This window comes from Roseovarius sp. MMSF_3359 (assembly GCF_030733385.1).
Taxonomy (GTDB): Bacteria; Pseudomonadota; Alphaproteobacteria; order Rhodobacterales; family Rhodobacteraceae; genus Roseovarius.
On the sequence record NZ_JASHJC010000009.1, the window covers coordinates 55,059 to 111,973 of the forward strand.

The window sequence follows — 56,915 nt, forward strand, 5'->3', positions numbered from 1 at the left end:
ACGCCTGCAGGATCTGATGTGGGAGGATGTCGGCGTGATGCGGACCGAGGCGGGAATGAAACGCGGTCTTGAGGGGATTGCCGAAGTGTCTGCGGCGCTCATGGACGTGGGCGTCGCGGGCGATACCCTGGCCTTCAACCTGACCTGGCATGACTGGCTGAACGTGCGCTCGCTTTGTGATATATCCGAGGTGATAACAAAGGCCGGGATCGCCCGCGAAAATTCCCGCGGAGCGCATTTCCGCGAGGATTTTCCGGATCCCGGCGCGATGGAAGACAGTGACTTCACCGTCGCCCGCCTCAAGGACAGCGCGGTGAATGTGACACGAGAGCCGGTCCAATTTACCATCGTGCGCCCGGGCGAGACGGTCTTGCCCGAAGGCGCACCCGAAACATTGGTGGCAGTGCCATGAAACTATATACATTCATTGTCGAAAGGGCGGGCGGTACGTATTGCTCGCAACATGCCGGTGAAGACTACGCCGATGCCGCGCACCGTTTTGTCGACTACGCCATGAGTTGTGAATATCTCAACATAGGTTCGCCGATCAGGGAGCGCCTGCTAGAAGATATGCTCAGTGCCGTTGCAATGGATGGGTTGGTTAACGCCTACAGTAGAAGTCACTTGGACGAGGCAGACGAGTCGTGGTTCATTACCATCGTTGAGACTGTTCCTTCGACAACAGACGGGAGCGCCGCATGATCCCCACCGACCTTATCCAGAAAACCGCCGAGACCTTGATGGACAAGGCGGCCATTGAAATCCCACAGGATTATCTTGACGGGCTGCAGGAGGCCGCGCGGACCGAGGATGGCGACTTGTCCTCGTTCGTGCTTAAGGCGATGCTCGAGAATTACGAGGCCGCCAAGGAGGATCGTCGCGCCATGTGTGGCGACACGGGCGTGCCGCGTTGGTTCGTCAAAATGGGTAACGAGGCGCAGGTCGAAGGTGGCATGGTCGCGCTTGAGGCCGCCCTGCGCCGGGCCACGGCAAATGCCACCAATGGCGTGCCGCTTCGGCCCAACCGGGTACATCCGCTGTGGCGCACGGACCATGACAACAATGTCGGCATCGGCGCGCCGGAGATTGAATACGGTTTTGAGCCGGAAGGTGCATGGATTGACCTCATCACCGTGCATAAGGGCGGGCTTTTTGGCACCGATTACCGGATGCTTTTCCCCTCGGACGGCATTCAGGGGATCAAACGGTTCTATCTCGACAGCCTGATGGCGTTTGGCAAGCGCGGCCTCGCCTGCCAGCCCGCGATCATCGGCATTGGGCTGGGCGGTTCCAAGGATATCTGCATGACTTTGGGCAAGCGCGCCTCGACCCTGCGGGTGGTCGGTAGCCGCAATTCCGATCCGCGCATTGCCGAGATGGAGGACGAGTTCAAAGAGCTGGGCAATTCCATCGGCATGGGGGCGATGGGGTTTGTCGGCAAGAACATGGTGATCGATTGCAATATCGAGGTGGGGTATTGCCACACCGGCGGCATGCCGATGTCGGTTCATGCTTTCTGCCTGTCCTCGCGCCGCGCGGTGGCCCGCATCCATGCGGACGGGCGGGTTTTCTACCGTACAGACCCGGACTGGTTTACCGATTATCAACGCCGCGAAACGGTCGAGTGGGAACCCAAGAAGGAGGCGGCGGAATGACGCCCGGATTGGATTGGCACTCCGCTGCGTTGGACGACGACACCGTGATTGATCGAGACTATCGAAACACGCAGAACGTGCGGCGCTATTTCAGAAGCCGAATTGGGGAAGACTTTTCCATGAACAGGCCTTTCATGGCCTGGTTGAAGGAAAGCCAGGGCAAAACGCTTGGCACGGCTTGTCAGGTCTGGCGCGATATGAGGAATAAGCAGACATGACTGGTCCGCGCGAAGTCCGCCTGTCCACGACCCCCACGGACGACGCCATTGCCGATCTGCGGTTAGGCGACGTCGTCTACCTTGATGGGCTGATGTACACGGCCCGCGAAGGCGTCTACATGCGGGCGCTCGAAGACAAGGCCAATATCCCAATGGAATTGCCCTCGCAATCGGCGGCAAATTTCCATTGCTCGCCCGCCGCGCGGATCAACCCGGATGGCTCCTTCGACATGGGCGCGGTGACGGCCACGGCCTCGTTCCGCTTCGCCAAGTGGTTGCCGGAGTGGATGGCCAAGACCGGGGCGAAGCTGATCGTCGGCAAGGGCGGCATGACCTCGAAGGACTACAAGGAATATTTCGTCCCCAACGGCGCGGTCTACCTGTCCACGGTTGGCTATGGCACCGGTGCGCTTCTGGGGCGTGGCGTCGAAAGCGTCGAAGCGGTGCATTGGAACGAGGAACTGGGGCTTGCCCAGGCGATGTGGGTCATCAAATGCAACCGGATGGGGCCGTTTATCGTCGCCTCGGACATGAACGGTGACTGCCTCTTTGAACGCGAAAACGCCAAGATCGCCGAGAATGTCACGCGGGTCTACGAAGGCACCAAACCTGCCGTTCTCAAACGCTATGGCGAAAGCGATGACCGCACCGACGAGGTGATCTGAGCGGTGGGGTTGTACCCTAGGTGATCTCGCTCAGCATGATGCCGATCCCCATGAGCAGGGTCAGGAGGATCAAGAGCCGCCGGTAGGCGGTATCACTCAGCGACCGGAAAACAGCGATCCCGACCTGGGCGGCGATGAGGCCCACCGGGATCGTCACCAGCAATGCGCTCAGCGCCGTGCGGTCATAAGCCCCTTTGAAGAACAAAAGACAGATCGTCGTGCAGAGAATGGTGACGTTATAGGGCTGCAGGACGGCGCGGGTTTCGGCCTTGGTCCAGGGGCGGATCGAAAGCCACATCGAAGGGATCGCACCGGACACCGCCGCCGCCCCGCCAAAGACACCGCCCACGAAGCCGAACATCCCGTCGGCCCATGGCGTTCGGCGGGAAAAGGCGGGCAGGGCCGTGCGAAATCCGAAATAGGCGCCATAGATGACAAGCAATGTGGCGATGGCGATCCGCAAGGTCCCGGCGTCGATAACGTCCAGAAGCCTGAGCCCGATGGGCACGCCGATGAGGCCGGGCAGGAGAAACCGCAGCAATCGCGCCGGCTGCGCCAGAATCTCAGACCGGACGATCCAGAGGCCTTGCAGCCCTGCCAAAACGGACATCAGCGCGACGATGGCCACGGCGCGGATAGGGTCGAGAACCACGAGGTAGAACCCGAGCGCAAAGAGCGCCGTGCCGGTCCCGGTCAACCCGTTGATGAACCCACCAGCCGCCGCGCCCAGCATGAGGAACAGGATGGTTTCCGTGGTCATGCGCTGGTGCTTCGCGTCTTGGGTTGTGCCTCTTCGATGACGCCTGAAAGCGCATCAAAGAGCGCGTCGATCGCCTGGGTTTTCACGGTGTTGCCCGGATAGGCGAGGCCGAGTGTCCGCATCGGCGCGTCCTCCCCGAGGCTGAGGCGTTTGACCTGCGGGCCGCTAAGGGGCTTTACCGCAAGGTCGGGCACGATGGAGACGCCGAGATTTTCATGCACCATACTGGCTATGGCTTCGGGGCTGTCGAGTTCCATCGTCTCGGCAACCGCGATGCGATTTGACAGGATCCAGTTGTCGATCAGCGTCCCGACCACCGCGCTTCGGTTGAAGCGGATAAAGGGCCGCTTGCGCAGAAGCTCGATCGGATCATCACCGGGCTCTTCGATGGCGGCGATCAGTTGCATCGGTTCCGTGACCAGCTCGCGAAATACAAGGCCGGGTGGCATCAGATGCGGTTTCGTCACGGTGGCCGCGTCAAGGGTGCCGCGCTCCAGATCCGCCAGCAGGGTGCTGGTCAGGCCGGGACGGATATGCAATCCCATCTGCGGGAAGCGCGATTTGAGGACGGCCATGGCCTGCGGCATCAACCCGGTCAGGGTCGTGCGCAAGGCGCCCAGCGTGACGATCCCGCCCAGCCCGCCATCGGCCAGCACCGACGGCACGAGGTTATCGTAATCCGCGATCAGCTTGCGGGCCTTGGCGACGATTTCATGGGCAATCGGCGTCAGTTCCGGCGTGCGCGTGCTGCGGTCGAAAAGGGCGATGCCGAGATCAGCCTCAAGCGTCTGCATCTGCTGGCTGACGGCCGCGTGGGTGACATGCACGACCTCGGCAGCGGCGCTGAACGTCCTGGCATCCGCGATCGCGACCAATGTGCGCAGCAGTCGAATTGTCACGAAACAGCCCCGGTATCTAAAGGTAGTCTTTCAGATGATTAGGGGATTCGTGTCAGAATGTCAGCCTGGCTTTCCGTTCATGAGGTGAATGTCCATCTAGACGTCACCTCGATGCGCGGGGGTTCAGCCGGGGAGCTGGCCTTGGCCACGGCCTCTAAGCCTTGATCGAGCGTTGGTATGCCGTTGTCGCGCCCCGGGTTAGTGCGCTCCGGCCACCGAAGCAGGAGCGCACCGTGACTCAGAAGGATTGCGTGGTGTAATCCACCTCGTCCGGGTAGAGCGTGTCTTCGATTGACGTGGTGTGCACCTTGACGAGCTTTCCGCCTTCGACCCGGCTGATGTATTGGTGGCCGAAGACCTGGTGGGTCTTGCCATTGAACACCTTGGCGCCCTGCGGATGCGCCTGGCTCTCGGGCATGTCGCTCATCGCCTCGACCGCTTCGATCAGCTTGGCACGATCGCCTGGCCCCTCATAACCGGCGGCCTCCATCCCGGCCTTGATGACGTGCAGGGTTTCCCAGCATCCGAACATATGGGCATAGGTGGAGACATCCGTCGGATCGCTGATCGACGCGCCGTTGTCATCGACGCCCACGGCGGCACGGTAGAACTTGTCATGCTCGCTCTGGTCCGCCTGCGCATTGCGCGGGTTCCCTTCCCAGAAATACGTACCTTCGAGGAATTCCAGGCCAGGGCTTGAGATGTCGACAGCTTCGAGGCTGTCGATGAAGCCGAACATTTCGGGCCGCGAGGGGCCGAAGAATTCACCCAACTCCTTCACGAAGGTCAGAACCGCAGGGCCAACCATGACGTGGTAAAGCACCTCGGTCTCACGCGGGATCTTGGGGAAATACTTAGTAAAGGAGGTCTCGGTCGGCGGGATGGCGATATGTTCGAGCACCTCGCCGCCTTGCGCCTCGATCGCTGCGGTAAAGAAATCGCGGTGGTCATGGCCAAAGGCGAAATCCGGGAATACCATCGTGACCTTCTTGCCCAGGTTTTCCGCCACGTAGGGCGCCATCGCCTGCACCTGGCTTTTCACGTCGGTGATGCCGGGTTGCAGCGTGTAACGGTTGAGCATCCCCGACGCCACGTGATGGCCTTCGGAGACCACGAAATAGGGCAGTTTCAACTCCCCCGCGCGGGGGGATGAGCCGATGACCACATGGGAAAAGAGGGTGCCAAAGCCCACGTCGCAGCCGTGCTGGTTGGCGAATTTCTCGACCACTTCCGCGCCGCGCTTGGGGTCTGTGCCATCATCCTCGGCCACGATCTCGACCATGCGGCCATTGATGCCGCCGCCCTCGTTGATGAGCTTGACCGCCGCCTCGGTGGTGCGCCCGTACCAGCGGCCATAGGCCGCGCCGATGCCGGTGCGGTGAACCTGGAACCCGATCTTGATCGGCTCGGACGTCGCCGCGTTGGTATAGCGCGCCCACATCGGCAGGCTGGCCGCGCCAACACCGGCGGCAATGGTCTTGAGCGCCGCGCGGCGGCTGGTGGATTTGGTCATGTCCTCAGTCTCCCATGTCTGAGCGGTGGGGCGCTGGACGCCCCGAAATAGGGTTAACATTGCGAATTGGGGCGGTGATTGTCCAGCAAAAACAGGTGTCAAAGGCCGCGGGGTGACGCCAGGAGCCAGAGGCCGAAGAACGTGTAGGCCACCATGAAGAGGGCCAGCGGCGCCTGTGATAGCGTGGCGCGGCGGGTGCTGCCGAAGGCGTGCAAAGCCAGGGCATGGGCCAGCAGAATGGCGATCACATGGCCGATGACAACCGCTCCCGCCTGCGTCAGCCAGATGGCCCGCACCGTCGCTTGCGTGTTGAAAAAACCGGTCGTGACATAGAATTGCCCCAGGCCCAGTAAATCATCGCCCCGCGCGAGCGGGTCGGTCGCGGCCTTGAGCGCATATTGGCTGTCGACCATGAGGCTGGTCAGGTAATGGGCCAGGTGATAGCCCAGTGCGATCGGCAGGATCGACGGGGCAAAGAGGCGGAAGGCGGGGCCGAGGTCAAGATCGGCCCGGGCGATGCGCAACCCAAGCCAGATCGAGACGCCATAGGCCGTGATCAGCGCGGCATTGGCGGCTAGCAGGCCAAGGATTGTCTGCGTTATGACGGCGCTGCGGCCGGGAAATTCGAGCGGGTTGATGCCCAGGACGCTGAACCACCAGAAGGTCTCGTTCAGGCCATCAAAACTGCCGGTGCCAAGCAGGATAAGGATGAACACCGCCAAACCCATGGGTACATGGGGCCGGGCCATGATCTTCCACCCGGGCAGTCCGATGGCGAATTGACGGCCGCGTCGGCCCAGCAGGCTCACCCGCGCGTAGCTGCGCATCAGGATGGTCAGCGCCTCGCCGCGCAGAAGCCAGCGCGGGCCGAAAAGGAGGATGCCGAACATCGTCGCGTACCAATATCCGCCCGCGAACAGGGCCAGCCGCGCGGGATCGGCGGGGGCCGGATCGGCCAGCAGGAGAACGGCGAAGGCCAGGAAGATGACGATGCCGGGAAGGAAACCCAGGCGGCGGGGATACCGAAAGAGGGCGCGCAGACCGGTCAGGCGCGTCAGGAGCGCCGCCGGCCCCGTCCATGGGTTGGTCCATCGCCAGTGGTTGCCGATCACTCCCTGCAACACGACCAGCGCGATCCACCAGACGGTCCAGACGACGAGCGGCAGCAGGTTGGCCAGCGGATCGCGCGGGCCGCTGAGGCCAAGCCAGATCAGACCGGCCAGCAGGACGGCCGCGAGCGTGCTTGTGACATGGTGCAACGGCATGGGCGCGCGCCGCCAAAGCGAAACCGGGTGAAACACGCCCTGTGCCAGCCGGGCGGGCATCATCGCCAGCAGGATGACCGTCAGCGCCACGCTGGCCACGCCCGCGGTGATATAGACATCCGTCGGCAGAAGCAGCACGAACCCCTGCTCCGATGCGTGGGCCAGTGCCATGCCCGGCAGCAGAAGTATGACGATCAGAAGAATTCGGCGCATCGGTCCCCCGTTTCGCGGCCGAGAGTAGCGGTATCCCGGGCGGGTTAAAGGGGCAATTGCGGATTGTGCGCATCCTGCGATCCGGGCGGCGCATGCGGAGGGGGCAAAACATGAAAAAGGGCCGGTGCGACAAACACCGGCCCTCTCTTTGCACGTAAACTAAGATCAGGTGTATTTCTTGATCTCGCCTGATTTGAGGCGGCTCATGTAGCTTTCCAGCTCAGCCTTGACGACCGGCATCAGCACGTAGAGGCCGACGATGTTGACAACCGCCATGGCGAAGATCGCCGCATCCGAGAAGTCGATGACCGGGCCAAGGCTTGCGGCCGCGCCGATGACGACGAAGATGCAGAAGATGACCTTGAAAACCAGCTCGGTTGTCTTGCCTTCGCCAAAGAGGAAGGTCCAGGCCTTGAGGCCGTAATAGGACCAGCTGATCATGGTCGAGAAGGCGAAGAGGATCACCGCGATGGCCAGGATGTATTTGAACCATCCGAAGGCCGACGAGAAGGCCGCTGAGGTCAGTGCGACACCGGAGTTGCCGTCAACCGTGGCGATGGCCGATCCTGCTTCGTTCAGGACATAGAGGCCGGTTTCGGGATCCGAGATCAACTGACCGGTGATGATGATCACCAGTGCGGTCATGGTGCAGATCACGACGGTGTCGATGAACGGCTCCAGGAGCGATACGAACCCTTCGGTGATCGGCTCTTTGGTTTTCACCGCCGAGTGGGCGATCGCCGCGGAACCAACGCCCGCCTCGTTCGAGAAGGCCGCCCGTTTGAAGCCCTGGATCAGGGCGCCAACCATGCCGCCCGCAACGCCGAGACCGGTAAAGGCCCCTTCGAAGATCTGGCCGAAGGCCCAGCCGATCTTGTCGAAGTTCATCAGGATGATGATGAGCGCGGTGATGACATACATCACACCCATGAAGGGTACGACCTTTTCGGTCACCTTGGCGATGGACTTGAGGCCACCGACGATCACGGCAAAGACAACGCCAGCAAAGATGATGCCGGTGATCCAGCCAGGATAGTCACCGACCACGTTGGTGATCTGCGCATGGGCCTGGTTCGCCTGGAACATGTTGCCGCCACCAAGCGCGCCGAGGATACAGAAGATCGAGAACATGACCGCGAGGATCTTGCCGCCCGGCTTGCCGCGCTCGGCAAAGCCCTTGGTCAGGTAATACATCGGACCACCTGACACGGTACCGTCCTCGTATTCATTCCGGTATTTCACGCCAAGCGTACATTCGGTGAATTTCGAGGCCATGCCCATGAGGCCCGCCAGGATCATCCAGAAGGTTGCGCCCGGTCCGCCGATGCCGACGGCCACCGCCACGCCGGCGATGTTACCAAGGCCCACCGTGCCCGAAAGCGCCGTGGCAAGCGCCTGGAAGTGACTGACCTCACCGGCGTCGTTCGGGTCGGAGTAGTCGCCTTTCACCAGCGAGATCGAATGGGGAAACGCCCGGAACTGAATGAAAGCGAAGTAAAGAGTGAAAATGGTTGCCGCAACAACCAGCCAGGCCACGATCCATGGAAAGGACGTGCCGGGGAAGGGGCTAAAGATGAAGCTGACGAACCAGCCGGTCGAGCTCGCGAAGATCTCGTTGACTTTCTGGTCGATGCTGCCGTCCTGAGCCCAGGCCGGGGCGCTGGTCATCGCCAGCCCGGCCGCGGCGCTCGCCGCATATGTTAGGTTTCGAAACATGTGACTATCCCTGATCTGTTTTTTGTTTATGGCACGATGGTGCAGGGCACCGGCGCCATTTGGGCCAATGTGCTGGCCACGGAGCCAAAGACGCGCGAACCGATGCTGGTTTCGCCGTCGCGTCCGATCACCATCTGTGTCGCTCCGGTGTCCGAGCAGACCGTGGCCAGGGTCTTGGCGATATGGCCATATTTGATCTCGGTCGAGATTTCGACGCCACTGTCGGACAGTTTTTCGACAACCGGGTCCATCAGCGCGGATTTGGCACGGGCCAGTTCTTCGTTGCGGCGCTTGTGCCGTTCTTCCAGTTCGGTCGGTGTCAGGAACGAATAGGGTGACCATTCAAGCACGTGGGCGACGACGATGCTGCCGCCCTGAGATTTGGCACGCGCAACAGCGAATTCCAACGCCCGATTGGACGCATCACTGCCGTCGTAACCTACGACGAATTTTTCGGACATTACATCCTCCCATTTTTATTCGGCGCCGTGTCTGGCGCCCTTTGACAATACCACAGGTTGCGCCAAGAAAAACATTGAACGATGTTGTCATTTGGGAAAATTTTGGAAATACTGATTACATATAGTAAAAAATTAGGAAAATTTCCGATGGATCGGCTCGACTACCGCATTCTTTCTATACTGCAGGAAGATGGGCAAATCTCGATGAATCGCCTGTCGGAAAAGGTCGGGTTGTCACTTTCCGCCTGCCACCGCCGGGTCAAGCTCATGGAGGCCAGCGGCGCCATTTCCAACTATGCGGCGGTAGTTGACCGAAAGGCTGTCGGGCTGGAGTTGCAGGTCTTCATCGAGGTCAAGCTGACGTCGCATTACAAGGAGGATCAGACCGCCTTCGAGGACAAGATCAAGGCGATGCCAGATGTGCTCGAATGTCACCTGATTTCCGGTGAATTCGACTATCTGATGCGCGTGGCGGTGCGCAGCACGTCAGATTACGAGGATTTCTACCGCAATCGACTGTCGCAGATCCCGTCCGTGGCACAGGTCAAAACCTTGCTCAGCCTGTCGGCGCTCAAGGAATTCAGGGGGTATAATCTCGAGGCGCTGCAGGAGTGAGCCGGACCTGCGTTCTGGGGTCGCAGGAGCCTGACATTACGGTAAGATGACTTAGGTTAGCAGCAAGTGGTGACGCGCGAGTCACCGGCGACGACCGGAGAAAACCTATGGATACATTGCTGTTGTCCCGCATTCAGTTCGGGGCAAATATCTCGTTTCACATCCTGTTCCCGACGATCACCATCGCTTTGGGCTGGGTGCTTTTGTATTTCAAGATCAGGTTTGTCCGGTCGGGCGATGAAAAATGGATCAATGCCTATCGGTTCTGGATCAAGGTCTTCGCGCTCAGCTTTGCGCTGGGTGTCGTCAGCGGCATCACCATGTCCTTCCAGTTCGGCACCAACTGGCCGGGCTTCATGGAAACGGTCGGCAATATCGCAGGGCCGCTCCTGGCTTATGAGGTTATGACAGCGTTCTTCCTCGAGGCGGTTTTCCTCGGGATCATGCTTTTCGGGTTCAGTCGCGTGCCAAGCTGGCTTCACACGCTCAGTACATTTCTTGTGGCGTTCGGCACCACCATGTCCGCCTTCTGGATCCTGGTCCTGTCAAGCTGGATGCACACGCCCGTCGGGTTCGAGATGCGCGAGGGTGTGGCCCATGCCACCGATTGGTGGGCGATCATCTTCAACCCGTCGATGCCCTATCGCCTGATCCATATGCTGCTGGCCAGTGGGCTGACCGTAGCCTTCCTTCTGGCCGGGATCAGTGCGTTTCGCTGGCTCCGGGATCAACGTGGCGCGGATGTGCGCGCATCGCTGGTCACCGGGCTGGGCCTCGGCGCGATCCTCATCCCGATCCAGATCCTCGTGGGCGACTTCCACGGCCTCAACACGCTGGAACACCAGCCTGCCAAGGTTGCGGCGATGGAAGGTAACTGGGAGACGCAGGGCAACGTCCCGCTGCTGCTCTTTGCCCTGCCCGACGAGGCTGCGCGGACCAACCATTTCGAAATCGGCATCCCGAACGGCGCGTCGCTCATACTGACCCACCATGCCGACGGGGTTGTGCCCGGCCTGAATGATTTCGTGGCCGAGGATGGCACGATCCTGCATCCGCCCGTGGCCCCGGTCTTCTTTTCCTTCCGTGTGATGGTCGGAACCGGCGTTGCCATGCTGCTCCTGAGCTGGGCGGCGGTGGCGATGATGTCCTGGCGAAAGCGCGGGGTCGAGGCCCTGCCGCGCCCGATGCTCTGGGCGATGGTGCCGATGGCATTTTCGGGCTGGGTCGCCACCCTCGCCGGTTGGTACACGACCGAGATCGGCCGCCAGCCGTGGCTCGTCACCGGCGTGATGACCACCAAGGAAGCCGTGGCGGACGTGCCCGCGCCGATGGTCGCCGGAACGCTGGCCATCTACCTGTCGGTCTATGCGCTGCTGCTTGCGGCCTATATCGGGGTGCTCTTCTATCTGGCGCGCACGGCGGGCAAGGGCGGCGATGACCGCATCCGCCCCGGCATGCCACGACCGGTTCCGGCGGAGTAAAGCCCATGGAAATGTTCGGAGATCCCGCACTTTGGCTGCCAGTGACCTTCGCTGGGCTGATGGGCCTGTCGATCCTGATCTATGTCTGCCTCGACGGGTTTGACCTTGGCGTTGGCCTGCTCTTCCCCTTCTCGGAAGAGGCGGAGAAAGACCGCATGGTCGCCTCGATCGGCCCCTTCTGGGACGCGAACGAGACCTGGCTGGTGTTGGCCATCGGTATCCTGTTGGTGGCCTTCCCCGCGGCACATGGCATGATCCTGACGGCGCTTTACCTGCCGGTGGCGATCATGCTGGTGGGGCTGATCTTGCGGGGGGTGGCCTTCGAATTTCGGGTCAAGGCGCCGGCGCCGCGCAAACCGATGTGGAACAACCTGTTCTTTACCGGCAGCCTGATGACGTCCCTGTCGCAGGGTTACATGCTGGGCATGTATATCATGGGGCTTGAAGTGACGCTCTTCACCCTTGCCTTCTCGGTCGTCACGGCGGTGTTCCTGACGGTCGCCTATTCCTTTATCGGGGCCACATGGCTGATCCTCAAGACCGAGGGCGCGCTGCAGCAGAAGGCCGTCACATGGGCGCGGCAAGGTATCTGGGGCGTCGTGCTGGGTCTGGGTGCGATCTCGATCGCCTCACCTTTCGTCAGTCCGCGGATTTTCGACAAATGGTTCTCGGTGCCGGAAATTTTCCTGCTTCTGCCGATGCCGCTGATGGCACTTCTGCTGATCGGGGCGCTCTGGCTGACACTGCGGCACCTGCCGCGGGCCGATGACGGGCTGGCCTGGGTGCCGTTTGTGGCCACGACCACGCTCTTCACCTTAGGCTTCTTCGGGATGGCCTATTCGTTCTACCCCTATGTCGTGCCCGAGGCGCTGACCATCTATGACGCGGCAAGTGCGCCCGAAAGCCTCTTCATCATCCTTGTGGGGACGGTTTTCGTGCTGCCGATGATCGTGGGATACACGGTGCTCGCTTACATCGTCTTTCGCGGCAAGGCCACGGAACTGCGCTATGACTAGACGGCGCTAGGCGCGATCCTGAGCCTCAAGCAAACCCCGCGCCGCTGCACATCAGGCAGCGCCGCGTCTTGGTTCCGAAACATCCTTCGCAGCGGCCGAATTTGGGACCGCCGCGCTCGTCACGCCCTTGCGGCACCTGCCCGGAACCGCCGCAGATCTGACACGGCGCCCGCCCGGTGCCATGGCACCGATGGCACTTCTGTTTGACATGCGGCATCTGCTTTTTTCGGGGCGTATGATTTTCCATTACGGTGCCTGAATACTGTTCCAAACGGCGAATTCGCCTTGTTGGGAACGCATCTGAGCACAAGTTCGTTAACAAGTCACGGATGCCGCCGCATCAAAAACCGCTGGTGTGACATCGAAAATGCGGCCCGCCGCCGCCACGACGTCTGAATGGCGGATCAAAGAAGAGCGGATGGCCGTTTGGCGGCTCAGGTCGCGCCCCACCCGCCGCCGCCCGGGGTTTCCATGCCGAATACTGCGCCTTCGGGCAGGTCGATTTCACTGTTGCCCGCCATCTCCCGAACCTCGCCATCGGGCAGTTCGGCCCAGTTGCGCCCTACCTGACCGGGTACACCGCCATCACCGCCAAAGGGCGGGATAATTCGGTGATTGCTGAGTGTCGTGACGGTGACCGGCTTCAGGAACCGCAACCTGCGGATCAGGCCGTGGCCGCCACGCCATTGACCTGCGCCACCCGATCCGGGGCGCACAGTGAACTCCTCAAGCCGCACAGGAAAGCGTTTTTCCAGCACTTCGGGGTCGGTCATGCGGGTGTTGGTCATATGGCTTTGGATTGCATCGCAGCCCTGGAATCCCGGCCCTGCCCCGGTGCCGCCGGCGATGGTCTCGTAATTCTGGAAGTCGTCATTGCCCCAGACGAAATTGTTCATCGTGGCCTGGCTTCCGGCAATGACGCCAAGCGCGCCGTAGAGCGCGTTGCACGCCGCCTGGCTGACCTCGGTATTGCCCGAAATCACCGCTGCGGGGTATTTCGGATTTAGCATCGAGCCGTCCGGCACGATGATCTTGAGCGGGGTCAGGCAGCCCTGGTTGAGCGGGATATCGGCGCCGACCATGGTGCGGAAAACATAGAGTACCGCCGCGTCGGAGATTGACCGCGGCGCGTTGTAATTGCCCGAATGCTGCGGCGAGGTGCCGGAGAAATCAATCACCGCCTCGCGGGCGGCGTGGTCCACGGTGACCTTCACCTCGATCACTGCTCCGTGATCCATCGGATAGGTGAACTGCCCGTCGCGGAGCCGGTCGATCACCCTGCGCACACTTTCCTCGGCATTCATCTGCACATGGCCCATATAGGCCTGCACCACGTCGATCCCGTAATTGTCGACGACCTTGAGCAGCTCTTGCCGACCGGTCTCATTCGCCGCTACCTGCGCCTTGAGGTCGGCCATGTTCTGACTGACCGTGCGGCAAGGGTATTTGCCTGAGGCCAGCAGGTTTTCCGCCATCTCTTCCAAAAGCGTGCCGCGATCCACGAGCTTGACGTTGTCGATCAGCACACCCTCTTCGATGATATGCGTACTGTCGGGGGGCGCGCTGCCGGGCGTACGCCCGCCGATATCTGCGTGATGCCCGCGGGACCCCAACCAGAAAACCGCTTTGCCCTCGACAAATACCGGCGTGATGACCGTCACATCGGGCAGGTGCGTGCCGCCATTATAGGGCGAATTCAGCATATAGGCGTCGCCCGGCGCCGCGTCGGGGTTGAGCCGCATGATCGTCTTGACCGCATCGGACATGGAGCCGAGATGCACCGGCACATGCGGCGCGTTGGCGACCAGATCGCCCCGGTCGTCGAAGATCGCGCAGGAAAAGTCGTAGCGTTCCTTGATGTTCACAGACCATGACGTATTGGCCAGCGTTGCGCCCATCTGATCGGCCACGGACATGAAGAGGTTGTTGAACACCTCCAGCAGCACCGGATCGGCTTGCGTTCCCGCCGCGCGGTCCCGCGCCTTGGCGGTGATGCGTTCGAGGATCAGGTTGCCCATCTGGTCCACATGCGCGGCCCAACCCGGTTCGATCACATTGGTCCCGGTGGTTTCGGTAATCACTGCCGGACCACTCACGCGCGCGGCCGGATCCAACGTGTCGCGATCATAAAGCGGCACGTCACGCCAATCGCCCTCGGCATACATCGGGATCTGCGCCAACGGCTGGCCGTCACCGGCGGGCAGGGCGGGGCTCGGGGCCTGCCCGGTCTGCCCGATCGCCTCCACGCTCAGCATATCGAACAACACGGCGCGTTCGGGCGAGTGAAAGCCAAACCGCTGCTGATGCGCGGCTTCGAAATCGGCGCGCATCTGGTCCGGCTCGGCGAAGGGGACGTCCAATGGCTGATGCGAGCCGTCATAGCGCAGATGCGCGCGGCGCTGGATGGTGATGTCGTCAATACCTTGCCCTGCGACTTCGGCGCGCGCCTCACCGGCGATCCGGTCCAGCGCAGACGCTGCCTTTTCCACCGCAGACAGGGGCGCGTCCATCTGCACCTCGCGCAGCGCCCGGATCTCGGCCAGACCCATGCCATAGGCGCTGAGAACCCCGGCATGGGGATGGATCAGAACCCGCGTCATGCCCAAGGCATCGGCCACAAGGCAGGCATGTTGCCCCCCCGCGCCACCGAAGCATTGCAGCGTATAGCCGGTCACGTCATGCCCACGCTGCACGCTGATCTTCTTGATCGCATTGGCCATGTTGTCGACGGCGATGCGCAGGAACCCCTCGGCCATGTCCTCGGGACTGCGTGGGTCTTCGCCCGTCGCCTCGGCCACATCGCGTGCGAGGCTCGCGAATTTCTCGCGCACGATTTCGGCATCCAGCGGCTCTTTGCCCTCAGGGCCGAAGACCGGTGGGAAATGATCGGGGTTGAGCTTGCCCAGCATCACGTTGCAATCGGTCACCGCAAGTGGCCCGCCGCGCCGGTAACAGGCGGGGCCGGGATCGGCACCGGCGCTTTCGGGGCCGACCTGAAACCGCCCGTCCTCGAATTTGCAGATGCTGCCACCGCCGGCGGCCACGGTATGAATATCCATCATCGGCGCCCGCATTCGCACGCCCGCCACTTCGGTCTCGAAACTGCGTTCATACTCGCCCGCATAATGGCTCACGTCGGTGGAGGTGCCGCCCATGTCAAAACCGATCAGGCGCTCATGTCCTGCCGCCTCGCCGGTCTTGACCATGCCGACAATGCCACCTGCCGGGCCGCTGAGAATCGCATCCTTGCCCTGAAAAAGCGTCGCATCAGTCAACCCGCCGGAGGATTGCATGAAGAGCAGCGCGTCGCAGGCCCGGCCCATGTCGAGCGCGCCCGCCACTTGATCCACATAGCGCCGCAGAATGGGCGACAGGTAGGCATCGACCACGGTCGTATCGCCGCGCCCGACCAGCTTGGCGAGGCGGCTGACCTGATGGCTGGCGGTGATCTGGGTGAAGCCGATCTCGGCCGCCATTTCGGCCACGCGTTGCTCATGCGCGGGGTTGAGATAGGCGTGCAGACCGGCAATCGCCACTGCGCGGATGCCCTTGTCATAGGCGGCCTGCAACGTCGCCCGCGCTGCGTCCTCGTCAAGCGGCGTGACAACGGCACCGTCCGCATCCAGCCGCTCGTCCAGCTCCGCTACGTCTTCGTAAAGGAGATCAGGGCGCTTGATTTCGAGATCGAAGAGGCGCGGGCGGGTCTGATAGCCGATCAGCAGGAGATCGCGAAATCCTTTGGTGATGAGCAACAGTACCCGCTCACCCTTGCGCTCAAGCAGGGCATTCGTGGCCACTGTGGTGCCCATCTTGACCGCGCGGATCGAGCTGTCCGGAAACGGGCCGTCCACGCCCATGACGTCACGGATCCCCTGCACAGCGGCGTCGCGGTAACGTTCAGGATTTTCCGACAAGAGCTTGTGCGTATGGACGACACCGTCGGGATCAAGGGCCACGATATCGGTGAATGTCCCGCCCCGGTCGATCCAGAATTCCCATTCACCGCTCATCGCCGCCCCCAATGTTAAATCGTGCTCACGTTTGGCACCGATCCGCGAAATGTCAACGCCAGTGGCATTGATCTTGGCCAAGGTTTTTGCGCATATGGCGCGCAGCCAAAGGAGCACGCCCATGGACCTGCGCAAGATCACCGATGATTTCACCGTCTCGCCCCAGATCGAGGCGACAGACATTCCCGCCATCGTGGCTGCCGGGTTCAAATCCGTCCTGTGCAACCGGCCCGATGGGGAAGAACCCAGCCAATGCTGTTTCGATGAGGTGTCGCAGGCGGCTGAGGAAGCCGGTCTTGAAGTGCGATCGGTGCCAATCTCGTCGGGCTATGTGCGGCCCGAGGACCTCGATGCGTTCAAGGCCGCGCTGGATCAAATGCCCCGCCCGGTGCTGGCCTATTGCCGCAGCGGCACGCGCTGCACCATGCTCTGGACCTTGGCGCAATACGGTCAGATCGCGCCCGAGGACATCCTCGCCCTGACCGGCAAGGCGGGCTACGACATGTCGGGCATCATCGACCAGCTTTCGCAACGCTGACCCACCATGGCCGACACGAGCTGGATCGCGATTGGCCGGGACGCGGAGGGGTTTCGCGCCTTCGCGGTCGAAGGGTCGGAGGTGAAAACCGAGGCCCGGGCCGAAACCGAAGATCAGGCATATGCGCGGCTTGGCTTTACCGCCCAATCCATTCGCTGGATCGGCGAGGGGACCCCGGATGTGACCCCCTGCGCAGTCCTGCCCCCGGCCGGGCGGACCCTGCCTGTGGTCACGCAGGAGCAGCCCGCCGATGTGCTGGGCGCCTGGCCTCGCCTCTGGGTCGCGGGGTTCCTGGCGGGCCATGAGAACTGGGATGGGGTGCTTTGTATCGAAACCGGTGATGCAAGCCATTGGGTGCATGTGGGTGCCAATGAAATCATCAGCTTCGCCAGCTTCCTCAGCCTCCGCCTCGCCACGTTTCTGGGCGGCGGCTATACGGCGGACCCGGCTGCCATGGCCGACAGTCAAAGCCGCCCCGAGCGTCTGGCCTCCCATCTGCGCCAGGCCGAGATTGCCGGTAATCCCGCGGCCATCACCGGGCACCTCATCGGGGCGGAGCTTGCGGCGGCGCGGGTCTATTGGCTGGGTCAGCAGGTTGGCGTTATCGCGCCTCAGGGCGAGGCGTCGATCTATGCCCGGGTGCTTGCGGCGCAGGGCGTGCCGGTTGTCTCTGCCACGCCTGATGACATGGTGCAGGTGGGGCTGGCGGCAATGGCGCGCGCCTTGCGCCTTGTGGCGGTTGATCCCGACTGAGGCGACTCTCCCGCTTATCCGTTTTCGAAACTGATGCGGAACATCGCCCCGTCCTGACAGGGCACGAGGTGGATCGTCCCACCAGCGGCTTGCAGCATCGTTTGCACGATCGCGAGACCCATGCCCGTCCCGCCCGATCCGCGCCGCGTCGTGAAGAACGGATCAAAGATCCGGTCGCGGTTTCCGGCGGCAATTCCCGACCCGTTGTCATGCACGGAAAACCCGTCCGGCAGCGGGTCGATCTGCATCCGATCGGCGCCATGCGCCTTGGCGTTGCGCGCCAGATGCCCGAGGATGACCAGAACCGCCTGCCGGTCCATCGGTACCGCAGCGTCACCTGTCAGAGTGATGTCGAGGCCGGTGTCACGCCCGACCTCGCCGGTCAAATCGGACAGGGTCGAAGGCCCCGGCCCGACCGGATCTCGCGCCGCCGCCAGATGACGCAAGGCTTCAAGCTGCTCCTGCATCTGACCGGTGGCGGTGAGGATTGTTTGCGTCAGACGTTTTCGGTCGTCGGGGTCCAACTCACCGTCCAGCAATTCCGCCGCGCCCTTGATGCTGGTCAATGGCGATTTCAGCTCATGGGTGACATGGTTGCTGAAGGCGCGCAGGCCCGCCTCACGGTTGTTGAGCGTTGCCCCCATATCGGCCACCGCCCGGCCCAGTGCGGAAATCTCCGGTGTGCCGAAATGCGGCGGCAGTGGTGCATCCTCGCGCCCCTCGCGCACGGCGTTGGCATGGGCGGTCAGCGCATAGACCGGTCGCAGCACCAGCCGCCAGAGCAGATACCCCAGGATCGCCGTCGAAATCACCGCCATCCAGAAGATCAGCCAGGCCGTCTCGCCCCAGCCCAGGATATTGCCCGCCAGCTTGAAATACCCGATCCCGATCAGGGGCAGGCAGAGCACGGCGGCCAGCGTACCGCCGATCACCAGCGCCAGCGGCGGGCGCCATTTCTGCCTTATCCGCCCTGACATGGACCCATCCGAACGCCGACGCCATGCACCGTTTCAACCGCGCCATCGCAGCCCGCATCCGACAGCTTGGCGCGCAGGTTGCGCAGGTGGCTGTCCAGGGTCCGGTCCGAGACATGGATCGACGGGCCGTAGACCGCATCGATCAGTTGCGCCTTGGTCGCTACGTGATCGGGGCGTGCCATCAGGTGGCTCAGAAGAGCCATTTCACGGCTGGTCAGGGTGACATGTTGGCCCGCAACCCGGCAGAGATGCCGCCCCGGATCGAGCGTCAGTATGCCCCGGTGCAACGGCTCGATGCCGGTGGGTGCCGTCGCCTCGGTGCGTTTCAGGATGGCGCGGACTCGGGCGATCAGCTCGCGTGGTGAAAAGGGTTTGGTGACGTAATCATCCCCGCCCAGTTCGAGGCCCAGAACCCGGTCGATCTCGTCATCGCGCGCGGTCAGAAAGAGGATCGGCGTGTCCTGCTCGGGCCGAAGCTGACGGCACAGTTCCAAGCCGTCCATCTCGGGAAGGCCGATATCCAGCACGATCAGATCGGCGCTGCCCCGTTTTGCCTTGGCCAGCCCCTCGGCCCCGTCACCGGCCTCGGCCACCTCGAAACCCGCTTGTTTCAACGCGATCCGCAGCACGTCGCGGATCTGCGGATCATCGTCGATAATGAGGATCTTGGACATGGGTTAAAGCGGCGTGCCTTGCTCTGCGGATGGCGCAAGGCTACGCAAGTCATGCGCCGCGCGAAAGCCCAAATCGCCGAGGTTGCCGCAGGCCAGCGGTACGTCAGCCGTGTCCGGCGCGGCGGCCCACGGCCCCTGGGACAGGGCGATCAGCCCGCCCAGCAGCAGCGCATGGAGCGCATACCGCCGGGGATTCTGCGCGGCGTGTGGCGGGTGCGGGGGGACCCGTGCGGGAGTGATCGGGCCAAGCCACCAGCCATCTTGTCGGAGGGATGAAGGAACGCCGCGCAGAATGCAGGTTTTCATGGGAGTGGTCCTTTATTGCCTTGCCTGTTTGACACCAGCAATAAACCGCGCCCGTGCAGCCGCCCCCGAGCAGTTGTGCAGTTTTTGCGCAATTTGCGCAGTCCATCGGCGGGTGGTTACCTCGATATCCTAAGCGGAAAACTCCGGCAGATCCGGATAAAGCCGCGTCATCACGGCTCGGCGCATCGCGCAGCCCAACCGGTCGTGAAAAACCTCCAACGCCCGCCGCTGCTCTGTCGGGCTCAGCCAGAGATCGTCAAGCCGCCATTTCTGGAAGAACACCCAGTCCAGATCATTTCTCCGCGTGGATATCAGGCCCCGCCGCGCGCGTTCGGCGGTGTAAGGCGCGCCGATCCGCGCCTTGGGGCCGTATTTGGCGCGCGCCTCTTCGTACATAGCGGTGCTTTTGGCGATCAACGATGCGACATCTGCTTCGGTGATGTCCAAAAGGCTGCTGATTTCGTCCCGGATATCTTGCGGTATGCTATCGACAGTTGCATCAACGGCTGCACTGAACAACGGATGAGGGGTGACATCCATTCCCCAATTTCGTGGCTGGGTCCGCCAGAGGATTGGCTGCGCCGCAGGCGTCCACATCCCTGACCCAACCAGCCCGAGTTGCTCCAGCAAGGTCAGGTATTCAGGCGTTGCCCGCGCTGGTCCTAGCCCCTGAGCCGGGGCAATGTTAGGTGGGGGCGGCGGCGGCGCACCAACGACCGTGACGGCCATGCGCCCGATAGTGAGCGGTGGTTGCTGCCCGTCGGGCAGGCGGAAAGAGATCGCCTTTTTCTGATCGCCCAGCCACAGCACAGCGATGCAGAGGTCGTCCCATCGCGGCAGGATGGCAGGCAGGGAAGGTGCCGCATGAGGGGATGCGCCCCACGAAGTTCTCTCCGCTTGTCCGAGCTTGACCAGTGCCTCACACCCGACCTGACAGGCGGTCATGGCCATGTCGTTCCAGCCGCCCCGCTCCCTGTCGGGCGGCAGGGCATCGGTGAGAAAGTTGACAACGGCCTCGCAGCTTTCCGGTGTCGCTTCGGGACTTGTCATCTTTTCCGTCATCCTCCGGTCAAGGGCATGTGGCCGGAGTATCGGCGCGTTGTTCCGCGTCAATCAGTCGATCTAGCATGCGCCGGTCGATCCCTCCCATCACCGCAGTGCGGCCGATGACCATCGCGGGGGTGCCGATGAAGCCGAAACGCTTCGCGAGTGCGAAGGACAGCATGATCTGGCTCAGGACCGGTCTGCTGTTCATGTCGCGCAGTAGGCGCGCGCCGTCGATGCTGGCCTCTTGGGCCAGTTGCCGCAGATAAGGCGGGTTTGGCACGGCCTGCGCACCCATCAGGCGTTTGTGAAAGATGTCGTAGGCGCCCTGTTCGCGCGCCGCCAGGGCCGCGCGGGCAGCAATGTCGGAGATCTGGCCGAGCAGGGGCAACTCATGCCAGGTGATCTGTACCCCGCCTTCTTTTTCCAGCGCGGCCAGCATCGGGCTGACCGTCCGGCAGTAGAAGCAGCGATAATCGGTGAAATAGGCGATCTGTACGCGGGCCGGATCAGGCGCGGGGCCGAAGAGGGCGGTGCAGATCGCGGCGTTTGACAGGCGGACCGAAACCTCGTCACCCCCATCATGGGGGCGGAGGACAGCCAGTGCCGTCGCCCCGCCGGAGATCGGTCCGCCCTCGATCCAACGAAAACCGGGCAGGTCGGGGATCGGCTCGAAAGCCAGATCGGGTTCGGTCAGTCGCCTGAGCAGGGCAGTGCCGCCATAGGCCGCACCGATCACGCCGCCCAGCACGGCAAGTTGCAGCAGTTTTCGACGGTTGGGGTGCGTTTCAGGGGCGGACGGATGATCTTCCATGGCGACGCGCCCGCGATATCAGACTTTGCCTTCGAAATCCTTGTGGATCATCTTGCAATCGCAATAGGGGCATTCTACCCAGCCGGTGTCGGTCGGGATCTGCAGCCAGACACGCGGATGGCCCAGGGCGCCCTCGCCACCGTCACAGGCAACACGGTAGGTGTCCACGATCTTGATCTCAGGGGCCTCGGTCGTCATCGGGGCGTTTCCTTTTGGCTGCGATTGAACTAGGTGCAGTTATGAGCGATCCAAAGGGCAGGGGCAAGAGCGGCGATGGGGACAAGCGCGATCAATATCAGCGGCCTAGTGAAAACCTATGGTGGCCGTCGCGGCAGTCCGGAAAAGCATGCGCTCAAGGGGATCGACCTTGATATTCCGCGCGGATCTGTCTTTGGCCTTCTGGGGCCGAACGGGGCGGGGAAATCGACGCTTATCAACATTCTGGCCGGTCTGGTTGTCAAGACGGCGGGGCAGGTGACGATCTGGGGGTTTGACCAGGATGTGAACCCGCGCCAGTCGCGCGCGGCCATCGGGGTCATGCCGCAGGAGCTGAACCTGGATCCGTTCTTTACCCCGCGTGGGGCGCTCGAGGTGCAGGCGGGGCTTTATGGGGTGCCGAAATCGCAGCGGCGCAGCGATGAAATCCTGGCCCTGGTGGGGTTGGAAGACAAGGCACGGGCCTATGCGCGGACGCTCAGCGGCGGGATGCGGCGGCGGCTTCTTTTGGGGAAGGCACTGGTCCATATGCCGCATATCCTGGTGCTGGATGAACCCACCGCCGGGGTTGATATCGAGCTGCGTCAGATGCTGTGGGAGAATATCCGGAAGCTGAATGCGGAAGGCATGACCATCATCCTAACGACCCACTACCTGGAAGAGGCGGAAGAGATGTGCGACGAGATCGCCATCATCAACCACGGTGAACTCGTCGCCCGAGACAGCACCGCGAACCTGCTGGGCCGTCTTGACAGCCGGACATTGGTCATCAGCCCGGAAGAACCGGTTGCGCAGAGGCCGGAATGTGCCGGGCTCGATGTTACTGTCCGGGCCGATGGGACGGTGGCGATTACGTATCAATCAGCCCGGACCTCGGCCGAGGCGGTGCTTGAGGCCGTGCGCGAGGCCGGCATCCGCATCCGCGATGTGCGCACGGAACAAGCGGATCTGCAGGACGTCTTCCTGGACCTGACGCGAAGCCGTTGACCCGCAGCAGCCAAGCAGCAGCCAACCGGTGTGCCTGCGGCACAAGACTTCAGTTCGCGTTCAGGCCACGCAGGCCTTGAGGGGCCAGCCCCTCAAACTCCCCGGCGTCGCACCCGTGGCAGGGCGTCGGTCAGCCACGATCAATGCGGGCCTGGTAGCAATTGTTGCGCGATGAGCGGACGTGGAGGTAGGCGACATTCGGGTCCTGAAATACCTCGGTCGCACGGGCGATCAGCGCCTCGGCGGGAACGACCTTGCCGGTGCCATAGATGATCCGGTCATCCGCTCCATAGGCTTTGACAAGGTAATCCGGACTGGCCTTCAGCGTTTCCGGAACGGTGGATTTCGATCCGAACCCGGCACAGGCATCGGCGCAGACGAAGATCGGCCCGGTTTCCGCATAGGCATCGAGCGCGTCGAACGGGCGGTGTGCCACCAGCAGCATCGGCGCACCTGGTGGGATGATCGTCAGGCAATGGCGGCACTGGTAGCCGCCGTCATCGGCAATCTGACGTTCCGGCGGATTGCCATAGGCATCTGGCGCCCCGTTCTGATACGCGCGGGCGATTTCGGTGGGTAGCGCGGTGAAAGTGATCTGCATGGGTTTTTTCCGATCTTTGACAGGGATGTCATATCGTCGGTGCTGGACGTCCGATTGACGATCCGAAACATGCGCAAAAATCAGGGCGCCGGTGACGACGCCCTGTTCTCAATGCAAGTCCGGCGCCTTACTGCCGTTTGCGGCGTCCGACAAATCCCAGCCCGGCAATTCCGGCCAGCAGCAGGACGGCACTGGCGGGCAGCGGGATTACCGTTGGTACGGCGATCCCGCGGACCGTGATGGAGGTCAGCGGATCATCCGGATCGGCCCCGGCGCTACGGCCCAGGATCGTCATCGACCCGGTCAGGCTGAAATGCGTGGCGGTGGTCTTGATCGCCGGGAAGAACGAGGTGTCACGTACACCGGGCGGATCAAACGCGTCATTGATGAGCGGATCAGAATAGCGAAATGTCAGCACGTTACCGTCGGCTGACCGCGAAACGGAACTTGGCCCCTTGTCGCCCAACCCGTCGGTGCGGAAATCCACATCGGTCAGCATCGCGTCGGCAAAGCCTGTCAGCCGGAAGGCGACAATTTCAAACCGGCTGGCGAACCCGTTGTTGAAGGGGTCGCGGATGCGCGGCGAGAAGATCAGAGAGCCGAGGTTGGTCGAGCGCACGACGCGGTTCTGAACATTATAGCGGGCGATCAGGAGGGGACCGCCGAAGGTGACCGGGATCAGATTGTCGTTGATCACGGTGCCGCCCTGGTCGTTGTCTGCCGCGAAGGTCGTTCCGGTGGGGAAAATGACGGCGCCGGGCGGAAGCGGGGCCGCCAGGATCGGCGTGGCAAGCAATGTCAGGGCTGCGGACAGAATCGTCTTGCGGAAAGAAAACATGGCAAAATCCTTTTTTATAAAAAACTTGGGTCGTCGAATAATATTCAACTTATAGCAGAAAATCTGCTTGCAGATAAGGGTCTTGCTGCATAAATGCCCGCTTTGCGTGTAAATTCGCGCAAGGCTGCGGTGGCGCCTCAGTCCCCGGACCGCTTGTCTTGCGCCTTTATCAAAGCCTCAAGCTCGACCAGGCGGGTCAGAACCTCGTCGCGGTAGGTGTCGGTTTTTTCGCTGTCTTCTTCGTGGTGGGCGTCCTGCATCGAGTTCACGATGAGACCGACCAGAAGGTTCACCACCGCGAAGGTCGTGATCATGATGAACGGCACGAAGAACATCCAGGCGTAGGGATAGACCTCCATGACCGGGCGCACGATGCCCATCGACCACGACTCCAACGTCATGATCTGGAACAGCGAATAACCTGAGCGGCCCAAGGTACCGAACCAGTCGGGAAAGGACGCGCCGAAAAGCTTCGTGGCCATGACCGCGCCGATATAGAAGATCACCCCCATCAGCAGAAAGACCGAGCCCATGCCGGGCAGGGCATTGACCAACCCCTCGACCACGCGGCGCAGCGATGGCGCGACCGAGACGACGCGCAAGAGCCGCAGGATCCGCAGGGCGCGCAGGACGCTCAGCCCCTGTGCCGATGGCACCAGCGAAATGCCGACGATCACGAAATCGAAGATGTTCCAGCCGCGGCGGAAAAATCCGAAACCCCGGGCAAAGAGCTTGAGCGCGATCTCCACCACGAAGATCGCCAGGCAGATCTTGTCGAGGAGCAGGATCAGCGGCCCCGCCTGCGTCATCACCGCCTCCGAGGTTTCCAACCCGAGGATGATCGCATTGAACAGGATCACGAACAGGATGAAATTCTGCACCGCCGGGCAGTCGACAAACCCGCCGACACGGGCGCGCAGGGAAGGAGAAAGGGCGTTATTGTCAGTCATGTCAGCGCATATGGGGGGACACGGTCCGGGCGGCAAGATGGCATTTTCAGAGCCGCGCCATTTGTTGCCAAGCTGCCATTGCGCCGACGGCTATATCCACCGTTCCAGAAGGGCCGACACCGGCACCCGGGCGCGGAGCCGTGCCGCCAGCAGGAACATGCCGCCGAACTTGCGTTGCATATAGAGCGCGTCCATGACCGGCGTTGGTGGCACCATTCCCGCCTCAGCCAGCGCGGCGCCTTCGGCGTTCAGATGCCGGGTCAGGTCCGTTCCGGCAAAATCGAAACTCGGTTGGGTGCAGATCGCCTGAAACACCGCCTCGATCATGTTCAGCACGCGGGTCCGGTGATCCGTGCGCATGCGATCATCGACAAAGCCGATCTGACGCGCGGCCGCTTCAAGCCCCGCCCGGTCGCCCGCCAGACCGGCACGCATCAACAGGCGGTACTGCGGGGCGGTTTCAGGAGCCAGCCGCCGCGCCGCCCCGAAATCAAGGAGGACAATCCGACCCGTCGCCGCGTCATGGCGATAGTTGGCGAAATTGGGGTCCGTCTGCATCAGGCCGAAATCGAAAAGCTCGCGCAGCATCAGATCGAAGAGGTGTTCACAAACGCGGTCGCGCTCCGCCTGGGGCGCGTCAGCGAGGGACTCGATCGGCTGCCCATCGACAAAACGCATCGCCAAGATCGCCCTGGTGCTCCAATCGGCATGAAACTCGGGCACGATAAACGCGCGATCCTCTCCCAGATGCGCGCTGTAGTCAGTCAGGTACCGCGCCTCACGGGCATAATCGGTTTCTTCATGCAATTGCCGGCGCGCCTCGGCGAGATAAGGCGCAATGTCGACACCCTGCGGCAGCAGCCCGGACAGGCGCAGAAGCAGGCCGACATTCGACACATCGCTGTCGATGCTGCGCGCGACGCCGGGGTATTGCACCTTGACCGCGAGGTCGCGCCCGTCGCGGAGCCTGACGCGGTGCACCTGCCCGATTGACGCCGCCGCAATCGGTCGGACATTGAAATGCGCAACCTTGCGCAACCAGCCGTCCCCCCAATTGTCGTTCAGCACCTGCTTGAGCTGTGCCGGCGGCATGAAATGCGCATCTGCCCGGAGCCGCGCGAGGATATCGGCCAACTCGGGCGGCAGGACATCGCCACCATCCATCGACATAAGCTGTCCCATTTTCATCGCCGCGCCGCGCATATGGGCAAGCTCATCCGCGATGCGCCGGAGATTGCCCGGGACCAGCAGCAGATCACGCAGGGCCGGGCGCTGCCCCCGGCCCAATTGCCGCATCCCGTTAAGCGCCATGTCCCCTGCCACACCAGACGCCATGACACCCAACCGGGTCATGCGTGCCAGCCGCCCTGAGGGAACGGTCAACGGGCGGCTTTCGCCGGTGTCTTCTTTCGGATCGGTCATGTTGGGGGGAGAGGTAACGCGAACCACACCTGGATCAAGCAACCGGTGACGCCTCAGCGCATCCAGTCCAGCCCATCGGCGGTCTGGTGGCGGGGATGGTACTCGCCGCTGACATGGCCCGCATACCCTTCGGCATCGAGTTGCGCAAAGAAGGCGGGATAGTCGATGATCCGGTCCGAGGGTTCATGCCGGCCTTCGGGGTCCGACACCTGTATATGCACGGTCCGGTCGCGGCATGCGTCCCAGACCGCCCGCATGTCGCCAGTGATCTTGTGCGCGTGATACGCATCGAATTGCAGGCCCAGATTGGGGGCGCCCACCTCGTCCAGTATCCGCAGGCCCAGGTCGAAATCATCAAGGAAATACCCGGGCATGTCGTCAGTATTGATCGGCTCGATGGTCAATTGCTGCTTGGGGGCATGATCGGCGGCCCATTTCAGGTTCTCCACGAAACAGGCATGGGCCTCCGGCCCGTTGGCAGGGCCAGCCATCACGTGGATGAAGGTCGATTTGAGCGCCTGCGCATATCGGCAGGCCCGCTTGAAATCGTGCCGGAAACGGTCCTCGCGCCCGGGGATGGCGGCAAACCCGCGGTCACCGCCTGTCCAGTTCGGCGGCGGCGTGTTGATGAGGACCAGCGATTGCCGATTGACCTGCAGCTCCCGCGCGATCTCGTGGCCGGGCTCGTCATAGGGAAAGAGAACCTCGACCGCGTCAAACCCCGTCTCCTTTGCGGCGGCGAAACGTTCGATAAAGGGATATTCCTTGAAAAGCATCGACAGGTTCGCGGCAAATTTCGGCATCTTTCAGTAAGTCTCCACCCAGGGACGCAGGGTCAACTCGTCACTCCAGGCCGACCGGTCCTGTTCGATCAGGCCCAGATAGGCACGTGCAATGGCATCCGGGCAAAGCATGCTGTCGGGACTGTCCGCCGGGTCGATCCGTTCGGGGCGGCCCGGGTTGCGGATGCCGCCGTCGATATTGATCCAGGCCACGTGAATGCCCTTGGGGTGCAATTCCCGCGCCATCGCCTGCGCCAATCCACGTTGGGCGAACTTACCCATGGCAAAGGGTGCGGAATTGGCAAAACCCTTCACCCCGGCAGAGGCCCCGGTGAAAAGGATCGTCCCGCGGACATGGGCCTCGTTCTGCAGCATCCGGCGCGCCGCGGCCTGCCCGGTCAGAAATGCACCGAAGGCGGTCACTTCCACCGCCTTACGCACCGCGTCGGGGTCAAGATCGGCTATCGCGCCACGGACCCGCGCCGACGGGTTGTAGATCACCACATCGGGCGACACATTGTCGAAAAGGGCCGCAACCGCTGCCGGGTCAGTTGCATCCGTGGCAGTGGTCGTGGCGCCGGTTTCTTCGGCCAATGCCGCGATCTTGTTGGTGTTCCGCGCGGCCAGCACAAGGTCGTAGCCCGCGCCCGCCAGGACCCGTGCCAGCGATGCGGACAACCCGTCGCCCACGCCCACGATGACGGCAAGTGGTTTGCTCATCGCCTCATGCCTCCTGCATGTCCGAGGACGGGATCATCGGAAAGAACGCGCCGCCTGACCAAAGGCCGAACCAACCATCATGGTGGCTGCCGATCTCGACCAGGCGATAGAAGCTCTTGCGGTCAATGAGCGCCTCAAGCCCCGCGCGGACCATCACATAGGGCGAGGGTTCATCGGTGTCCCCGTCCCGCACGACGCGAATGGGGGTCTCGGGTCCCGCCGTGACGCTGTCGCCGACATTGGTCTCGAACACCAGCTCTTGCGTTTCACCGGCCCCCCGGCGTTCGAAATCCACCGCCACAAAGGGCGCGTCATCCACGCTGACCCCAACCTTTTCGACCGGCGTGACAAGAAAGTACTTGTCGCCCTCGCGTTTGAGGATGGTTGAGAAGAGCCGGACCAGGCCGGGCCGCGTGATCACCGTGCCTTCGTAATACCACGTCCCGTCGCGGGCGATCCGCATGTCCAGGTCGCCGCAAAAGGGCGGGTTCCACAGATGCACTGGCGGCAGACCGCCGGATTGCGCCGCCGCGGCCTTGGCCGATGCCTCGATTTCCTTAGCTGACGGGTTTGTGAGGAATTCTTCGCTCATTGCTTTTGCCATTTCTGCCCATAGCTATACACTCTAGAAAAACAGGATAAGTGCAACAGGAGTTTTGCCATGAGTGACGACGCCGATTTGCTGGCCGGGATCGAGGCTCTCGAAGACAAGCTGGCGCAGGCGCGCGGCTCGATCACCCGCCGTTTCATCGGTCAGGAGCGGGTGGTTGACTTGTCGCTCTCGGCGCTTCTGTGTGGCGGGCACGGGTTGCTGATCGGGTTGCCAGGGCTGGGCAAGACGCGGCTGGTCGAGACCCTGAGCACCGTCATGGGCCTCAACGGTAACCGCATTCAGTTCACGCCGGACCTGATGCCGGCGGATATCCTGGGCTCCGAAGTGCTTGAAACCGGCACTGATGGCTCCCGCGCGTTCAAGTTCATCCCCGGGCCGATCTTCTGTCAGCTCCTGATGGCCGACGAAATCAACCGCGCCAGCCCGCGGACGCAATCGGCGCTCCTGCAGGCGATGCAGGAACGGCAGGTAACCGTCGCCGGGCAAGACCGCCCGCTTGATCCCCCCTTCCACGTGTTGGCCACGCAGAACCCGATCGAACAGGAAGGCACCTATCCGCTGCCCGAAGCGCAGCTTGACCGTTTCCTTGTGCAGATCGACGTGCCCCACCCCGACCGCGACACCGAGCGCGAAATCCTGCTGGCCACAACCGGGGCCACCGAAGAAGACGCCCACCAGGTCTTTACCGCCGCTGAGCTCATCGAGGCGCAGGATCTGCTGCGCCGTATGCCCGTGGGCGAGCAGGTGATGGAGACAATCCTCGATCTGGTGCGTGCTTTCCGTCCCGAAGACGCCACCGCCTCCGAGACCGTGCGTAACTCTGTTGCCTGGGGGCCTGGGCCGCGCGCGGCGCAGGCGCTGATGCTGACCGTGCGGGCGCGCGCCATGCTGCAGGGGCGCCTTGTCCCCGATATCGACGATGTGGCGGCCATGGCGCAGCCGGTCCTTAGCCACCGCATGGCGCTGAACTTCAGCGCGCGGGCGCGGGGGGACACGCTTGCCGACCTGATCGACACAACCGTAACCTCCATCACCCGGAGTGAGGCCGCCGCGTGAACCAGCCCGCCCCCCTCCGCAGCCGGGCCGAGGCCGAGGCGGCACGCCTGCCGCCGCTTCTGGCGCGGGCGGAGCATCTGGCCGGAACGGTGCTGCTGGGGGAACACGGGCGCAGGCGTTCGGGCCTTGGCGATGATTTCTGGCAATACCGCCCGGTGCAGCCGGGCGATTCCCGCCGCACCATTGATTGGCGCCGCTCCGCGCGCAGTGACATGCAATTCGTGCGCCAGCGGGAGTGGCAGATAGCGCAGAGCGTGATGCTCTGGGTCGATAATGCGGCGTCGATGCGCTTTGCCTCCGACGACAAGCTGCCGCAGAAATCCGACCGGGCGCGGGTGTTGGCGCTGGCCACCGCGATCCTGCTTATTCGCGCGGGGGAACGGGTTGGCATGACCGGGCAATCCCTGCCGCCCAGCCGGGGTGAGCCCCAACTGCGCCGTCTAACCGAGGCGCTCGGCCGCGATGGCGAAGATGATTACGCAGCACCTGATACAAGCGGGCTGATGGCACATGGCCGCGCGCTTTTCATCTCGGATTACATGGCCGATATCGCCCCCATCCGGGCGGCTCTGACCGAGGCGGCGGATCGTGGCATCCAGGGCATTGTCCTGCAAATTCTGGACCCGGCGGAAGAGGCGTTTCCCTATCGCGGGCGCACGATTTTCGAAAGCGTTGGCGGCACCTTGGCCCATGAAACGCTCAAGGCCAACGAGTTGCGCGACCGCTATCTGGAACGTCTTGCCGCGCGCAAGGACGAGTTGGCGGCGCTGACGCTTGCCACCGGCTGGCAATATCAATGCCACCACACGTCGGACAGCGCACAATCGGCACTTCTCTGGCTCTACGGGGCGTTTGAGCGGGGGCAGCTCAGATGATGCTTGGCCCCATCGGTTTCACCGCGCCATGGCTTCTGGTTGCGCTCGCGGCCCTGCCGATCCTGTGGTTGATCCTGCGTGCGGTGCCGCCCGCGCCGGTGCGGCGGTTGTTTCCAGGCGTTGTGCTGCTGCTTGGTCTGCGCGACGACGATAGCGTGACCGATCGCACCCCATGGTGGCTGCTGCTCCTGCGGATGCTGGCGGTTGCCGCGATTATCATCGGGCTGGCCGGTCCGGTCCTCAACCCTGACGATCCTGCCGGGCGGGAGGACAACGGACCGCTGCTGATTGCGCTCGACGCCAGTTGGGCCAGCGCGCGGGATTGGCCCGCCAAGCGGGAGTTGCTCGATGGCATGCTCGCGGAAGCAGGGCGGCAATCGCGCCCGGTGGCTATCCTGCGCCTGAGCGATCCGGAAGAGCCGCTTTTCCAGGCCGCGGAAGCGTGGCGTGTACGCCTGTCAGGGCTCGAGCCGTTGCCCTGGGCGGCGACGCCCGACCTGACTGAGGCCGCGATTGACCGGCTTGGCGACGAGGCGTTCGAGACGCGCTGGTTCTCCGACGGGTTGGCGCATGACGGGCGCGCGGACCTGCTGCAAGCCTTCGAGGCGCGCGGACCCGTCAGCATTTACGAAAGCCCCCGGCCTGTCCTGGCCCTCGCCCCGGCACGGATTGCGGACGGGTTGGTGCAACTGACGGCGACCCGCGCCCGGTTCGAGAGTGCCCGCGATGTCATTGTCGAGGCGCATGGCCGTGATCCGTCCGGGGTGCCGCGCGTGCTGGCCACCCTGCCGCTGCAATTCACCGAAGGCGCGCTGGAGGCCCAGGGTGAGCTATCATTGCCTGCGGAACTGCGCGCCCGCCTGACCCATTTCGAAATCGCCGGTCAGGGCCATGCTGGCGCGATCAGCCTGACCGACGACAGCCTGAAACGGCGCGAAGTGGCGCTCATTGCGGGCCGTGAAGATCGTGAAGGGCTTGAATTGCTGTCGCCGCTGCACTTTCTGACGCAGGCGCTGCAGCCGACCGCGGATATCCTGGACGGGGCCTTGACGGATGTTCTGCCTGCCAATCCGGATGTCATCATCCTCGCCGATGTGGCCACGCTTTCGGGGGCCGAACAGGCGGCGCTTCTGGACTGGACCAACAAGGGCGGATTGCTCCTGCGCTTTGCCGGTCCGCGTCTGGCGGCGAGCGATGTGTCGCGCGACACCGAAGCGCCCCTGATGCCGGTGCGCCTGCGTGTCGGGGGCCGGATGGTTGGCGGCGCGATGAGCTGGGGTGAACCCAAGGCCTTGGCCCCCTTCTCCGAGAGCAGCCCGTTTCATGGCTTGCCCATTCCATCCGACGTGACCGTCAGTGCGCAGGTCATGGCGCAACCCGATCCCACGCTGGCCGACCGGGTGATCGCGCAACTGACCGATGGCACACCGCTGGTGACCCGCAAGCGGATTGGCGATGGGCAGGTTGTTCTGTTCCATGTCACCGCCAATGCCGAATGGTCCTCGCTGCCGTTGTCGGGCCTTTTCGTACAGATGCTCGAACGTCTCGCGGTTTCGTCCTCTCTGACGGCACCCGACGCTGCCGATCTGGAGGGAACGATCTGGACACCCGTGCAGGTTCTCGACGGATTTGGACGGCTGTCCGATGCCGGCACGTTGCCGGGTGTTCCTGGTGACCGGCTTGTGGCCGAGGCGCTTGGCCCCGAACTGCGCCCGGGCCTTTACGACGGCCCTGACCGTCGCCTGGCCCGCAACGTCATCACGGCCGAGACCGAGTTGACCCCGACAACCTGGCCCGCGCGCGTGTCGGTTACCGGTCTGATCCGGCCAGTGGAAGCGCCGCTTGGCGGCTGGCTGCTGGCACTGGCCCTTCTGCTGCTGACGGCGGACATTCTGGCATCGCTGGCCCTGTCCGGCAGGCTGGTCCCGGCGCGTGCGGCACTATTGGTGATGGCCGGGCTGCTGATCCCCGATCCGGGGCAGGCGCAGGGTGACGACAGGACGTTGCAGGCAACATCAGAGGTGGTGCTGGCCCATGTGCTGACCGGCAATGGCGCGCTGGACGAGGCGGCCCGCGCCGGTCTCTTCGGGCTGGGCCAGACGCTCTTTTTCCGCACATCGGTCGAGCCGGCGGAGCCCATTGGCATCGACCTTGAAACCGATGAACTTGCCTTCTACCCGCTGCTCTACTGGCCGATCACCCCGGATCAGCCGACCCCCTCGGCCGAGGCCTATGCGCGACTCAACACCTACCTGCGCACCGGTGGCATGATCCTTTTCGACACGCGCGACGCCAATGTCGCGGGCTTCGGCGCGTCGTCGCCCAACGGAACCAAGCTCAAGCAGCTTGCCGCGCCGCTTGATATCCCGCCGCTGGAACGGCTGCCCGAGGATCACGTGCTGACGCGCACCTTTTATCTGCTGCAAGATTTCCCGGGCCGCCACACGGGCCGTCCGGTCTGGGTCGAGGCGGCCCCTCCAGACGCGGAAAAGATCGAAGGCATGCCGTTTCGCAACCTCAATGATGGCGTGACGCCTGTGGTGATCGGCGGCAATGACTGGGCGTCGGCCTGGGCGATGGATGACCGGCTCAATCCGATGTACCCCGTGGGGCGTGGATTTGCCGGGGAACGGCAACGCGAACTGGCGTATCGCTTTGGTGTCAACCTGGTGATGCATGTGCTGACCGGGAATTACAAATCCGACCAGGTACATGTCCCGGCGCTGCTCCAGAGGTTGGGCCAATGACCGCGTCGATCATCTTCGATCCGCTGCTGCCGATCTGGCTGATTGCGGGGCTGGCGGGTATGGTGCTGAGTGGCATCGCCCTGGCGCTCTGGCGCGGTCTCTCGGGCTGGGCGCTGAGGGCGTTGGCGGCGGCGGTGGTCCTCGCGGCGCTCACGGGGCCGGTTTATCAGCAGGAAGACCGCGAACCGCTCAGCGATATCGTGCTGCTCGTCGAAGATGAAAGCGCCAGTCAGCAACTTTCCGACCGTGGCGACCAGACCCACAGCGCCGCCGACGAAATCGCGACCCGCCTGGACGCCCGCGACAACACCGAAGTGCGGCGTATCACCGTCCCCGATGGCGAGGACAATGCCGGGACGGAACTTATGTCCGCTCTGGCCGAGGCGATGGCAGAAGAGCCGCGTGGCCGTATCGCCGGTGCGATCCTGCTCTCGGATGGTCGGGTGCATGACCTTGACCGCGCGCCCGAGATGCCCGCGCCCATGCATCTGCTCCATACCGGTCGTGATACCGATTGGGACAGGCGCCTGACCATCCGCAACGCGCCAGCTTTCGCCATTCTGGACGAAGAGATTACCATGACCCTCACGATCGAGGATCTGGGTGCAGCGCCCGAAGGGATCGAGACCGTGCCGATCGACATTTCCATCGACGGCGACGCACCGCAGCGGTTCAACGTGGCCCTGGGTGAGGAAATCACCCTCCCGGTCGTGCTACCCCACGGTGGGCGCAACGTGTTGCAATTCACCACGCCTGCCGTCCCCGGAGAATTGACCGACCGCAACAATACCGCGCTCATCCAGATCAACGGTGTGCGCGACCGGCTGCGGGTTCTTCTGGTCTCGGGGGAGCCGCATCCCGGTGGCCGCACCTGGCGCAACCTGCTGAAATCCGACAGTTCCGTCGATCTGGTGCATTTTACCATCCTGCGCCCGCCGGAAAAACAGGATGGCGCACCGGTGCGGGAACTGTCCCTGATCGCGTTTCCCACGCGCGAGCTTTTCCTGGAAAAGATCGACGATTTCGACCTCATCATCTTTGACCGCTACAAACGGCGGGGCATCCTGCCCGCGCTCTACTTGGACAATGTCCGCAACTATGTCGAACAGGGGGGCGCCGTGCTGATCGCTGCTGGTCCGGATTTTGCCAGCGCCGACAGCATCTATCGCTCCCCGCTCGAAAAAATTGTGCCCGCACGGCCAACGGCGCGGGTTCTGGAGGAGGGGTTTCATCCCAAGGTCACCGAACTTGGCTTGCGCCACCCGGTGACCGCCGGTCTGCAACCCGAAGAAGGCGCGCAATGGGGTCGCTGGATGCGGCAGATCGAACTGGCCGAGGCCGGGGGGCAAGTGGTCATGTCCGGCGCCGACACACGGCCACTGCTGGTCCTTGACCGGGTGGGGCAGGGACGGGTGGCGCTCCTGGCGTCCGATCACGCCTGGCTCTGGCATCGGGGTTTCGAGGGCGGCGGGCCGCAATTGGAATTGCTGCGGCGCCTGGCCCACTGGATGATGAAAGAACCGGAACTGGAGGAAGAGGCGCTTTGGGCGGAAGCCACGGGCCAAACCATGCGGATCATCCGTCGTTCGCTGACCGACGGTGTGGGTGACGTGACCATCGAAGCCCCTTCGGGCGAGACGGTTGAACTCCCGTTGGAAGAGGTCTCTCCGGGTCGGTACGAGGCGCTATTCGACGGGCCCGAAATCGGCCTTTACCGCCTGACGAATGGCGACCAATCCGCGGTCATCGGGCTTGGCCCGGCCGCACCCGTCGAGTTCGAAGAGACCATCGCCAGCGCCGAGGTCCTGATGCCGCTCATTGATCCGACCAATGGCGGGGCCATGGCGCTCGCCGATGGTGTTCCGCGGATACGGGCCGTGCGTGCAGGCAGGCCTGCCGCAGGCCGCAACTGGATCGGTATCACGCCACGGGGCGCTTATGAGACCCGCTCTGTCACGCAATTGCCATTGATGCCCGCCTGGCTGGTTCTGCTTCTGGCATCCGGTTTGATCCTTGGCGGCTGGCTCCGGGAAGGGCGCCGGTAGGGTGGTCGCCGTAGCTGGCAGATAGCTCAAAGAAGACCGTAACGGGCACTGCGGCACCACTGCCCAAGTCGCGGCCGTCAGTTCGCGTAATACATCGTGATGGTGACGTCGCTCTTGTCGATGGCGGCACTTCTGAATGTCGGGGTATCATAGGCATCTAGCGCACCGCTTGTGGCATATCCCTCCGCGGGCCATGCACCGTCCATCGTCAGATCCCGGTTTTCGTCCTCGTCGTGAAAGGCCGCTATCGCATAGGGTCCTTTCGTGAGGTCGGGAAAGGTGACTTTGACGTCGCCTGTCCTGGCCGGCACCTCCTTGTAGCCGACAGCTTTTGTTACGTCGTAGATCTTGAACGCCTCCCGATCCGCAAACACCATGACAACGACATTGCCTTGGGCATTGCGGATATCTCGGAAGGTCGCGGAGATGCCATTAGGGAAGGCAATTTGTGCCACCGTAGTCGATTTCGAATGCGCCATGCTCGCCAGCCAGGCCCCGCCGACGGTGATTGCGATCGAGGCTACAGCCCCCAAGAAACGTTGCGTGTTTGTGGGCACGTTGGCCTCCTATTCCGCGGGTTCTGTCGGAGTTTCGTCTTTCTTCGGCGCCCATCCGGGCGGCCCCAGCAGGACGCCAAACTTGTTCCTGAGCCCCCGCATTTTCCAGACGTCCCGACCAATCCGGTAAAACCCGTGCAGGAAGGCGACAAAGGGATTGATGCTCTCGATCGGTTTGACAAGCCCATAGACAACCTCTTCCTGCTCCTCCTCGAACGTGCCGAACATGCGGTCCCAGATGATGAAGATGCCGGCATAGTTCTTGTCGAGGTATTTCGGATTGGAACCGTGGTGCACCCGGTGATGCGAGGGTGTGTTCATCAGCCATTCGATCGGCCGGGGCAGTTTCCGGATGCTCTCGGTGTGAAGCACCGTCTGGTACACTTGGACAACGATTTCGGCGAAGAGCACGACGATGGGATTGAACCCGAGCAGGACCAGCGGCAGGTGGAAAAACACCGGCCAGAAGGAATCCATCGGTCCAAAACGATAGGCGACGGAAATGTTGAAGAACGGGGAGGAGTGGTGAACCGTATGCGTGGCCCAGGCCAGGTTCACACGATGCATGAACCGGTGTTCCCAATAATAGGCAAGGTCCGCCAGCACCACGCAGATCAGAACGGTCATCCAGTTGATTTCAATATCGAAAATCGCGAACTGGAAAGCGTAGTAGAAGGTCGTGATATAGAACGCCCCGAGAAACAGGATCGTCAGACCGATGAAGAAAGCGAGCGTGATGTAGTTGGTGAGTGTATCGCCGACCAGCGTCCAGGAGAGCTTCTTGTAGATCGCGTATCTGACAAACTCAAACGCCAGAAAGGCCAGCGCGAATACGAAAAACCAGTCATTGATGAAGGTTTCGAGCCATTCAAGATAACCCGCACTGACGGGGGTGAGGAGCCATTCCATTGCTGATTCCTTGATTATCAAACTTGACAATTAATTGGCATCGTCTAAATTGTTTGTCAAGAGTGACAAAATAAAATGGGAACCTTATGGCCAGGCCTGAAATCAAAGAGGCGCGGCGTGAACAGGTACTGGATGCCTTTGAAATCTGCGTTGCGAAATATGGTGTCGAAGGCGCGACGCTGGCCAAAACGGCCGAACAGGCCGGGCTTGCGCGCCCCTTGGTCCGGCATAATGTCGGCAACCGCGAAGAGCTGATCAGCGCGCTGATCGAACGGTTCCTGGATCGCAGCCGGGAAAAGATGCAGGCCTTCGTCGACATGCTTCCGGCCAATGACAAGGCGCGGCATGCGGTCGAATGGCTCTTTGATCCGCAATATGCCGACACACATCTGGTGCAGGTGGCCTATGCCCTGATCGCATTCTCGGCAGATGACACGGCGATGGCAGAAAAGATGCAAATCTGGGTCAGGGATTTCGAAGAGAAGCTCGCCAGCCTGATCGCCGATGACCACCCGCAATCGGCTCCTGAGCAAATTGCGGCGGTGTCCACCGGTGTTATGGGCATCTATTTCAACTTTGAATCGCTTTCGGTGCTGGGCAATGCCGATGCCCTGGCGGCGCCATCGAAACAGGCGGCATTGATGTTGCTGGACGCATTGGACCCAAAAGCATGAGCGAGCGCCTTCCCAAGGAAGCCTACACCACCGCCGCCTGGTTCGAGACGGAAAGCAAGACGGTGTTCGGGCAGGCATGGACCTTTGTCGGAACCACCCATGACTTCGCACAAGCCGGGGATTTTCGCACGGTTATGTGCGGTGCTGACCGGTTGTTCGCGGTGCGGGACAAGGAAGGCCGCCTTAACGCTTTTCATAACCATTGCCGGCACCGTGGCGCCGAATTGGTCGATGGTGAGAACGGGAATTGCGGTGGTGCGCTGGTCTGCCCCTACCACCGCTGGACCTATGGGCTCGATGGCGCATTGCGGGGTGTGCCCAACAAAAGGGAGTGCTTCCCCGATCTCGACCGGACCGAACTTGGCCTCTTGCCTGCCGCTGTGGGCGTGTTCAAGGACCTGGTCTTCGTCAACCCCGATGCTGGTGCGGATTTCGAGACCTGGATCGCCCCGCTTATGGGCAAGGAATGGCCGCATGATCTGTCGGCGTCTGATATCAAGGACGCGGTGCCGCTTGTCTACGACATGAAATGCGATTGGAAAGTCTATGTGGAGAACGCGATTGACGGATACCACCTGGCCTATCTGCACGAAAATACGCTCGGCGGCCCTTTGCCCGGCATGAACGAATGGGAACGCGCGGGACAGCATATGATCTGGTCTGCGACCGAAGACGGCATTCGCCATCGTCTGCCGCAGAAAATTCGCGATGAAGCGGGCAGCACCGGAATGATCGAAAGTGCATCGACGCCCGGTTATGGCGGTGTCTACTATCTCTTCCCGTCCACGCTGGTTGTGCCGACCCCCTACGGCATGTCCGTGTCCTCGCTGCAACCGGTGAGTGCCGGGCGTTGCCGGATGCATGTGCGCCAATGGGTGGGGCCGTGGCAATCCACCGACGAACGCGCGTATATTCCAGGCTATGACAAGGCGAGCGGTATCATCTCGTCGGAGCACTGGACAAAGCCCCCTCTCGAGACCGGAGATTTTCAGACCGAGGATGTCTGGATCTGCGAGAAGGTTCAACGGGGATTGGAATCCCCTGCCTACCGCCACGGTCCCCTGTCCCAAGGGGCGGGCGCCGAAGACCCGATCCGTTGGTTTCACGAAACGCTGGCCCCGTCATCGCATCACTAGGCCGCCCGTCGGGACCCCCGTTCGCCGCTTGCCACCCCTGCTCCCCTTTGCTTTAACGGACCCGCGCATCTGAACCGGAGCCGCCAAAATGGTCGATATCGCCACCCGCGTCCACAATCACAAATGGAAGATCGACCCGATCGTCCGCTCCCTGATCGACACGGATTTCTACAAGCTCCTGATGTGCCAGTCGATCTTTCGCAACAAGCCCGACACGCAGGTCACGTTCAGCCTCATCAACCGCACCAAATCCATCCGCCTCGCTGATCTGGTGGACGAGGGCGAATTACGCGAACAGCTCGACCATATCCGCTCGCTGTCGCTGACCCGCGGGGAAAGCACATGGATGCGCGGCAACACCTTCTATGGCAAGCGGCAGATGTTCACGCCCGAATTCATGGACTGGTTCGAGAACCTGCACCTGCCCGCTTACCATCTTGAAAAACACGACGGCCAGTACGAGTTGACGTTCGAAGGGTCCTGGCCCGAGGTCATGCTGTGGGAAATTCCCGCCTTGGCGGTCCTGATGGAACTCCGCTCCCGCGCCGTCCTCAACACCATGGGTAAGTTCGAGTTGCAGGTCCTCTATGCCCGCGCCATGACCAAGCTCTGGGAAAAGGTCGAACGCCTGCGCGAAGTGGATGGCCTCCGGATCGCCGATTTCGGCACAAGGCGGCGGCACAGCTTCCTCTGGCAGGACTGGTGCGTGCAGGCGATGGGCGAGGGGCTGGGCGAAAAATTCGTTGGCACCTCCAACTGCCTCATCGCTAAGAACCGCGATGTGGAGGCGATCGGCACCAACGCCCACGAACTGCCGATGGTCTACGCCGCGCTGGCCGACAGTGACGAGGAACTGGCCCGCGCGCCCTATGATGTTCTGAGCGACTGGCACGAAGAGCATTCCGGCAACCTGCGCATCATCCTGCCCGACACCTACGGCACTGCGGGTTTCCTGAAAAACGCCCCCGACTGGCTGGCGGGCTGGACAGGCATCCGCATCGATTCCGGCGACCCGGCCGAGGGTGCCGAGACCGCCATCAACTGGTGGAAAAGCCGTGGCGAGGATCCGCTGGAAAAACTGGTGATCTTCTCGGATGGCCTCGGCGAAAAGAAAATCGCCGAACTCCACGCCCAATTCGCCCACCGCACGCGGGTCAGCTTCGGTTGGGGCACGCTGCTAACCAACGATTTCCGAGGCCTCACCCCCAACGACGCCCTCGCGCCGTTCTCCCTCGTTTGCAAAGCTGTCAGCGCCAACGGCCGCCCCACGGTGAAACTGAGCGACAACCCCCGCAAAGCCATGGGCCCCGAGTCGGAAATCGATCGCTACAAACGGGTGTTTGGGGTCGGGGAGCAGGAGGCCTTGGAGGTGGTGGTTTAATGTTTCTTGCTATGTATCGTCTTCCAATATTCTCAAAAGTGACGAATACGCGTACAAACCTGGTGCCCTTCCGGAAGGCGGTACAATTGTATCCAGTAAGCCTTCTTGCACCAATCGCGGTGTGAAGTTTCTCAGCGTAGATTTTGGGCCGTCGGCAACTTCAACGAAATGATTGTTCCAAAAGACGGGGCTATTAAAGACATAATCCACTGCGGAATGAAAATACTGTGATCGCAACACTTCCCGGAATCTTTCCCGTGTTGCCTCATAATGTGTTTGAATCTTTCCGACGGTGTCCATGTTTTTTTCCGCCTGTGCTGATAAGCCGGATAGAAAGAAGCTGCACCATGCCGACCAAGAGTTAGAATCAGAGATGTCGCGCATGCGTTGGATATAGCTATCTTTGTTTCGTTCAAAGTAATCGCTTACAAAGAAGTGTGGCGCGCTGAGAATTTCGTATTCCCAAAGCATTAATGGGATTAGCATTCGTCCAACGCGTCCATTCCCGTCTTCAAAAGGGTGGAGTGCTTCGAATTCAGCATGGGCGATAGCGGTTCGAATTAGATGGTGCTGTTTGTCGTTTCGAATGAAGTCAATAAACCTCCGCATACCATCCGGTAAGTCTTCCGGGGAAATGGGAATGAAATCGACGCGGCGTTGAGCTTTGTCTCCAATATAGTTCTGTTCTTCTTTGTATTCTCCGGGTCGTTGTTTTGCTCCACGCCCCGCGCTCAACAGAGTTCGGTGTGCGTTTTTGATCAGCATTTCTGAAATTGGGTGACCGCTTCGAATTTGATCTTCGGCTTGACTCAGCGCCCGGGCATATAAGGCCACCTCCAGCGTTTCATTTCTCGCTGTTCCTTCCGTTCTGCGCGCATTTTCACTTGCTTCGAGACGCAGTACCTCTTCAAGTGTTGAGATTGTTCCTTCCATCCTTGACGACACGACAGCGTCGCGCTGTCTTAGCGGTGCAAGCAATAGCTCAGAATTTTGTAGGTGCTTGAGTTGTTCGTCGTATCGCGTCAGATTTTGAAGTGCGCTGGTAAGCGCTTCAAATACCATGGGTAGATCAATTGGTTCTGGTGGAAAACGGCCATAGTGGTACTCGACAGCTTTCGAGCAGTCATATGTTGTGTTGTTGATAACAAGAGTTTGCGCTGTAGTCATAAAAAGCGTTGTATCACGTTGAGTGGAAACAACAAGTTTTATTGCGAGAATTGCAATGCATTGTAGAAACAAAATCGCTTGTTTCAACTGCTTTGGAGATAAGGTACTTTGTTGTCGGCAAATAAGTCTATTGAGTGAAACAAATATTGTTTGGTTCAATCCTCGCCCTCAACCTTCCCCCTCAGCGCCTTCACCTCTCCCCTTACCTTTTTCGCCTTCAACCGCCGTTTTTTTGACCCCAGCGTCGGTCGGGTCGGGATGCGGCGTTTGGGTTTTTCCAGGGCTTTGCGGATCAGCTCGGTCAGGCGGTCGCGGGCGATGTCGCGGTTGCGGGCCTGGTGGCGGGTTTCGTTCACCTGGATCACCAGCGCGCCCTCCTTGGTCCAGCGTCTGCCCGCCAGCCGCCGCAATCGCCGTTTCACCGCGTCGGGCAGGTTGGGGGAGCGTTCGGCCTCGAAGCGCAGTTCGACAGCTGAACTGACCTTGTTCACGTTCTGCCCGCCGGGGCCGGACGCGCGGATGAATTGCTCGGTCAGTTCCCAGTCTTCGATGGTGATCTGGTCGGTGATGTGCAGCACGGGCGGCGCGCCTCCATGCGCGGCGGTTCAGGAAATTCGAAAGGGCCGCCCTGATCGGTGCGGCCCTCTAGAAGTCAGCGGAGGTGGGCCGGTTAGGCGCACCAATTCAAGTGGTATTCAAGCACCCAAGGGCTGCCCTAGGTGTGATCCTCCCGAACTGTTCCGACACCTCTCCCCATTACCTCTATAGACATGGGCACCTCCTTTCTGCTGTTGAACTCACCTTCAGCTTGCCACAGATTTTTCGTTTGTCAAAACAAAATCATGTGGTGCGATTGGTTAATGACCCCACGATGATGCGGAAGGGCACAAGGGCGATCAGGGCGAGTGCCAGTTTCACCATCCAGTCGGCCACCGCCAGCGAAACCCAGAGCGGTGCGGCGGGACCCGCGCCCAGTAGCGGGAGCACCTCGTTTGCCCAGCTCACGTCGTTGCCCGGCTCCAGCCAGGTGAGACCGGCGGAAAACGCGATGGTGAAGAAAAGTGCGGTGTCGATTGAGCTGCCCACCAGTGACGATACCACCGGCGCGCGCCACCATGTGCCGTCCCGCAGGCGGTTGAAGACCGAGATGTCGATCAGTTGCGCGGTGAGGAACGCCACCGCCGATCCGAGGGCAATGCGCAGGGTCACGAGCGGGCCGAATTCGCCGGTGATCTGCGTGCCGATAAAGGAGCAGATCAGGCCGACGACGAAGCCTGCGAACACAACCCGCCGGGCGGCATCGCGGCCATAGACGCGGTTCATGATGTCGGTCACCAGGAAGGCCAGCGGATAGGTGAACGCGCCCCAGGTCAGCCATTGGCCAAAAAGGAACTGCACAAGAATGTTCGAGGCCACGACGATGGTGGCCATGGCGAGGATGCCGGGAAGGAGGCGCGGTTTCATGAGGTCAGCCTGCTCAGTAACGGATCGGGTGATAAGGATCGTCCGCCTTTACCGGCTTGGGCCGGGCCTGGCAAGTTCACTCGGACTGGAGCACGCCCACGCATTGCGCCGGAAGGCTTGCCATGGTCAGTTGACGCCGGGGCTTGGCCTTGGGGGCGTTCGGGTCGGGCGGCGGCGGATTGAGGATATTGCGGACCCATTGTTCTGCATCGGCGCATCCATCGCCCGCCGGCGGCGGGTTCTGTGCGACGCAGCCCTTGGACCCCGCAGGGCAGTTCAGGCGAACGTGGAAATGGTAATGATGCCCCCACCAGGGCCGCACCTTCCGCAACCATTTGCGATCACCGGTTTCATCCTTGCACATCTGCACCTTGGCGCCCGGGAAGATGAAGATGCGGGCGGTGCGCGGATCCTGCGCCGCGGCCTTGATGATTTCGTGGTGTTGCCGCGTCCAGTTCGAATTCGTGTAGGCGCCGTTCGAGCGGCGCAGGGAGATCGACGAGATATTCTCGCGATCCGCGCGGCTGAGCTTGAGGTTGTCCGCGGGCCGCAGCCAGATATCCACATCCATGCCGATCTGATGGGAGCGGTGACCGCTGAGCATCGGGCCGCCACGCGGCTGGCTGATGTCCCCGATATAAAGCCCGTTCCAACCCGGTTGCGCCGCGGCCTTGCGCGACAGTTTCTGAATAAAGTCGATCACGTCGGGATGGCCCCAATTGCGGTTCCGGCTCAGCCGCATGGCCTGCCAGGTGGGACCGGTTTCAGGCAGTTGCACGCCCCCGGCGATACATCCCTTGGCATAGCCGCCAAAGGGGGCCGCGGCCTGTTGCGAGCCGCTTTTCTTTGCGCCGAAGAGTTGCCGGGCTTCAACACCTTTCATGGAGGCGGGAAGGTTCTGGGTCGAGATTGTCTGGACCTGTGCCGGTGTTTGCGGGGCCGATCCGCCGCACCCGGCGAGCAGAAGTGTCAGGGCTGTCAGTTTGAAGAAACGGTCCATGTCTCGCTGTCTCCTTCGGCTTTGACCCAGCGTAGCAGGAAGAGGCCGATCAGGAAAAGCACTATCAATGGAGAAACGCCGATGCGCGCGCTGCCGCTGAGGGCGGTGATGGCGCCAATCAGGGCGGGCGCCATGAAGGCGGTGGCACGGCCCGAAAGGCCGTAAAGGCCGAAGCTTTCGGTCGGCGCCTTTGGATCTGTGTGGCGCACCATCAAGGACCTGCTGGCCGCCTGCAAGACGCCGCCCATCCCGCCGATCAGCGCGCCGCAGACAAAGAACACCGCGTCAGGCAACCCGGAACCTTCGGGCAGCGGGACGCCAAAGATCTGCGTGCGATCCATCGACACGATGATGATGCAGACGACGATCAGAACCCAGATTGACACGACGATCACCGGGCGGGGGCCAAAGCGTCTGTCGGCCTGGCCGCCGACCCAGCTGAAGGCGGCGGCGGAAATGGCGGCAATGATGCCGAAGATACCGATCGACACCAGTTCCCAATTGAGAACCAGCCGCGCATAGGTGCCGCCAAACCCGTAGAGCCCGTTTAAAGCATCGCGATAGAACATCGACGAGCCGAGATAGGCCGAGAGGCTCAGCCGGCGGCGCAGGCTTTTCACGGTCTTGACCAGCAGCTTCAGCGCGTCCCCCATGCCTTTGCCTTGCGCCGGTGTGCGCGTGTCACGGGTCCAGAGCAGGTAGGGCAGGATGAAGATGACGAACCAGATCGCGGTGAAGGGGCCGACGATCCGGGTGCCTTCGTTCTGGCTTGCATCAAGGCCAAGGGCCGGGTCAAGGCCCAGCAGGGTCTTGCCGCTGGGCTGCTCCATGAAGAACAGAAGCATGATGACGAGCGACAGGATGCCGCCCAGATATCCGAAGGCAAAACCCGACCCCGAAATCTCGCCAACTTCCGACTGGCTGCCAAGTGACGGAAGCTGCGAGTTGACGAAGACCAGCGCATATTCCGCCCCGATGAAACCGATCCCGAAGGCGATCAGCATGGGCCACATGGTCGAGCCGTCCGGGAAGGTCCACCACAATGCTAAGGCACCGGCGATGTAGAGCATCGAAAAACCGATGATCCAGGGCAATCGTCGCCCTGCCGTATCCGCGAGGGCACCCATGATCGGGGCGCCAAAGCCGATGATGAGCCCGGTCACCGTCAGGCAAAGCGACCAGATGCTTTGCGCGCGCGCATCGGCGGCCTCTTCGTTTAGGCCAGATGTCATAAAGTATTCGGCGGCGACCCCGGCGAAATAGGGGCCGAACACGAAGGTCAGCAACAAGGTATGAAACGGCTGGCTGGCCCAGTCAAAAAAGTACCAGCCCCAGATGCGTTTTCTTTGCGAAACCTCGGCCATGCCGTCCCTCTGCACAATGGCGCGATATGACAGGCTGAGGCGGCGGCTGGCAAGCTATTCCTGCATCGGTGGCCAGGGCCGCGTGGCATCGGCGTCGATCCAAGCGGTGATCCATGCGGGCGCATCAGGCTTCACCGTCGCGGGATCAATCTCATCAACCACCGTTTGCGGGGTGACGATCCCGGCCTTGCCGGTCACGGCGGAGCGATAGACGATGTGATTGGCACACTCGCCGTCCTTCTTCCACATCGACTGCTCGACATAGAAAAACCGGTCGTCCCACCACGCTAGGCGCGAGCGCATTTCGATCCGCTCAAACGTGCGGATGCGGCGGCGATAGCGGACGCTGGCCCCGGCCATCGTCAGGCCCCAGCGTTTCTTGCGCAGGACCGAGACCAGCCCCGCGCGCTGCGCCGCCGAGGTCCGGCCCAGATCGTAAAGCGTCAAGGTGCGGCCGTTATTGAGCTCCATCCAGATGTCGATATCCCATGGCAGGCACATGTGATGCGACACATGGGTGCCGGTCACCGGCAAGGGCGGGGCATTGCGGTGTTTGATAAGCTGTCCAATGAGGCGGAAAACGGGATACATCGGGCGTCTCCTTTACCTGCTATCTGTTGCGCCGCGGCGCGGCGGTCAACCACAACCTCGCGTCAGGCTTGCGCTTTTGCAGCACTCCGCTTACCTGTGACATCGAATGTGATCGAGGAAACGTGCAATGCTGGCCATCTACGGACCGCTACAACTTGTTCTGGGCGTCGTGTATTTCGTGATGATCGTCCACATCATCATGAGCTGGCTCATCAATTTCCAAGTCCTGAACCTGCATCAGCAATTCGTGGCGCAGATCTGGTATGGCCTGAACCGGCTGCTGGAGCCGATCTACGAGCCGATCCGCCGGGTGCTGCCCAATACGCACCCGCTCGATCTCGCGCCGCTTGTCGGCCTGCTGATCGTGATTTCCCTGCGGGCTTACATCCTGCCGGTCATTTTCGGCTTTGCCTGACCACGCGGGGACTTGTTCACCGAATCTTAGTGTGAAATGATCTTCTGTAAGAGCAGATAAAAACAGTCTTACAGGGTTCACATGCCAGGCGCTGCCACGCTTTTGCGCGATGTCTTCGGGTTCGATGCCTTCCGCCCCGGACAGGAAGATATCGTCGATGCTGTTACCGGCGGCGAAAACGTGTTGGCGATCATGCCAACCGGTGGCGGCAAATCCCTGTGTTTTCAGCTCCCTGCGCTTTTGCGCGACGGTGTGACCGTCGTGATCTCGCCGCTGATTGCCCTGATGCGCGATCAGGTGCGCGCGTTGCGGGCGGTGGGCGTCGAGGCGGGTGCGCTGACCTCCGGCAATACCGACGAGGAAACCGATGAGGTCTGGCAGGCGCTTGATGCGGGCCGTCTGAAACTGCTCTACATCGCGCCCGAGCGGTTGGCCGCCGGGTCCGCAATTGGCATGTTGCGCCGCATCGGCGTTGGTCTGATCGCGGTGGACGAGGCGCATTGCGTATCGCAATGGGGCCATGATTTCCGGCCCGATTACCTGCGCATCGGAGAGTTGCGCCGCGCGCTTGGTGTTCCACTGGCGGCCTTCACCGCAACCGCGGATGCGGAAACCCGCGATGAGATCGTCGAAAAGCTCTTCGACGGGCAGGCCCCGGCGAGTTTCCTGCACGGGTTCGACCGGCCCAACATCAACCTGACTTTTGCTGCCAAGGATGGCCCGCGCCGCCAGATCACCGAGTTCGCCGCCGCCCGCAAAGGGCAATCCGGCATCGTCTATTGCGGCACCCGCGCCAAGACCGAGACCCTGGCCCAGGCCCTGCGCGGCGATGGTCACAATGCCTGCGCTTATCACGGCGGCATGGAGGCCGAGGATCGTCGGATTGTCGAGGCCCGGTTCAATGCCGAAGATGGGTTGATCGTGGTCGCCACCGTGGCGTTTGGCATGGGCGTGGACAAGCCCGATATCCGGTGGGTCGCCCATGCGGACCTGCCCAAGTCGATCGAAGCCTATTACCAGGAAATCGGCCGCGCCGGTCGCGATGGCGCCCCGGCGGAAACATTGACGCTCTATGGCCCCGATGATATTCGCCTGCGCCGCAGCCAGATCGACGAAGGGCTGGCCCCGCCCGAGCGTCGGATGGCGGATCATGCGCGGCTCAATGCGCTTCTGGGGCTGGCCGAGGCGCAGGAATGCCGCCGCGCGGTGCTGCTCCGGTATTTTGGTGAGGAGAAAGCCGCTTGCGGGAATTGCGACACATGTGAAACACCCCCGGAGGTGTTTGACGGGACCGAGGCCGTGCGCAAGGCATTGTCGGCCATCCTGCGGACCGATGAGTTCTTTGGCGCGGGGCACCTGATCGACATCCTGATCGGGAACGAGACCGACAAGGTGCGCGGGCGCGGACACGATCAATTGCCCACCTTCGGTGTGGGCCGGGATCTGGACCGGCGGACATGGCAGGGGGTGTTCCGGCAGATGATGGGGCTTGACCTGATCCGGCCCGATCGCGAACGCCACGGCGCCCTGCGCATGACCGAGACCGCCCGCCCGATCCTGCGCGGCGAGCAGAGCATTACCCTGCGCCGCGATACGCTGGTGACGAAATCGCGCCGCCCGGTGGCCAAGGCGCTGGTCTCCGACGAAGACGCGCCGCTCCTGTCGGCGCTCAAGGCCAAACGCCGGGCGTTGGCCGAGGCCGCGCGTGTGCCGGCCTATGTGGTGTTTACCGACCGCACCTTGATCGAAATCGCCGAAACCCGCCCTGCCACCCTGGACCAGATGGCCAGGATCAGTGGCGTTGGCGCCAAGAAACTGGAACGCTATGGCGATGCGTTCCTCGAAGTGGTGAATGGGGAGGCCGAGCCGGTTCACCCCACACGACGCAAACTGGCGGGCCGCGCGTCCGGCGAAGTCTATGACCAACTGCTCGAAGTGCAGGCGGACCTGGCGCGGGGTGAGACCGGCATTGACCGCCCGCTCAGCTGCTCCGCATCGCTTCTGGCGCGGATCGCCTCGACCCGGCCAAGAGACGTCGGAGAGATGACGCGGCTGCTTGGCGAAAAGCGCGCCGAAAGATTTGGCACGGCTTTTCTGGACGTTCTGCGGGCCGCGGGCTAGATCACCTGAAAACCGACTGATTGGGGGATGCTGTATGCTGGTCGTTGTTTCACCTGCCAAGAAACTGGACATGCGCGAGGCGGAGGGGGTTGTGCCGTCTCAGCCCGCCTTTGCGGAGCAGGCAGATCACCTGGCCGAGGTCGCCCGCGACCTGTCGGTGAAAGATCTGCAGAAACTCATGGGGATCAGCGAAAACCTCGCGAAACTCAATGCGGAGCGGTTCAGCGCCTTTGGCCAGATGGAGACCAAACCGGCCGCCTTGGCCTTTGCGGGCGACACCTATCAGGGGCTCGAGGCCAACAGCCTTGACGGCGATGAACTGACTTGGGCGCAGGATCATTTGCGCATCCTCTCCGGCCTTTACGGGGTACTACGCCCGCTTGATGCGATCCAACCCTACCGGCTTGAAATGGGCAGCCGTTTGAAAACCGGGCGCGGCAAGTCGCTCTATGATTTCTGGGGCGATCAGATTTCGCAGGCGCTGAACACCCAGGCCGATGAGATCAAGACCGATGTCCTCATCAACTGCGCCAGCCAGGAGTATTTTGGCGCCGTCGATCGTGAGGCCCTGAACCTCCGGGTCATCACGCCGATCTTCATGGAAGAGAAGGCAGGTACCGCCAAGATCGTGAGTTTTTACGCCAAGAAAGCGCGGGGTGCGATGGCGCGGTTTATCATTCAACGCCGCCTGACCGATCCGGAACAGATCAAGGGTTTCGACGCTGGCGGATATCGCCACCGCGAAGATTTGTCGGACGAGGCCAACTGGGTCTTTCTGCGCGACTACCCTCAGGTCTGATCGTCCGCCACTGGTGGCCGCGCACCCTCGGGGCATGCCTGAACAATATGCTCGATGATGGCTTTTTTCTTCAATGGCTTGGTAAGGTAATGATCGAGCCCCGCCGCAAGAATACCGTCCTGATCACCTCCCATCGCATGGGCGGTCATCGCCACGATCGGGACATGCCGGTCGGTGCCGTCCTCGATCTCGCGGATCTTCGCGGTAGCCTCCTTGCCGTCCATTTCGGGCATCGAGATGTCCATGAACACGATATCGGGTTCGAATGACTGATACATCTCCACCGCTTCCCGCCCGTTTTCGGCAAATTGCAGGTCAATCTCCAACGCCTTCACCATCTTGGAATAGACCAGTCGATTGGTCTTGTTGTCCTCGGCCGCAAGCACCCGGACCAGACGGGGCTCTGACGCCGGCGCTTCTTGGGCGACAGCGGGTTCATCTTTTACCTCTGTTTTCGCGGGGAGTTCTACAGATTGCAGCGCGGCAAACAGATCCTGTCGCGAAACGGGTGTTTGCAACAGCGCATGCAGATGTCTGGATGCTGGCTCAGCCTCGGCAACCCCGGTATTGGCGCTCAGCAGGATGATCGGCATCTGATGCCCGCCCTCGCGCAGGGCGTCGGCAAGCTCCATGCCGTCCATTTCGGGCATGGTATGGGTGGTGATGACAAGATCGGCACCGGCCTCCGCCTGCGACAGCGCGTCCCGGCCACTGCTGCAAGGCAGCGTTTCGATGCCCAGCACGCCAAGCTGCCGCGCCAGGATGTCCCGATTTGCCGCGCAATCGTCAACCAGGATGACCCGCTTGAGACCCTCCGGCATCCGCGTGGCATCCGGATCGGGCATTTCCACCGAAGGCAGCGGCAGCGAGAACCCGAAACTCGACCCTTCGCCATCGACGGAATCGACCCAGATATCGCCGCCCATCAGACGGATCAGCTTTTGCGAGATCGCCAGGCCGAGGCCGGTCCCCTCGAACTTGCGGTTGCGCTCGTCATCGACCTGGTTGAATTCGCCGAAGATGTGATCGACCTTGTCCTCGGGAATGCCGATGCCGGTATCTTCGATCGTGATGTGCAGCTTGGCCTCCTCGCCCTCGATCGCCGGGACGCCGACGACGCGGATCAGAACGTGACCTTTTTCGGTGAACTTGACCGCGTTGCCCATGAGGTTGGTCATCACCTGCCGGATCCTGCCGCGATCCCCCTCGAACTGCGTGGGCAGGAACACGTCGTAATCCACCAGTAGGTCCAGCCCCTTGTCCCGCGCCGTGGGCTGTAGCAGGGTCACCAACTCGTGGATGCACCGCTCCAGATCGAATTCTTCGGATTGCAACACCAGCTTGTCCGCCTCGATCTTGGAGAAATCGAGAACGTCGTTGATGATGACAAGCAACGCCTCACCGGAATTCTTGATCGTCTCAGCATAAAGCTGCTGCTCGTCGCTCAACGCCGTATCCTGCAGCAGTTCCGCCATGCCGACCACGCCGTTCATCGGGGTGCGAATCTCGTGGCTCATATTGGCGAGGAAGGACGACTTGGCGCGGTTTGCGGCTTCGGCCTTGATCCGGGCGTCCTTGAGGCGCTTTTCGTAGCGGACCGTTTCCGTGATGTTGTGCGCCAGGCTGACCATCCCGCCGTCATTGCCGCGCTGATCCACGAGCTTGATGTATTCGCCACTCCAGAGCCGGATAATTTCGGGTTCTGGCGCCGGGCTTTGCCACCGGTCGAGCATCATCTCGCGCCAATCCGCCGGGGGCATGTCGCCGATATTGACCACCCCTTCTTCGGTGACGATCTGGAGGATTTCGACATAGCTGGCGCCGGGTTGCACCGCTTCGACCCCGTCAAAGATGCCGATCCATGCCTTGTTGGCGGCGATCAGGCGGCTGTCGGCATCGAAAAACGCAAACCCGTCCTGGATCACCTCAATCGACTCCCACAGCCGTCTTTCGGCAATCTCGACCTTCTGATTGGCGACGGTCAGGTCCGTCTTGACCCGCTCGTTTTCGTCCAGCACCGTTTTAACTTCGGCGCGGGTTTCGACGATCTCTTCCGAGAGCGCCAGCGCATGTTTGCCCAGCTTGCGATTGGCCGCCTGCAATTCCACCTGCTTTTGCTCAAGCAGCCGTTCCGCGGCCAGTCGCGCGCGCCGTTCTTCCGTCAATTTGTTGGCAAGGCTCATGCCAGCCCTCCGCAAGGCCCGTCGGATTTGCGGTACAATCGGATATTGTGGTGAAGAACTGTTTAATCCGTGCAGGTGGAATCGTTGTCAGGCAAGGATTGCCGTGGCACCATGGACCCCGCACAATCAGGAGGTTCCGATGCTGCGCCGTTATCTTGCAATTATAGTGTTTTCCCTTGTGTCCACGGCGCTTCACGCCCAGGAACCCGTCCCCGAGAGGCACCAGGTCGTCACCCGTGACGTTGATTTCTACGGCGCCGATCTCGACCCGCTTTTCGACACCACATTCGAGGCCTGTCAGCGCGCCTGTACGGCCAACGCGACCTGCAACGCCTATACGTTCAACAGCCGATCGAATGCCTGTTTCCCGAAAAGCGCGATTTCCGACCGGCAGCCCTATGACGGGGCCATCTCGGCTGAACTTCTGGCGACGGACGCCCGTGTTCTGGCAGTTGCCGGGGCGCGGGCCGCCGATCTTGGTTTCCTGACCGCACGGGATCTGCAGGATGCGCGCAAGCAAGCCGAGACCATCGGATGGCGCCACCCGGCGGGCACATGGAGTGTCGAGGCGATGCTGGACGCGGCACAGGAACGCGAGGTCGCCGGCGATCATCTCAACGCCATGCGCTGGATGGGCGCGGCGATCTCGCGCGCGGATAGCGGCGATCTTTGGGTCGACTATGCGCGCCTGTCGCTGCTCATCAAATCGCAGAACTCATCGGACCTGCGCCGCTACCGGCTTCAGGCCGTGATGGCCGCGACAAACGGGTATCTCCGCGTGCTGAGCGACCCGGCGCGGGCAAGTGCGCTCGCTCAGTTGGCCGAGGCGTTGGAGAAGGCCAACCGCGGGCGCGATATGGTCCCCGCGCTTAGATTGGCGCAATCCATCCAGCCCCGGCAGGACGTTGCCGTGGCGCTGGAAAAGGCTATCGCAAAATACGGCTTTCGCATCACCGAACACCGCAGCGACAATGAAAGTGCCGCCCCGCGGATCTGCGCCGAGTTTTCCGAAGATCTCGTCAAGACCGGTGTCGATTACGCGCCCTATCTGCGCCTGCCCGATCCGGGGCTGGTGGTGCAGGCGGAGGGGCGTCAGATCTGCATCGACGGGGTGCGGCACGGTGAGCGGTACACGGTGACCTTCCGCAAGGGTCTACCCGCCGCCAGCGGTGAGACGCTCTACAAGGATGTCGAGGTGTCGCTTTACGTCCGCGACCGAAGCCCGTCGGTCAATTTCGCCGGGCGTGCCTATATCCTCCCCAAGGCCGCCGATGCGGCGTTGCCGATCGAGACGGTCAATCTCGACAACGTGGAGCTGCTCTTGCGCCGGGTCAGTGACCGCAACCTGCTGCGCGCCATTCAGGGCGACTACGTTGGCCGCCCGCTCAGCGAATACCAGGACCAGGCGTTTTCGAACGACGTGGCCGAAGAGGTCTGGACCGGCGTGGGCGAGGTGCAGAACCAACTGAACCAGACCATGACCACCCGGCTGCCCATGGGAGAGGTCCTGGCCGATCAGCCCCCGGGCATTTATGCGCTGAGCGCCCGGGTCAAGGGTCGCCCGCTCTATGATGATCCCGGGGCGACGCAATGGTTTGTGCTGACCGACCTTGGGATGACGACCCTCAAGGGGACGGATGGGCTGCACGTTTTCGTGCGCGGGCTGTCTGATGCTGCGGCGCGGGGCGGGGTCGAACTGACCCTGCTGTCGCGTGCCAATCGTGAATTGGCGAAACTGACCACGGACGCGTCGGGGCATGCGCTCTTTGCCCCCGGACTAACCCGCGGATCTGGCGGCGCTGCCCCCGCATTGGTGCTTGCCCGGGCGGGTGATGATGACATGGCTTTCCTGTCCCTGACCGATCCGGCCTTTGATTTGTCGGACCGCGGTGTCGAAGGACGTCCTGCCGCGCCGCCGATTGACGTTTTCCTCGCAACGGATCGCGGGGCGTATCGTGCCGGTGAGATGATCCATGCCACGGCCCTTGCGCGCGATGGCAAGGTCGCGGCAATCACCGGGCTGCCGCTGACGGCCATCCTGACCCGCCCCGACGGGGTGGAATATGCCCGTCATCTCTCAAGCCAGGATACGGCGGGCGGGCATGTCTTCAACATGCCCATCGGCGCCACGGCCCCGCGTGGCACCTGGACCATTGATATCAAGGGCGATCTGGACGCGCCCGCGCTGGTCAGCCGTCAGGTTCTGGTCGAGGATTTCCTGCCGGAGCGGATTGATTTCGACCTCTCGCTCCCCGATGGTCCGATCCGTCCCGGTGATACCGCGCCGCTGAGCGTCGATGCCCGTTATCTTTTCGGCGCACCTGGGGTCGGGTTGCGCGTCGAAGGCACGGTCAGCTTGCGGCCGATGCGGCAGTTGCCCGACTTCCCCGGCTATCAGTTTGGCCGCTATGACGAGGTCACCGGCGCGCAGACCGGATATCTCGACGGCGGCGAAACCGGACCTGATGGCACGGTCACCCTGCCGATGCCGATCCCCGTCGCGCGGCTTGCCGATCGCCCGCACGAGGCCGAGGCGATCATCCGCGTGAAAGAAGGATCGGGCCGCCCCGTCGAACGCCGCCTGAGCCGGATGCTGGCACCTTCGGGGCCGATGATCGGGTTGAAACCCGCCTTTGACGGGGTGGTCCCCGAGGGGACCGAAGCGACGTTCCAGGTGATCGGGATCGGAGCGGACCTCGCCCCCGCTGCGATGCAGGTGCGCTGGACCCTGAACCGGGTGGAGACGCGGTACCAGTGGTACCAGCAATATGGTAACTGGAATTGGGAGCCGATCACCACCCGCACCCGCGTCGCCACCGGAGAGGCCAGCCTTCAGGATGGCCCGGCCTCGGTGTCCGCCAAGGTGGCATGGGGTCGTTATGAGCTGGTGGTTGAACGTCTGGATGGCGCCTATGTGTCCAGTTCGGTCGATTTCTACGCCGGCTGGTATGCGCCCGCCGATGCGTCGCAGACACCCGATACGCTGGAGTTGTCGCTCGACAAGCCGGGGTATCGCAGCGGCGATACCGCACAGCTCAGGATCGTGCCGCGCTATGCCGGGACGGCGATGATTACCGTCATGTCCAACCGTGTGATTGAAATGCAGGCGGTTGAGGTGAGCGAGGGTGAGAACCTCATCCCTCTGACCGTCACCGATGAATGGGGTGCCGGGGCCTATGTCACGGCGCAGGTCATCCGACCAATGGACGTGGCCGCCGGGCAGAACCCCGCACGGGCGCTTGGCCTCAGCTACGCCAAAATTGACCCGGCAGAGCGTCAGCTTTCGGTCAGTATCGAGGCACCGGACACCGCTAGCCCCCGCATGCCGCTCGACGTGGCCGTCAGGGTCGATGGCCTGTCGGGCAAGACCGGTCATGTCACCCTGGCGGCGGTCGATCTGGGCATTCTCAACCTCACCGGATTCGAGAGCCCCGATCCAAGTGGCCACTATTTCGGTCAGCGGCGCCTCGGCGTTGAAATCCGCGACCTTTATGGCCGGTTGATCGACGGCATGAACGGCGCCGCGGGGCAGGTACGCTCCGGCGGGGATGCGGGCAACCGCATGTCGCTTGACGCGCCGCCGCCCACGGAAAAGCTGGTCGCATTCTTCACCGGACCTTTGACGGTGGACGAAGACGGCACCGCACGGGCGGCCTTTGACATCCCTGATTTCAACGGCACCGTCCGGCTGATGGCGATCGCCTGGTCCGACGTCGCAGTGGGGCAAGCGGCGCGGGACGTGTTGGTGCGCGATCCCGTGGTTGTGACGGCGAGCCTGCCGCGTTTCCTCGCCCCGGGTGACAGCAGTCAGTTGCTGCTTGAGATTGTCCATACCGAGGGTCCAGCGGGCCGCATGGGCCTTGACGTGACCGCGACCGGCATCGGGATGGAGGGCGCGGTGCCGTCGGGTATCGACCTGCCCGATGGGGGCAAAACGGTCCTGACCCTTCCGATCTCGGCTGATGCGGTTGGCGACCACGAGGTTCGTGTTGCCCTGACCACGCCGGATGGCAGGCAGTTGACCAAAACCCTGACCGTGCCGGTGCGCAGCAATGACCCAGAGATCGCGATCACGCGGCGCCTGTCGCTGGCACCCGGTGAGGCGCTGACTGTGGACCGCGAGCTTTTCGACGGGATGCGCCCGGGATCAGGCTCGGCGGTGGTCTCTGCCGGTCCGCTGGCCAAGCTGAACGCGCCTGCGCTGCTCACGGCGCTTGATCGCTACCCTTACGGCTGCACCGAGCAGGTCGCGTCCCAGGCCATGCCGCTCCTCTATTTCGAAGAGGTGGCCGAGGCCCTCGGGCTGGGAAATGCCGATCAGGTCGAGGCGCGTATCGAACAGGCGGTGGCCCGTATCCTGACACGGCAATCCAGCAACGGGGCGTTTGGCCTTTGGCGGGCGGGGTCGGGTGATTTCTGGCTTGATGCCTATGTTGCCGATTTCCTGTCGCGGGCGAAGGCCAAGGGGCATGACGTCCCGGCGCAGGCCTTTGCGATGGCGATGGACAACCTGCGCAACCGGGTGAACTACGCGCCCGATTTCGACAAGGGGGGCGAGGATATCGCCTATGCGCTGATGGTCCTGGCGCGCGAAGGAGCCGCTCGTATGGGTGACCTGCGGTATTATGCGGACGTCAAGGCAGGAGCGTTGGGCTCGCCACTCGCAGCGGCGCAACTGGGCGCGGCGCTCGCGGCCTACGGGGATCAGACCCGCGCCGACAGGCTCTTTGCCCAAGCCGCGCGGATGATTGATGCGCCAACCGGGACGGAGCCACAGGTCTGGCGCGCGGATTATGGCACCCGGCAGCGCGACCGGGCGGCGGTTCTGACCCTTGCGGTCGAGGCGGGCAGCAACGCGGTTGATCGCAGCCTTCTGAGCGAGGCGATTGCGCCCGATGGCCCGCATATGTCCTCTCAGGAGCAGGCCTGGACCCTGCTGGCCGCCAATGCGCTGATTGCCGACACGGCGTCCGCCGGATTGACGGTCGACGACGCACCGGTTTCGGGTCCGTTCGTGCGGACGATCACCGCGCAGGGCGTCACACCCCTGAACCTCCGCAACACCGGCGAGACAGGCACCGACGTCACGCTGACCACCATCGGCGTGCCGCAGATCGCACCCGAGGCAGGCGGGTATGGCTATGCCATTGAACGGCGGTATTTCGATATGGAGGGCGCGCCGGTTTCGCTTGACGCCGTGACCTCCGGCACCCGTCTGGTGGCGGTTCTCAAAGTGTCCCCGTTCGAGAAGGGCGAGGCCCGGTTGATGGTCAACGATCCCCTGCCCGCGGGGCTGGAGATCGACAACCCGAACCTGTTGCGCTCCGGCGATATAAGGGCGCTCGACTGGTTGAAACCGGTCGAGGCGCGCCATACCGAGTTCCGGTCCGACAGGTTCCTGGCCGCCGTGGACTGGCGCAGCGACCAGGCGTTCGAGCTGGCCTATATCGTGCGTGCCGTGTCGCCGGGGTCGTATCACCATCCTGCCGCTACGGTCGAGGACATGTACCGCCCGCAATACCGGGCGCGCACCGGGACGGGTCGGATGTCCGTGGATCGCCCCTAGGAGAACGGTTTTGCCAAGTTACACCTTCGCTTCGTGCTGCTGGCGGGCCCTTGGCAACGAGGGTGATGATAAATGCCGCTTGGCACGAACTGATGATGGTTGGATGCTCATTGGCCATGCCCGGTTTCGGGACGAAGATGGTT

The 56,915-nt window shown here is 62.3% G+C and carries 52 protein-coding genes (2 of these 52 cut by a window edge); 23 read left to right on the forward strand and 29 right to left on the reverse strand.

The annotated features are described in order from the left end of the window. The 5 genes in view from RBB29_RS13940 to RBB29_RS13960 are tightly spaced (each overlapping or abutting the next) and all read left to right on the forward strand, a layout consistent with a single transcriptional unit that may run on beyond the window. A protein-coding gene (locus RBB29_RS13940; RefSeq protein ID WP_306114695.1) for an L-aspartate oxidase crosses the window boundary here: on the forward strand, positions 1 to 412 show its final stretch. The gene continues 1,349 nt to the left of window position 1, outside the view; the window shows 412 of its 1,761 coding nt (coding positions 1,350-1,761); its start codon lies beyond the left edge, outside the window; it ends in the stop codon at positions 410 to 412. Continuing rightward, positions 409 to 702: a hypothetical protein gene (locus RBB29_RS13945; RefSeq protein WP_306114694.1), complete on the forward strand. Its 294-nt coding sequence runs from the start codon at positions 409 to 411 to the stop codon at positions 700 to 702. The genes RBB29_RS13940 and RBB29_RS13945 overlap by 4 nt, the downstream gene beginning before the upstream one ends. Then, the gene (locus RBB29_RS13950) at positions 699 to 1,655 is read left to right on the forward strand and encodes a fumarate hydratase (RefSeq protein ID WP_306114693.1); all 957 of its coding nucleotides are present in this window, start codon (positions 699 to 701) and stop codon (positions 1,653 to 1,655) included. Before RBB29_RS13945 ends, RBB29_RS13950 begins: the two co-directional genes overlap by 4 nt. Next, entirely contained in the window at positions 1,652 to 1,873 is a 222-nt protein-coding gene (locus RBB29_RS13955) for a DUF6434 domain-containing protein (protein WP_306114692.1), read from the forward strand. The genes RBB29_RS13950 and RBB29_RS13955 overlap by 4 nt, the downstream gene beginning before the upstream one ends. Continuing rightward, entirely contained in the window at positions 1,870 to 2,538 is a 669-nt protein-coding gene (locus RBB29_RS13960; protein WP_306114691.1) for a fumarate hydratase C-terminal domain-containing protein, read from the forward strand. The genes RBB29_RS13955 and RBB29_RS13960 overlap by 4 nt, the downstream gene beginning before the upstream one ends. Positions 2,539 to 2,554: 16 nt before the next feature. Here the strand turns inward: RBB29_RS13960 and RBB29_RS13965 are convergent, their stop codons facing one another. The 6 genes from RBB29_RS13965 to RBB29_RS13990 all read right to left on the reverse strand — a co-directional run bounded on the left by RBB29_RS13965 (position 2,555) and on the right by RBB29_RS13990 (position 9,365). After that, positions 2,555 to 3,298, reverse strand: a complete 744-nt coding sequence (locus tag RBB29_RS13965; protein WP_306114690.1) for a sulfite exporter TauE/SafE family protein — start codon at positions 3,296 to 3,298, stop codon at positions 2,555 to 2,557. Continuing rightward, complete coding sequence (locus RBB29_RS13970; RefSeq protein ID WP_306114689.1) at positions 3,295 to 4,197, reverse strand: LysR family transcriptional regulator; 903 nt, start codon at positions 4,195 to 4,197, stop codon at positions 3,295 to 3,297. Before RBB29_RS13970 ends, RBB29_RS13965 begins: the two co-directional genes overlap by 4 nt. A gap of 238 nt (positions 4,198 to 4,435) precedes the next feature. After that, positions 4,436 to 5,710 carry an ABC transporter substrate-binding protein gene (locus RBB29_RS13975; RefSeq protein WP_306114688.1) on the reverse strand — a complete coding sequence of 425 codons (1,275 nt, stop codon included), beginning with the start codon at positions 5,708 to 5,710 and terminating at the stop codon, positions 4,436 to 4,438. 98 nt (positions 5,711 to 5,808) lie between these two features. After that, positions 5,809 to 7,188, reverse strand: coding sequence for a hypothetical protein (locus RBB29_RS13980; protein ID WP_306114687.1), 1,380 nt, complete (start codon positions 7,186 to 7,188; stop codon positions 5,809 to 5,811). Positions 7,189 to 7,353: 165 nt separating this feature from the next. Then, entirely contained in the window at positions 7,354 to 8,856 is a 1,503-nt protein-coding gene (locus tag RBB29_RS13985) for an alanine/glycine:cation symporter family protein (protein ID WP_371931506.1), read from the reverse strand. 74 nt (positions 8,857 to 8,930) lie between these two features. Beyond that, positions 8,931 to 9,365 carry a universal stress protein gene (locus tag RBB29_RS13990; RefSeq protein WP_306114685.1) on the reverse strand — a complete coding sequence of 145 codons (435 nt, stop codon included), beginning with the start codon at positions 9,363 to 9,365 and terminating at the stop codon, positions 8,931 to 8,933. Between the two features lie 147 nt (positions 9,366 to 9,512). On the opposite strand from RBB29_RS13990, the gene RBB29_RS13995 reads away from it, so the two are divergent. From RBB29_RS13995 to RBB29_RS14005, 3 genes are all read left to right on the forward strand, one after another. Continuing rightward, positions 9,513 to 9,980, forward strand: a complete 468-nt coding sequence (locus tag RBB29_RS13995) for an Lrp/AsnC family transcriptional regulator (RefSeq protein ID WP_306114684.1) — start codon at positions 9,513 to 9,515, stop codon at positions 9,978 to 9,980. A 107-nt stretch (positions 9,981 to 10,087) separates the two neighbouring features. Next, the gene (locus RBB29_RS14000; RefSeq protein ID WP_306114683.1) at positions 10,088 to 11,461 is read left to right on the forward strand and encodes a cytochrome ubiquinol oxidase subunit I; all 1,374 of its coding nucleotides are present in this window, start codon (positions 10,088 to 10,090) and stop codon (positions 11,459 to 11,461) included. 5 nt (positions 11,462 to 11,466) lie between these two features. Beyond that, complete coding sequence (locus RBB29_RS14005; RefSeq protein ID WP_306114682.1) at positions 11,467 to 12,477, forward strand: cytochrome d ubiquinol oxidase subunit II; 1,011 nt, start codon at positions 11,467 to 11,469, stop codon at positions 12,475 to 12,477. 434 nt (positions 12,478 to 12,911) lie between these two features. On the opposite strand, the gene RBB29_RS14010 is transcribed toward RBB29_RS14005, so the two are convergent. After that, positions 12,912 to 16,487: a hydantoinase B/oxoprolinase family protein gene (locus RBB29_RS14010; protein ID WP_306114759.1), complete on the reverse strand. Its 3,576-nt coding sequence runs from the start codon at positions 16,485 to 16,487 to the stop codon at positions 12,912 to 12,914. 121 nt (positions 16,488 to 16,608) lie between these two features. On the opposite strand from RBB29_RS14010, the gene RBB29_RS14015 reads away from it, so the two are divergent. Together RBB29_RS14015 and RBB29_RS14020 are read left to right on the forward strand one after the other, a co-directional pair. Next, positions 16,609 to 17,025, forward strand: coding sequence for a TIGR01244 family sulfur transferase (locus tag RBB29_RS14015; protein WP_306114681.1), 417 nt, complete (start codon positions 16,609 to 16,611; stop codon positions 17,023 to 17,025). Between the two features lie 6 nt (positions 17,026 to 17,031). Then, on the forward strand, positions 17,032 to 17,778 hold the full coding sequence (locus tag RBB29_RS14020) for a 2-dehydro-3-deoxygalactonokinase (RefSeq protein WP_306114680.1): 747 nt from the start codon (positions 17,032 to 17,034) through the stop codon (positions 17,776 to 17,778). A gap of 14 nt (positions 17,779 to 17,792) precedes the next feature. Here RBB29_RS14020 and RBB29_RS14025 read toward each other — a convergent pair whose 3' ends face one another. The 6 genes from RBB29_RS14025 to RBB29_RS14050 form a co-directional block, all read right to left on the reverse strand. Further along, positions 17,793 to 18,755, reverse strand: coding sequence for a HAMP domain-containing sensor histidine kinase (locus RBB29_RS14025; RefSeq protein WP_306114679.1), 963 nt, complete (start codon positions 18,753 to 18,755; stop codon positions 17,793 to 17,795). Then, positions 18,740 to 19,429, reverse strand: coding sequence for a response regulator transcription factor (locus tag RBB29_RS14030; protein WP_306114678.1), 690 nt, complete (start codon positions 19,427 to 19,429; stop codon positions 18,740 to 18,742). Before RBB29_RS14030 ends, RBB29_RS14025 begins: the two co-directional genes overlap by 16 nt. A gap of 3 nt (positions 19,430 to 19,432) precedes the next feature. Beyond that, positions 19,433 to 19,735, reverse strand: a complete 303-nt coding sequence (locus RBB29_RS14035; RefSeq protein ID WP_306114677.1) for a hypothetical protein — start codon at positions 19,733 to 19,735, stop codon at positions 19,433 to 19,435. A gap of 129 nt (positions 19,736 to 19,864) precedes the next feature. After that, positions 19,865 to 20,785, reverse strand: a complete 921-nt coding sequence (locus RBB29_RS14040; protein ID WP_306114676.1) for a hypothetical protein — start codon at positions 20,783 to 20,785, stop codon at positions 19,865 to 19,867. Between the two features lie 19 nt (positions 20,786 to 20,804). Next, a complete protein-coding gene (locus RBB29_RS14045; protein WP_306114675.1) occupies positions 20,805 to 21,593 on the reverse strand; it encodes a DsbA family protein in 789 nt (262 codons plus the stop codon). A gap of 18 nt (positions 21,594 to 21,611) precedes the next feature. Beyond that, positions 21,612 to 21,791 carry a zinc-finger domain-containing protein gene (locus tag RBB29_RS14050; protein WP_306114674.1) on the reverse strand — a complete coding sequence of 60 codons (180 nt, stop codon included), beginning with the start codon at positions 21,789 to 21,791 and terminating at the stop codon, positions 21,612 to 21,614. Positions 21,792 to 21,866: 75 nt separating this feature from the next. On the opposite strand from RBB29_RS14050, the gene RBB29_RS14055 reads away from it, so the two are divergent. Further along, the gene (locus RBB29_RS14055) at positions 21,867 to 22,796 is read left to right on the forward strand and encodes an ABC transporter ATP-binding protein (protein WP_306114673.1); all 930 of its coding nucleotides are present in this window, start codon (positions 21,867 to 21,869) and stop codon (positions 22,794 to 22,796) included. A 130-nt stretch (positions 22,797 to 22,926) separates the two neighbouring features. On the opposite strand, the gene RBB29_RS14060 is transcribed toward RBB29_RS14055, so the two are convergent. The 7 genes from RBB29_RS14060 to RBB29_RS14090 all read right to left on the reverse strand — a co-directional run bounded on the left by RBB29_RS14060 (position 22,927) and on the right by RBB29_RS14090 (position 28,701). Then, positions 22,927 to 23,397, reverse strand: coding sequence for a DUF1203 domain-containing protein (locus tag RBB29_RS14060; protein WP_306114672.1), 471 nt, complete (start codon positions 23,395 to 23,397; stop codon positions 22,927 to 22,929). A 127-nt stretch (positions 23,398 to 23,524) separates the two neighbouring features. After that, a complete protein-coding gene (locus tag RBB29_RS14065) occupies positions 23,525 to 24,235 on the reverse strand; it encodes a VPLPA-CTERM sorting domain-containing protein (protein ID WP_306114671.1) in 711 nt (236 codons plus the stop codon). Between the two features lie 137 nt (positions 24,236 to 24,372). After that, positions 24,373 to 25,185, reverse strand: coding sequence for an ion transporter (locus RBB29_RS14070; protein WP_306114670.1), 813 nt, complete (start codon positions 25,183 to 25,185; stop codon positions 24,373 to 24,375). A 90-nt stretch (positions 25,186 to 25,275) separates the two neighbouring features. Next, on the reverse strand, positions 25,276 to 26,607 hold the full coding sequence (locus RBB29_RS14075; RefSeq protein WP_306114669.1) for an AarF/ABC1/UbiB kinase family protein: 1,332 nt from the start codon (positions 26,605 to 26,607) through the stop codon (positions 25,276 to 25,278). Positions 26,608 to 26,660: 53 nt separating this feature from the next. After that, complete coding sequence (locus tag RBB29_RS14080; RefSeq protein WP_306114668.1) at positions 26,661 to 27,410, reverse strand: hydroxypyruvate isomerase family protein; 750 nt, start codon at positions 27,408 to 27,410, stop codon at positions 26,661 to 26,663. A gap of 3 nt (positions 27,411 to 27,413) precedes the next feature. Further along, the gene (locus RBB29_RS14085; RefSeq protein ID WP_306114667.1) at positions 27,414 to 28,109 is read right to left on the reverse strand and encodes an SDR family NAD(P)-dependent oxidoreductase; all 696 of its coding nucleotides are present in this window, start codon (positions 28,107 to 28,109) and stop codon (positions 27,414 to 27,416) included. A gap of 4 nt (positions 28,110 to 28,113) precedes the next feature. Continuing rightward, entirely contained in the window at positions 28,114 to 28,701 is a 588-nt protein-coding gene (locus RBB29_RS14090; RefSeq protein WP_306114666.1) for a DUF1285 domain-containing protein, read from the reverse strand. Positions 28,702 to 28,770: 69 nt separating this feature from the next. On the opposite strand from RBB29_RS14090, the gene RBB29_RS14095 reads away from it, so the two are divergent. The 4 genes from RBB29_RS14095 to RBB29_RS14110 are packed head-to-tail and all read left to right on the forward strand — an operon-like array spanning position 28,771 to position 35,445. Then, the gene (locus RBB29_RS14095) at positions 28,771 to 29,778 is read left to right on the forward strand and encodes a MoxR family ATPase (protein WP_306114665.1); all 1,008 of its coding nucleotides are present in this window, start codon (positions 28,771 to 28,773) and stop codon (positions 29,776 to 29,778) included. Next, positions 29,775 to 30,653 carry a DUF58 domain-containing protein gene (locus RBB29_RS14100; RefSeq protein WP_306114664.1) on the forward strand — a complete coding sequence of 293 codons (879 nt, stop codon included), beginning with the start codon at positions 29,775 to 29,777 and terminating at the stop codon, positions 30,651 to 30,653. Before RBB29_RS14095 ends, RBB29_RS14100 begins: the two co-directional genes overlap by 4 nt. Further along, positions 30,650 to 33,400 carry a DUF4159 domain-containing protein gene (locus RBB29_RS14105; protein ID WP_306114663.1) on the forward strand — a complete coding sequence of 917 codons (2,751 nt, stop codon included), beginning with the start codon at positions 30,650 to 30,652 and terminating at the stop codon, positions 33,398 to 33,400. Before RBB29_RS14100 ends, RBB29_RS14105 begins: the two co-directional genes overlap by 4 nt. Next, complete coding sequence (locus RBB29_RS14110) at positions 33,397 to 35,445, forward strand: hypothetical protein (RefSeq protein WP_306114662.1); 2,049 nt, start codon at positions 33,397 to 33,399, stop codon at positions 35,443 to 35,445. Before RBB29_RS14105 ends, RBB29_RS14110 begins: the two co-directional genes overlap by 4 nt. Before the next feature lie 77 nt (positions 35,446 to 35,522). Here the strand turns inward: RBB29_RS14110 and RBB29_RS14115 are convergent, their stop codons facing one another. Together RBB29_RS14115 and RBB29_RS14120 are read right to left on the reverse strand one after the other, a co-directional pair. Further along, on the reverse strand, positions 35,523 to 36,002 hold the full coding sequence (locus RBB29_RS14115; protein WP_306114661.1) for a DUF2141 domain-containing protein: 480 nt from the start codon (positions 36,000 to 36,002) through the stop codon (positions 35,523 to 35,525). 9 nt (positions 36,003 to 36,011) lie between these two features. Further along, positions 36,012 to 36,911, reverse strand: a complete 900-nt coding sequence (locus RBB29_RS14120) for a sterol desaturase family protein (protein WP_306114660.1) — start codon at positions 36,909 to 36,911, stop codon at positions 36,012 to 36,014. Positions 36,912 to 36,997: 86 nt separating this feature from the next. Between RBB29_RS14120 and RBB29_RS14125 the strand changes: the two genes are divergently transcribed. From RBB29_RS14125 to pncB, 3 genes are all read left to right on the forward strand, one after another. Continuing rightward, positions 36,998 to 37,585: a TetR/AcrR family transcriptional regulator gene (locus RBB29_RS14125; RefSeq protein ID WP_306114659.1), complete on the forward strand. Its 588-nt coding sequence runs from the start codon at positions 36,998 to 37,000 to the stop codon at positions 37,583 to 37,585. After that, positions 37,582 to 38,721 carry an aromatic ring-hydroxylating dioxygenase subunit alpha gene (locus tag RBB29_RS14130; RefSeq protein WP_306114658.1) on the forward strand — a complete coding sequence of 380 codons (1,140 nt, stop codon included), beginning with the start codon at positions 37,582 to 37,584 and terminating at the stop codon, positions 38,719 to 38,721. The genes RBB29_RS14125 and RBB29_RS14130 overlap by 4 nt, the downstream gene beginning before the upstream one ends. An 88-nt stretch (positions 38,722 to 38,809) precedes the next feature. Continuing rightward, positions 38,810 to 40,102 (forward strand): nicotinate phosphoribosyltransferase, encoded by a 1,293-nt coding sequence (gene pncB, locus RBB29_RS14135; protein ID WP_306114657.1) that lies wholly within the window; start codon positions 38,810 to 38,812, stop codon positions 40,100 to 40,102. Between the two features lie 9 nt (positions 40,103 to 40,111). On the opposite strand, the gene RBB29_RS14140 is transcribed toward pncB, so the two are convergent. From RBB29_RS14140 to RBB29_RS14165, 6 genes are all read right to left on the reverse strand, one after another. Beyond that, positions 40,112 to 41,428 carry a Fic family protein gene (locus RBB29_RS14140; protein WP_306121167.1) on the reverse strand — a complete coding sequence of 439 codons (1,317 nt, stop codon included), beginning with the start codon at positions 41,426 to 41,428 and terminating at the stop codon, positions 40,112 to 40,114. Further along, positions 41,425 to 41,847: an alternative ribosome rescue aminoacyl-tRNA hydrolase ArfB gene (gene arfB / locus RBB29_RS14145; protein ID WP_306114655.1), complete on the reverse strand. Its 423-nt coding sequence runs from the start codon at positions 41,845 to 41,847 to the stop codon at positions 41,425 to 41,427. The genes RBB29_RS14140 and arfB overlap by 4 nt, the downstream gene beginning before the upstream one ends. Before the next feature lie 262 nt (positions 41,848 to 42,109). Then, the gene (locus RBB29_RS14150) at positions 42,110 to 42,733 is read right to left on the reverse strand and encodes a queuosine precursor transporter (protein WP_306114654.1); all 624 of its coding nucleotides are present in this window, start codon (positions 42,731 to 42,733) and stop codon (positions 42,110 to 42,112) included. 76 nt (positions 42,734 to 42,809) lie between these two features. Next, positions 42,810 to 43,733 (reverse strand): penicillin-insensitive murein endopeptidase, encoded by a 924-nt coding sequence (gene mepA, locus RBB29_RS14155; RefSeq protein ID WP_306114653.1) that lies wholly within the window; start codon positions 43,731 to 43,733, stop codon positions 42,810 to 42,812. Further along, positions 43,712 to 45,097, reverse strand: coding sequence for an MFS transporter (locus RBB29_RS14160; protein ID WP_306114652.1), 1,386 nt, complete (start codon positions 45,095 to 45,097; stop codon positions 43,712 to 43,714). Before RBB29_RS14160 ends, mepA begins: the two co-directional genes overlap by 22 nt. Before the next feature lie 54 nt (positions 45,098 to 45,151). After that, on the reverse strand, positions 45,152 to 45,688 hold the full coding sequence (locus tag RBB29_RS14165; RefSeq protein ID WP_306114651.1) for an acyl-CoA thioesterase: 537 nt from the start codon (positions 45,686 to 45,688) through the stop codon (positions 45,152 to 45,154). Positions 45,689 to 45,815: 127 nt separating this feature from the next. Between RBB29_RS14165 and RBB29_RS14170 the strand changes: the two genes are divergently transcribed. From RBB29_RS14170 to yaaA, 3 genes are all read left to right on the forward strand, one after another. Further along, entirely contained in the window at positions 45,816 to 46,103 is a 288-nt protein-coding gene (locus RBB29_RS14170) for a YggT family protein (protein ID WP_306114650.1), read from the forward strand. 81 nt (positions 46,104 to 46,184) lie between these two features. Continuing rightward, positions 46,185 to 48,224: a DNA helicase RecQ gene (gene recQ / locus RBB29_RS14175; RefSeq protein ID WP_306114649.1), complete on the forward strand. Its 2,040-nt coding sequence runs from the start codon at positions 46,185 to 46,187 to the stop codon at positions 48,222 to 48,224. A gap of 34 nt (positions 48,225 to 48,258) precedes the next feature. Further along, positions 48,259 to 49,023, forward strand: a complete 765-nt coding sequence (gene yaaA, locus RBB29_RS14180; RefSeq protein WP_306114648.1) for a peroxide stress protein YaaA — start codon at positions 48,259 to 48,261, stop codon at positions 49,021 to 49,023. On the opposite strand, the gene RBB29_RS14185 is transcribed toward yaaA, so the two are convergent. Further along, on the reverse strand, positions 49,014 to 51,206 hold the full coding sequence (locus RBB29_RS14185; RefSeq protein ID WP_306114647.1) for a response regulator: 2,193 nt from the start codon (positions 51,204 to 51,206) through the stop codon (positions 49,014 to 49,016). The two genes, yaaA and RBB29_RS14185, sit on opposite strands and share 10 nt — an antisense overlap. Before the next feature lie 139 nt (positions 51,207 to 51,345). Between RBB29_RS14185 and RBB29_RS14190 the strand changes: the two genes are divergently transcribed. Together RBB29_RS14190 and RBB29_RS14195 are read left to right on the forward strand one after the other, a co-directional pair. Further along, positions 51,346 to 56,772, forward strand: coding sequence for an alpha-2-macroglobulin family protein (locus RBB29_RS14190; RefSeq protein WP_306114646.1), 5,427 nt, complete (start codon positions 51,346 to 51,348; stop codon positions 56,770 to 56,772). Between the two features lie 10 nt (positions 56,773 to 56,782). Next, a protein-coding gene (locus tag RBB29_RS14195) for a putative glycolipid-binding domain-containing protein (RefSeq protein ID WP_306114645.1) crosses the window boundary here: on the forward strand, positions 56,783 to 56,915 show its 5' portion. Its footprint extends 446 nt past the window's final position; only the first 133 of its 579 coding nucleotides appear in the window; its start codon is at positions 56,783 to 56,785; its stop codon lies beyond the right edge, outside the window.

Bases quoted from the DNA above. Each gene is read 5' to 3' on its own strand.
- RBB29_RS14065 (WP_306114671.1), bottom strand. From the start codon at position 24,235: ATGTTTTCTTTCCGCAAGACGATTCTGTCCGCAGCCCTGACATTGCTT.
- RBB29_RS13980 (WP_306114687.1), bottom strand. From the start codon at position 7,188: ATGCGCCGAATTCTTCTGATCGTCATACTTCTGCTGCCGGGCATGGCA.
- RBB29_RS14130 (WP_306114658.1), top strand. From the start codon at position 37,582: ATGAGCGAGCGCCTTCCCAAGGAAGCCTACACCACCGCCGCCTGGTTC.
- RBB29_RS14165 (WP_306114651.1), bottom strand. From the start codon at position 45,688: ATGTATCCCGTTTTCCGCCTCATTGGACAGCTTATCAAACACCGCAAT.
- RBB29_RS14015 (WP_306114681.1), top strand. From the start codon at position 16,609: ATGGACCTGCGCAAGATCACCGATGATTTCACCGTCTCGCCCCAGATC.
- RBB29_RS14020 (WP_306114680.1), top strand. From the start codon at position 17,032: ATGGCCGACACGAGCTGGATCGCGATTGGCCGGGACGCGGAGGGGTTT.
- yaaA (WP_306114648.1), top strand. From the start codon at position 48,259: ATGCTGGTCGTTGTTTCACCTGCCAAGAAACTGGACATGCGCGAGGCG.
- mepA (WP_306114653.1), bottom strand. From the start codon at position 43,733: ATGGACCGTTTCTTCAAACTGACAGCCCTGACACTTCTGCTCGCCGGG.
- RBB29_RS14150 (WP_306114654.1), bottom strand. From the start codon at position 42,733: ATGAAACCGCGCCTCCTTCCCGGCATCCTCGCCATGGCCACCATCGTC.
- RBB29_RS14040 (WP_306114676.1), bottom strand. From the start codon at position 20,785: ATGACAAGTCCCGAAGCGACACCGGAAAGCTGCGAGGCCGTTGTCAAC.
- RBB29_RS14025 (WP_306114679.1), bottom strand. From the start codon at position 18,755: ATGTCAGGGCGGATAAGGCAGAAATGGCGCCCGCCGCTGGCGCTGGTG.
- RBB29_RS14185 (WP_306114647.1), bottom strand. From the start codon at position 51,206: ATGAGCCTTGCCAACAAATTGACGGAAGAACGGCGCGCGCGACTGGCC.
- RBB29_RS14050 (WP_306114674.1), bottom strand. From the start codon at position 21,791: ATGACGACCGAGGCCCCTGAGATCAAGATCGTGGACACCTACCGTGTT.
- RBB29_RS14125 (WP_306114659.1), top strand. From the start codon at position 36,998: ATGGCCAGGCCTGAAATCAAAGAGGCGCGGCGTGAACAGGTACTGGAT.
- RBB29_RS13960 (WP_306114691.1), top strand. From the start codon at position 1,870: ATGACTGGTCCGCGCGAAGTCCGCCTGTCCACGACCCCCACGGACGAC.
- RBB29_RS13990 (WP_306114685.1), bottom strand. From the start codon at position 9,365: ATGTCCGAAAAATTCGTCGTAGGTTACGACGGCAGTGATGCGTCCAAT.
- RBB29_RS13950 (WP_306114693.1), top strand. From the start codon at position 699: ATGATCCCCACCGACCTTATCCAGAAAACCGCCGAGACCTTGATGGAC.
- RBB29_RS13955 (WP_306114692.1), top strand. From the start codon at position 1,652: ATGACGCCCGGATTGGATTGGCACTCCGCTGCGTTGGACGACGACACC.
- RBB29_RS13945 (WP_306114694.1), top strand. From the start codon at position 409: ATGAAACTATATACATTCATTGTCGAAAGGGCGGGCGGTACGTATTGC.
- RBB29_RS14070 (WP_306114670.1), bottom strand. From the start codon at position 25,185: ATGACTGACAATAACGCCCTTTCTCCTTCCCTGCGCGCCCGTGTCGGC.
- RBB29_RS13985 (WP_371931506.1), bottom strand. From the start codon at position 8,856: ATGACCAGCGCCCCGGCCTGGGCTCAGGACGGCAGCATCGACCAGAAA.
- RBB29_RS14045 (WP_306114675.1), bottom strand. From the start codon at position 21,593: ATGGAAGATCATCCGTCCGCCCCTGAAACGCACCCCAACCGTCGAAAA.
- RBB29_RS14035 (WP_306114677.1), bottom strand. From the start codon at position 19,735: ATGAAAACCTGCATTCTGCGCGGCGTTCCTTCATCCCTCCGACAAGAT.
- RBB29_RS14160 (WP_306114652.1), bottom strand. From the start codon at position 45,097: ATGGCCGAGGTTTCGCAAAGAAAACGCATCTGGGGCTGGTACTTTTTT.
- pncB (WP_306114657.1), top strand. From the start codon at position 38,810: ATGGTCGATATCGCCACCCGCGTCCACAATCACAAATGGAAGATCGAC.
- RBB29_RS14085 (WP_306114667.1), bottom strand. From the start codon at position 28,109: ATGAGCAAACCACTTGCCGTCATCGTGGGCGTGGGCGACGGGTTGTCC.
- RBB29_RS14060 (WP_306114672.1), bottom strand. From the start codon at position 23,397: ATGCAGATCACTTTCACCGCGCTACCCACCGAAATCGCCCGCGCGTAT.
- RBB29_RS13995 (WP_306114684.1), top strand. From the start codon at position 9,513: ATGGATCGGCTCGACTACCGCATTCTTTCTATACTGCAGGAAGATGGG.
- RBB29_RS13965 (WP_306114690.1), bottom strand. From the start codon at position 3,298: ATGACCACGGAAACCATCCTGTTCCTCATGCTGGGCGCGGCGGCTGGT.
- RBB29_RS14190 (WP_306114646.1), top strand. From the start codon at position 51,346: ATGCTGCGCCGTTATCTTGCAATTATAGTGTTTTCCCTTGTGTCCACG.
- RBB29_RS14170 (WP_306114650.1), top strand. From the start codon at position 45,816: ATGCTGGCCATCTACGGACCGCTACAACTTGTTCTGGGCGTCGTGTAT.
- RBB29_RS14030 (WP_306114678.1), bottom strand. From the start codon at position 19,429: ATGTCCAAGATCCTCATTATCGACGATGATCCGCAGATCCGCGACGTG.
- RBB29_RS14105 (WP_306114663.1), top strand. From the start codon at position 30,650: ATGATGCTTGGCCCCATCGGTTTCACCGCGCCATGGCTTCTGGTTGCG.
- RBB29_RS14120 (WP_306114660.1), bottom strand. From the start codon at position 36,911: ATGGAATGGCTCCTCACCCCCGTCAGTGCGGGTTATCTTGAATGGCTC.
- RBB29_RS14010 (WP_306114759.1), bottom strand. From the start codon at position 16,487: ATGAGCGGTGAATGGGAATTCTGGATCGACCGGGGCGGGACATTCACC.
- RBB29_RS14090 (WP_306114666.1), bottom strand. From the start codon at position 28,701: ATGAGCGAAGAATTCCTCACAAACCCGTCAGCTAAGGAAATCGAGGCA.
- RBB29_RS14075 (WP_306114669.1), bottom strand. From the start codon at position 26,607: ATGACCGATCCGAAAGAAGACACCGGCGAAAGCCGCCCGTTGACCGTT.
- RBB29_RS13975 (WP_306114688.1), bottom strand. From the start codon at position 5,710: ATGACCAAATCCACCAGCCGCCGCGCGGCGCTCAAGACCATTGCCGCC.
- RBB29_RS14005 (WP_306114682.1), top strand. From the start codon at position 11,467: ATGGAAATGTTCGGAGATCCCGCACTTTGGCTGCCAGTGACCTTCGCT.
- recQ (WP_306114649.1), top strand. From the start codon at position 46,185: ATGCCAGGCGCTGCCACGCTTTTGCGCGATGTCTTCGGGTTCGATGCC.
- RBB29_RS14080 (WP_306114668.1), bottom strand. From the start codon at position 27,410: ATGCCGAAATTTGCCGCGAACCTGTCGATGCTTTTCAAGGAATATCCC.
- RBB29_RS14055 (WP_306114673.1), top strand. From the start codon at position 21,867: ATGGGGACAAGCGCGATCAATATCAGCGGCCTAGTGAAAACCTATGGT.
- RBB29_RS14095 (WP_306114665.1), top strand. From the start codon at position 28,771: ATGAGTGACGACGCCGATTTGCTGGCCGGGATCGAGGCTCTCGAAGAC.
- RBB29_RS14000 (WP_306114683.1), top strand. From the start codon at position 10,088: ATGGATACATTGCTGTTGTCCCGCATTCAGTTCGGGGCAAATATCTCG.
- RBB29_RS14110 (WP_306114662.1), top strand. From the start codon at position 33,397: ATGACCGCGTCGATCATCTTCGATCCGCTGCTGCCGATCTGGCTGATT.